This window comes from Roseateles sp. YR242, assembly GCF_900109745.1.
In the GTDB taxonomy this organism is placed as follows: Bacteria; Pseudomonadota; Gammaproteobacteria; order Burkholderiales; family Burkholderiaceae_C; genus Roseateles.
This window is the reverse complement of record NZ_FOAV01000017.1, coordinates 56,654-100,801: the sequence shown is the minus strand read 5'-3', so window position 1 is coordinate 100,801 and position 44,148 is coordinate 56,654. Positions and strand designations below refer to the sequence as shown.

The following is a 44,148-nucleotide window of genomic DNA, read 5'->3' as shown; positions in this document are numbered from 1 at the left end:
GTTCGACTTGCATGTGTAAGGCATGCCGCCAGCGTTCAATCTGAGCCAGGATCAAACTCTACAGTTCGATCTTGATTACTCAACGGAATTGAACAAAGACTATTTTCATAGCTTCATTCTTTCTTCCGTGAGCGTTGTTAGATTTAACCTTCTCAGGTTGCATCCGTCCAAACGCCCACGCTTATTGGCTGTAAATTTTTAAAGATCATCGAAGCAGCTTTCGCTATCTTCGTTGCACTTGCTGTCGTCGTTTTGTTGACGTCGTCAGCAGCGCAGAAGCGAGATTATGAATCATTCTTTTTGATTTCGTCAAGCAGTCAGTGCAAATTATTTTTTACGCTGTCTGCGAGAGTTTTATCAGCCAGATAACTCTTCCCGCCACCATCAAGACCGCTAGTATATACCGGTTTTGCTGGCCCGATTTGAATTTGTTTTCTTTTCAGATTTCAAACTCAAACCAGTTTGCTTTTCAGGTTGCTTTTCACTTCCCTAATCAGCTTTCCAGTCACTCACCAAGACAATATGTCCGGGGTGGGTGACGCTGCTCAAAGTCGTTTAAAAACTTGTTTTGATCAGCGAAGACCGCGAGTCTAGCATGCATTTTTTGGGGAGCACAAGCCCGGCCGGAAAATTTCACACGGAGGACGTAATCCGCGCCGCGTGACTTACCGCTGAACGCCCCGCCTGGTGCTGGCCGAAGGCCCGCCGCAGCGCGGCCGGGCTGATAAGCAGCTCAGTGCAGCCGTTGCGCAGCCAGAAGTTCTACCGCTACGCGGCCGGGTTCTTCGCTCTCCATGATGCGGGGGATGGCCGCAGCCAGTCGCTGCGTATCCGCACGCAGCACACGCTGCTTGACGGATGGGATCTGCGACGGATGCATGGAGAAGCAGTTCAGCCCCATGCCCAGCAGCAGATCGGTAAAAAGTGCGTCCCCGGCCATTTCGCCGCACACACTCACGCCCTTGCCGGCCGCCCTGGCCTGGGCGATGGAAGAAGACAGGAGCTGCAGCACCGCCGGATGCCAGGGGTCATACAGATGAGCCACCGCCTCATCGGCACGGTCGATCGCCAGCGTGTACTGGATCAGATCGTTGGTCCCTATGGAGATGAAGTCCACATGGCGCAGCAGCATGGGCAGCATCAGCGCCGCGGCCGGCACTTCCACCATCACCCCCAGTTCCACCAGGCCATACGGCTGCCCGGCGTCGTCCAGCTGCTGCTTGACCCGCCGGATGGCTTCCTGAACCTGCTTGATTTCGCTCAAGTGCGCCACCATGGGCACCAGCAGCTTCACATGGCCAAAGGCACTCGCCCTATATATAGCGCGCAGCTGCTGGCGGAACATACTGGGTTCCGCCAGACTCCAGCGGATCGCCCGAAGGCCCATGGACGGGTTGAGCACATGTTCATGTCGGAGCTCATTGACGCTCATCCGGTCCAGCGGCTTGTCCGCCCCCACGTCCACCGTGCGAATAGTGACCGGCATACCCCGCATGGCTTCCACCGCAGCCCGATAAGCCTCGAACTGCTCGTCCTCGCTGGGTAACTCCCCCTCGCGGTTCATGAAGAGGAACTCACTGCGGAACAAACCCACGCCGGTCGCCCCGGCGTCCAGCGCCGCCACGGCGTCGCCAGGCAATTCAATATTCGCGTGCAATTCAATACGCTGCCCATCCAGAGTGATGGCAGGGGTATGGCGCAGCCTTGCCAGGCGTGCCCGTTCCAATTCGGACTGACGCTGCCGGAAGCGATATTCCTCCAGCACGATGGGGGAAGGATTGACGATGACCGTGCCGGCATCCCCGTCGATGATGACCCAGTCGTCCTGACGGATCAGTCGGGAGGCCTCACGCGTTCCCACCACCGCCGGGATATCCATGCTGCGCGCCACGATGGCGGTATGCGAGGTCTTGCCGCCGATGTCGGTGATGAAACCCTGGAAGACGCTGCGCTTGAACTGAATCATGTCGGCAGGCGCGATATCGGCAGCCACCAGCAGCAGGGGGTCCTCGCCAGCGAAGTCCCTGGCCACCACCACCGCAGCACCGGCGCCGCCCTTGTTCTGTCCGTGCCCCAACGCCGACAGGACACGCTCGACCACCTGCTCCAGGTCGGCCTTGCGCTCCCGGAGGTAGTCGTCCTCCATCTCGTCAAACTGGCGGGCCAGAACCTCCAGCTGCGCCGACAGTGCCCACTCCGCGTTGTAGTGCCGCTCGGCGATCCATTGCCTGGCGGCATCCACCAAGGCTTCATCGTTGAGCAGCAGCAGGTGCACATCCAGCAGCGCGTCCAGCTCGTGGGGGGCGTCTGCCGGCAGGTCGGCCTTCAGGTCCTGCAGTTCACGGGTCACGGCGTCGCGCGCCTGCAGCAGGCGCGCATATTCACTGTCCACCTCCGCGGTGGGGACGAAGTAGTGCGCGACGTCAACGCGGCTGGACGCGACCAGCACTGCGCGGCCGATGGCCACGCCACGCGACACAGGAATGCCGAAGACCTGGAAGCTCATGCGCCGACTGTAGCAGCGCCCCTGGACTCCCTCATGCCGATCCGGTCACTGGCAGTGTCCGCAGGGGCCTCGATGTCACCATTCGTTCACGGGTCGGTCACTGACAAGTCACCCTGGTCGCTCAGCATCCCGGCATCCCATCCGAAGGAGGCCATGCCATGAGGGATCTGCCGCTGCCTACCCTGCCCTTCTCTGATTTGCGCCCCTCCGAGGCGTCCCGGAGGTCACTTCCACTTGCATCGCAAGGGAACGTTGTCGACGCTCCGCGCGCTCGCTTCCATGTGGGCTGGGCGCGGTCGGAAGAAGAAGTCCGCCATGCCCAGCGCCTGAGGTACCGGGTCTTCGTGGACGAGATGGGTGCGCGCCTGAGCGTCCCCGCCTCGGCGCCCGCCGGCCACGACGTGGACATCTTCGACCCCTTTTGCGAGCACCTGCTGGTGCGCCTGCTGGACGCCGATCAACAGCCTGGCGAGGTGATCGGCACGTATCGCGTCCTGACCCCGGAAGCAGCCCGCCGCGCCGGTGGTCTGTATACCGAGACGGAATTCGATCTCACCCGGTTGCGCGCGTTGCGCCCCCGCATGGTGGAACTGGGCCGTTCCTGCGTGCACCCGGACCACCGCAACGGTGGTGCCATCATGGCCCTGTGGGGCGCCCTCACCGAGTTCATGGTGCGCAATGACCTGGACACCATGATTGGCTGCGCCAGCATCAGCATGCGCGACGGCGGGCATTACGCCGCCAGCATCTGGAAGCAGCTGGAAGTGCAGCACATGGCCGACATCGAATGGCAGGTACGCCCCCGCCTGCCGCTGCCGGTGGATGAACTGCGCCAGGATCTCGCGGTGGAGCCGCCGCCGCTGATCAAGGGTTACCTGCGCTGTGGCGCCCGTGTGTTGGGCCGCCCGGCCTGGGACCCCGACTTCAACACGGCGGATCTGCCCATGATGATGCGCATCGCGGATCTGCCGGCGCGTTATCGCCGGCACTTCCTGGGCGCCTGAGGCTTACTGCCCCTCGCCAAACTTGTCGTTCACCAGCGCCGTGATGGCGTCGTGAGCGGCCTGTTCGTCCTCGCCTTCCGTCTCCAGCGCCACTTCGGCGCCAATCCCGGCGGCCAGCATCATCACACCCATGATGCTCTTGGCATTCACCCGGCGGCCGTTGCGGCTCAGGAACACTTCAGACTTGTACCCCCCGGCCAGCTTGGTCAATTTGGCCGAGGCGCGGGCATGCAGCCCCAGCTTGTTGCTGATGGTGAGCGTGGACTTGATCATGAGCAGGAACGTTCGGGCGGAAAGTTGGTCGGCTGTTCGTACACGATGCCTTGCATGCCACCCTGGCTGGCGCGTTGCATGAGCGCGTCCAGGCTTTCTCCGGCATAACAAAGAGAACGCCAGAGCATAGGGACATTCACGCCCGCCAGCACCTTGACCTGTTCGCCCTGCAGACGCAGTGCCGCGTTGGTGGGTGTGGCGCCGTAGACGTCAGTCAGCACCAGGGTCTGCACATGTCCGGAGGCCTGGATCAGCGCGCGCGCCTTCAATTCCACTTCGTCCGCGCCCATTTCCGGGGTGACATCCAGCACGCTGAGTTGCAGCGAGCAGTGGGGGAAGGTGTGCTCCGCCACCTCTTTCAAGGCAGACGCGAGCGGGGCGTGGGCGATCAGGAGCAAGCCGGACATGAGCGCATTATCGTGCGGTGCCGCAAAGTCGGGCGCGTAACCCGGCAAATGTGCCTGACGACCGCATGCCGGGCATATGCCATCTACAAGCCATCTACATGCCAAGCAGGCGAGCCCGGCACATGCCAGACGCCTGTCGCCCGCGCCCCGGCCGGCGTCGCCGACGCCTCAGTCCGATCCCAACACCACGGACCCCAGAAACACATCCCAGGCTTCGTCATCCACCCGCTCACCCTGTAGCAGAAGTTGATAGACCCGAGGCCCTCGGGCAAAAACAGCCTGCCGCACGGCCTGGCCGGGCGCCCCGTTCCGGGCTTCCCAGCGCAGCTGGCCCGCTGCCGGATCCGCTGTCATGCCGGCGATCGCCAGCGGCGCCGAAGCCCCAGGCTCCAACACCTGGGCCCACTGGTCGTGCAGGCGTCGCAAGGCGGCCGGCACCTCCTTCGTCGTTCCCAGATCCACCCAGGTGAGCGCAAACTGACTTCCTTGCGCCTTGCAACTGAAGCTGCGCACCGTCAGCCTTCGGCCTTCCGGCCCTTGCTGCATCCGGTCTTCATGGGCGGGTTTGCAGGGGAACATCAGCCGCACGGCCGCCCCTTCGGGGCTGACCTCGCGCCAATTGAGTGCCGGGGAGCATCCCGCCATCAGGAGGGCACCCGCCGGCAGGGCCAGGAACGCCGCCATTCGGCGCACCCAAGCCCATCCACCCAAAGATTGTTTGCACATCCACCCATTATGGTGACCCGTCCGCAGCCTCTCCACGGCGGGATCCCACCAGTGGCGCGGGTGGGTGCGCCGGGCCGCCGGCCATACGAGAATCAGCCGATGAGTGAAGCCACCTCCATGCCCTCTTCTGACTCTCCTGACACTTCTGCCTTGTCCCCCTCTGCAGCCCGGGCCGCCCCCATGGCCCTGCAGGGGGTCCGCGTCCTGGATCTCTCCCGCGTGCTGGCGGGCCCCTGGTGCAGCCAGACACTCGCGGACCTTGGCGCCGACGTCATCAAGGTGGAGCGCCCCCGCCAGGCCGGACATCCGGGCGGCGACGACACCCGCAGTTGGGGCCCGCCCTACCTTCGGGACGCCGAGGGGGCGGACACTTCCGAAGCCGCCTACTATCTAGGCGCGAATCGCAACAAGCGCTCCATCGCCATCGACATCGCCAGCCCGCAAGGCCAGGCGCTCATCCGTGAGTTGGCCCTTCAGGCGGACGTCCTGCTGGAAAACTACAAGGTGGGCGATCTGACCCGCTACGGCCTGGACGCCCCGGCCCTGCGCGCCCTGAACCCTCGCCTGGTGTTCTGCTCCGTGACCGGTTTCGGCCAGAGCGGCCCTTATAGCGACCGGGCGGGATATGACTATGCCGTCCAGGGCCTGGGCGGCCTGATGAGCGTCACGGGGGAACGCGACGCCCTGCCCGGCGGGGGCCCGCAAAAGGTGGGCGTGGCCGTGGCAGACCTGTTCACCGGCATGTACGCCACCGTCGCCATCCTGGCCGCACTGCGCCATCGGGACGCCACCGGTGAAGGTCAGGTCATTGACATGGCCTTGCTGGACACGCAGGTCGCCATGCTGGCGAACCTCGGCGCCAACTATCTGTGTACCGGCCAGACGCCGGGGCGCATGGGCAATGCGCACCAGAACATCGTGCCGTACCAGACCTTCCATGCGGCGGACGGCCACCTGATCGTGGCCGTGGGCAACGACAAGCAATTCACCCGGTTCTGCGAGATCCTCGGTGAACCCGCGTGGGCCCAGGACCCGCGCTTTGCCACCAATGCCCAGCGGGTGCGCCACCGCGAGACCCTCGTTCCGATGCTGGCAGGGCGGATTGCCACGCAGCCGCGTCAGCACTGGCTGGACGCCATGGAAGACGCCAAGGTGCCAGGGGGTGCCATCAACAACCTGGCGGAGGTCTTCGACGACCCGCAGGTGCAGCATCGCCAGATGGTGGTGCCCATGGAACACCCGCTGACGGATCGACTCCGGGTGGTGGCCAGCCCCATGAAGCTCTCCGCCACCCCGGTGGCCTACCGTTTGCCCCCTCCGCTGCTCGGACAACATACCGACGCCATCCTGGCCGAACTGGGCCACGGGCCCGCCGACATCGCCGCCTGGCGCCAACAAGGAGTGATTGCATGATGACCCACCGGCCTGTGCCGCACCCACCCGCCGCCCCTGCGGCACCTGCCACGCGGCCCGGGCGGGTGCAGCCATGAGCGGCGCCGCCATCGTGCTCGTCCACGGCGCCTGGGGTGGCGCCTGGGTCTGGCAGCGAGTACTGGCGCCGCTGCGTGCCGCCGGCCACCGGGTGTTCACCGTCAGCCTCAGCGGCACCGGGGAACGCGCCCACCAACCCCAGGACGGCATCACCCTCCAGACCCACATCGATGACGTGCTGGCCGTCATCGACTGCGAGGAGTTGCAGCGGGTGGTGCTGGTCGGCCACAGCTACAGCGGCATGGTGATCACCGGTGTTGCGGATCAGCGGCGGGACCGCATCGCCCAGCTCGTTTATCTGGACGCCGTGGTCCCCTTGCCAGGCGAATGCTGGTCCAGCGGCCACACCGAGGAAACCCAGGCCCAGCGCCGCGCGATGATCCGCGAGCATGGCCACCTGCCTCCCTCGCCGCCTCAGGGCATGGGGCTGAACGAAGCGGATTTCGCCTGGGTGGAGCGCCGCCAGCGCCCGCAGCCCGGCGGTGTCTACGACAGCCCGCTCCAGTTCGATGCCCAGGCCTGGGCCACGCTCCCACGTTGCTTCATCGACTGCAACCGTCCTGCCCTGCTCACCATAGCCGCCTCCCGCAAGCGGGTCCGGGAGCAAGCGGGCTGGGTGCTGCACGAGATCCCGACCGGCCACGACGGCATGATCTCCGCCGCCCCGGCGCTGCTGGACATCCTCTTGCCGCTGGCCAACGCCCAGGCGGCCAAGCCCGAGCCCCCCCGCTGAGGCCCTCACCCCCTTGAACCAGCGGGTCGCCAGACGCCCGGCTACCCCGCCAATTCGTGAGGCATTTCACGATGTAACAATTGGTTCGAAAAGTCCCCCAACTCGGGGGATGGACGCTATTGGGACCCGTCGGAACCATGGCGACCTCCCGACCGCGGCGTTCGATTCGCGGCAAAAATCACAGAACGAGAAGCCATGCCGACCCCGCCCCCCACACCAGCAGGGAATGCCGCCGCCAATGACATGGCGCCCCGGTTGAGTGATTCCCAATGGGGGGAGATCGTCCAGCAGCTCGGCGCCGAGATTGCCGGGCCCCTCAGCGGCGCGCTGGAACGCATTCAGGAACTGATCAGTACCGGGCAGATCGACCGCCAGGGCCTGCGCGCCCTGCGCGAGGCCGTGGTCCAGGCCCGGGAAGCGGGCATGGTCACCCAGCAGTTGTCCAGGCTGGCTTCCGGCCGCCTGCGTCTGTCACGCGAGCGTGTGCACCTCACCCAGGTGCTGCGTGGGGTGCTCACCCAGCGCAGCCGTGAAACCCAGGCGCGGGGCATCCAGGTGCGGCAGTTGTTGCAGCCCATCGAGATCATGACGGACGGCTCGCTGCTGTTCTCCTTGCTGAATGCGGTGATGGACTGGGCCTTGACCAACACGCACTCCTCGCTGGAAATGCGCCTGGACCTGACACCCTGGCCCACCAAGGCCCGGCTGGTCTGCCGTTTCGCGCACCGCTCCCTGGACCTGGGCAGTGCGCCGACGGTGGCGCTCTCGGACACGCCCGAAGCGCTCAATTCCCTCACCTGGCGGCTGATCGAGCAGACGGCCCTGACCATCGGGGCGCTGCCGCTGCGGGAAGACGAGGCCGGCATCACCCTGCTGACGCTGGAGTTTCCGCACATCGTCAACGACGACGATCCGCGCCTGCAGCCTGCCCCCACGCCGATACCGGCCCCGTCACCAGCGCCGCCCCTGCAGGAACGCGACGAGGTGCTGCCCTCCCACAACTCCAAGCCCCTGGCCGGCTGCCACCTGCTGATCGTCTCCCCACGCAAGGAGCTGCGTCAGCAGATCCAGGAGGCGATCCGCCACATGGGTCTGATCATTGACGCCGTGGGTTCCATGGACGAGGCCCTGGCGTTCTGCGAGGACGGGCTGCCGCACGGCATCGCCTTCGAACACGGACTGCACGGGCCGGACTTTGACCGCCTGCACGCCGACATCACCGCCGAGGTGCCCAGCTTCAGCTTCATCGAAGTGCGGGACGGCGAGCAGCAGACCCAGCTCTCCACCGCCACGCCGGACCGTCTGGCGCGCATCTCGCGCGCCAACCTGGGAGATGCGCTGCCGTCCGTGCTGCTGTTTGAGCTGTCCAAGGCGATCTGAGCACCCCGATCGGTCGGCAGTTCGCCCCAGTCCGAGCGCGCCGCCGGGACATTGACGCAGCCCTTGGAAGCCCCTCATCAGCTGGCCTACACTCCCCCGCATGAAGCTGCCTCGATGGACTGGACTTGTGCTGCTGGTTGCCGCCGTCGGTGTAGGCGCCGGCTTGGCCTATGAGGGCCTGCTGTCGCGTGACACCGCGCCGCAGGTCCAGTACGTGCTGCTGGACGGCTCCAAGCACGAATCCAACCAGGCCTGGGCCGGCAAGGTGATGCTGGTCAATTTCTGGGCCACCTCCTGCACCACCTGTGTCCACGAGATGCCGCAGGTGGTGGCCACGCACCAGAAGTACAAGGACAAGGGCTTCGACACCCTGGCCGTGGCCATGAGCTACGACCCGCCCGCGTATGTCTCCAACTTCGCCGAGACGCGCCAGTTGCCCTTCAATGTGGCCATGGACAGCACCGGCGAGATTGCCAAGAGCTTTGGCAAAGTGCAGTTGACCCCCACCACCTTCCTGATCAACAAGCGCGGCGAGATCGTCAAGCGCTTTGTCGGCGAACCCGATTTCGCCGCCCTGCACGCCACCATCGAGAAGCTGCTGGCTGAAGGTTGAACACAACGAGGTCGGGGACGCCACAGCGACCGTCCGCCGAATCGTGTACCAGGCCCCCGCACACCGTGCGCGGAGTCCCGCGCAAAGCACGTTGACATGACTTCCGGCATGGCGTGACTTCGGGGAAGCCCACCCCTTTGCGATTCTTTTCGTCAGGGACACCAGGGCGCCGCCGCCCGATACTAGGGTGTACACAGGTGTCCAGCCAGTCCGAGTTGCCCCTTGCGGGAACCTTGGGTGAGCCAGCGGCAATACCTCCTCTCATTGCAGTTATCGCATTCGCTGTTGCATTCGCCATGGCGGCCGCATCGCCTGCCCCCGCTTCTCCAGCGGTACGGGCTGACGAGCCGCCCTGACCGCATGCCTCGTCTGCCCCAGGACCATTCGCCGGCCCGCATGAAAACAAATCAGCTCTCCTCCTCGTCGACAGCTTCTTTCGTTGCTTCCCGCCGCCCTGTGCGGCACCGGCCTGCGGTCCTCCCGGCACCGTCGGTTCAGGCGCCATCGGCCCAGGCCGGCAAAGCCGCTCCCTGGATTCTTGCGCTGGTCGTGCTGGCTGCAGCAGCAGGGGGCTGGTGGTGGTGGAAGGGGCGTGAGGCCAATGGCAGTGCGGGCGCACCCAACGCGGCCAGTGCCGCGGGTGGCCCGGGTGGCCCGGGCGGTCAAGGTGGCCAGGGGGGCCCCGGCGCGGGTGGCCCCGGTGGTGCCGGCGGCAATCGCCGCTTTGCCGCCAACCGGGTCCAGCCCGTTTCCGTGGCCCAGGTCCGGCTGCAGGACATCCGCCAGACCGCCTCCGCCATCGGCACCATCACCGCCTCCAACACCGCCGTGGTCCGGGCCCAGGTGAGCGGCGTGCTGCAGACCCTGCTTTTCAAGGAAGGCCAGCAGGTCAAGGCCGGCCAGGCCCTGGCGCAGATCGACCCGCGCGCCTTCCAGGCCGCGCTGGCGCAAGCCGAAGGTACGCTCGCCCGAGACAAGGCCACGCTGGACAACGCCCGCACCGACTTCACCCGCTACAAGGATCTGGTGGCCAAGGACGCACTGGCCAAGCAGACCCTCGACACCCAGGAAGCCACCGTCCGCCAGTTGGAGGGCACCGTCAAGGCCGACCAGGCCGCCGTGGACAGCGCCCGCCTGCAAGTCACTTACGCCCGCGTGCTGGCGCCCATCAGCGGCCGGGTCGGCCTCAAGCAGGTCGACATCGGCAACGTGGTGCAGACCAGCGACACCAACGGCGTGGTCAGCATCACCCAGACCCGCCCCATTGCCCTGACCTTCGCCGTCCCCTCCGGGCTGCTGCCGCAGATCACCGCCAGCCTCAAGGGCACCCAGGGCCTGGCGCCCATGACCGTGGAGGCCTGGAGCCGGGACGGCAAGACCCGCCTGGCCACCGGCAAGCTGGCGACGGCGGACAACGCCATTGACCTGACCACCGACACCATCAAGCTCAAGGCGCTCTTCCCCAACGACGACGACGCGCTCTATCCCAACCAGTCGGTCAGCGTGCGCCTGCAACTGGCCACCCTGCACGACCAGATGGCCGTGCCTGCCGCCGCCGTACTGCGCGGTGCCCAGGGCTTCTATGTCTATGTAGTGGGAGAAGACAACAGCGTCGTTACCCGCGTGGTGCAGCCCGGCTCGGTGGATGGCGACTGGATGGCCATCGATGGCCCGGTCAAGCCGGGTGAGCGTGTGGTGATCGACGGCGTGGACCGCCTGCGTGAAGGTGCCAAGGTGGAGGTTATCGCCGCCGACCCGAAACAGCGAGCCGGTGCCAATGCCGCGCCGCGTCGCCAACGTGGCGCCAGCGCGCCGGGCGGCGCTGCGTCAGGCCACGCTTCAAGCCCCTCGGCGCAAGCCGACGGTGATCGTCCGGCCTGGCTGGATCGCCTGCCCCCCGAGGTGGCGGAGAAGGTCATGAAGATGAGCCCCGCGGAGCGGGAAGCATGGATCGCGGAACGCCGGGCCAAGCGTCAGGCGGGCCCGGGTGGCCAGCCTGGCCAGGGCGCCTCGGGCGGCCAGTGATCCACGCATCGAACCGGAAACTGCGGCGATGAACCCGTCACGTCCCTTTATCGAACGGCCGGTGGCCACCTCGCTGCTGATGCTGGCGATCCTGCTGGCGGGCCTGCTGGCCTACCGGCTGCTGCCGCTGTCGGCCCTGCCGGAGGTGGATTACCCCACCATCCAGGTCACCACGCTCTACCCGGGTGCCAGCCCGGATGTCATCTCCACCACCGTCACCGCGCCGCTGGAGCGGCAGTTCGGCCAGATGCCCGGCCTCAGCCAGATGACCTCCGCCAGTTCCGGCGGTGCCTCGGTCATCACCCTGCGCTTCTCGCTGGGCCTGTCGCTGGATGTGGCCGAGCAGGAGGTGCAGGCCGCCATCAACGCCGGCAGCAACCTGCTGCCGAGCGACCTGCCCATGCCGCCGGTCTACAGCAAGGTCAATCCGGCTGACGCGCCGGTGCTGACCATTGCCATCACCTCCCCCTCCCTGCCGGTCATCAAGGTGCATGACCTGGTGGAGAACCGGCTGGCGCCGAAGCTCTCGCAGGTGGACGGCGTGGGCCTGGTCAGCATCGCCGGCGGCCGCCGCCCGGCCGTGCGCATCCAGGCCAACCCCAGCACACTGGCCGCCCTCGGGCTGTCGCTGGACGACGTGCGCAGCGCCATTGCCGCCGCCAACGTCAACCAGGCCAAGGGCAGCTTCGACGGTTCCCAGCGCGCCTCCACCATCGACGCCAACGATCAGTTGCGCTCCGCCGCGCAATACCAGGACCTGATCATTGCCTGGAAGAACGGCAACCCGCTGCGCCTGCGGGACGTGGCCGAGATCGTGGACGACGCGGAGAACCTCCGCCTGGCCGCCTGGGCGGATGTGCCTTGCGGCGCGTCCAATGACCCCGCAGCCGCGGCGGCCGACTGCCCCAAGGGGACTGGTGACACCAGGCAGGACACCAAGCAGGACGCCAACAAGGGCACCAAGACCGGCCGCTCCCTGGCCCAGGGCGTGATCCTCAACGTCCAGCGCCAGCCGGGGGCCAACGTCATCCAGACGGTGGACCGGGTCAAGGAACTGCTGCCCAAGCTGCAGGCCACGCTGCCCGCCTCTGTGGACGTGCAGGTCCTGGCCGACCGCACCACCACCATCCGCGCCTCGGTGGACGACACCCAGTTCGAACTGCTGCTGGCCATCGTGCTGGTGGTGATGGTGATCTTCCTGTTCCTGCGCAGCGCCAGTGCCACGCTCATCCCCAGCGTGGCGGTGCCGCTCTCGCTGGTGGGCACCTTCGGTGTCATGTACATGGCAGGTTTTTCCATCAACAACCTCACCTTGATGGCACTGACCATCTCCACCGGGTTCGTGGTGGATGACGCCATCGTGATGATCGAGAACATCGCCCGCTTCGTGGAGGAGGGGGACTCCCCGATGGAGGCCGCCTTCAAGGGGTCCAAGCAGATCGGCTTCACCATCATCTCGCTGACGGTGTCGCTGATCGCCGTGCTGATCCCGCTGCTCTTCATGGGCGACGTGGTGGGCCGCCTCTTCCATGAGTTCGCCATCACCCTGGCGGTGGCCATCCTGATCTCCGCCTTTGTCTCGCTCACGCTCACCCCGATGATGAGTGCGCGCCTGCTCAAGCCGGAGCGCCAGCAAAAGCATTCGCGCCTGGGCACCTGGAGCGCCGAGCGCTTTGACCGCCTGATCCATGCCTACGGCCGTGGTCTGGACTGGGTGCTGGACCGTCCGGCGCTGACGCTGCTGGGTTTCGCCGCCACGCTTGCGCTGACGGCGCTGCTGTATGTGGTGGTGCCCAAGGGCTTCTTCCCGGTCCAGGACACCGGCCTGCTGCAGGTGATCACCGAGGCCACGCAGAGCACCTCCTTCGACGCCATGGGCGAGCGCCAGCGCCGCCTGGCCGAGGCCTTCCTGAAGGATCCGGATGTGGACCACATCACCTCCTTCATCGGGGTGGACGGCTCCAACACCTCGCTCAACACCGGGCGGATGCAGATCACGCTCAAGCCCTTTGCGCAGCGCCACAGCGCCGCCACGGAGGTGATCGCCCGGCTGACCGAGGCCAACCAACATGTGCCGGGCATCACCGCCTACCTGCAGCCGGTGCAGGATCTGACCATCGAGGACCGGGTCTCCAAGACCCAGTACCAATTCCTGATCAGTTCCCCGGATTCCAACGACCTGGCCCAGGCCAACGACGCGTTGATGGCCCGGCTCAAGACCCTGCCGCAACTCGCCGACGTCGCCAGCGACCTGCAGAACCAGGGCCTGCAGGCCTGGGTGCAGATCGACCGCGAGGCGGCGGGCCGGCTGGGGGTCACCGTGGCGGCGATCGACACGGCGCTCTACAACGCCTTCGGCCAGCGGCTGATCTCCACCATCTATACCCAGTCCAGCCAGTACCGCGTGGTGCTGGAGGCCAGCCCCGAGTTCCGCACCGGCCCGCGCGCGCTGGAGGGGCTGTATGTCCCGGGCAGCACCACCAACACCGTCAACGGCATCTCGACCACGACTTCGGTGCAGGTGCCGCTGAGCTCGGTGGCGCAGATCATCGAGAAGCCGGCGGCACTGGCCATCAACCACGTGGCCCAGTTCCCGGCGGCCACCATCTCCTTCAACCTGCCCCCGGGCGTGGCGCTGGGCGATGCGGTCAAGGCCATCAAGGCCGAGCAGGCGCAGCTGGAGTTGCCGGTCAGCGTCGAAACCAGCTTCCAGGGTGCCGCGGAAGCCTTCAGCAACTCGCTCTCCAGCACCCTGTTCCTGATCCTGGCGGCAGTGGTGACCATGTACATCGTGCTGGGTGTGCTCTATGAGAGCTACATCCACCCGGTGACCATCCTCTCCACCCTGCCCTCGGCCGGCGTGGGGGCCCTGCTGGCCTTGCTGCTGGGCGGGCTGGACCTGGGCATCATTGCCATCATCGGCATCGTGCTGCTCATCGGCATCGTGAAGAAGAACGCGATCATGATGATCGACTTCGCGCTGGAGGCCGAGCGCGAACAGGGCCTGTCGCCGCGGGAAGCCATTCACCGGGCCTCGCTGCTGCGCTTCCGCCCCATCCTGATGACGACCATGGCGGCGCTGCTCGGCGCCTTGCCGATGATGATCGGCACCGGCGTCGGCCATGAGCTGCGCCATCCGCTGGGCGTCACCATGGTGGGCGGGCTGATCGTGAGCCAGTTGCTGACGCTGTTCACCACGCCGGTCATCTACCTCGGCTTCGCCAGCCTGGCGCAACGCTGGCGGGAGCGCCGCGCGCGCAAGGTGGCCGCATGAACATTTCAGCGCCGTTCATTGCCCGGCCGGTCGCCACCACGCTGATCACCATCGGCATTGCACTGGCGGGCATCCTGGGCTTCCAGTTGCTGCCCATAGCGCCGCTGCCCCAGGTGGACTTCCCCACCATCTCGGTCTCGGCCTCATTGCCGGGTGCCAGCCCGGACACCATGGCTGCCACCGTGTCCACGCCGCTGGAGCGGGCGCTGGGCAGCATCGCGGGCGTGACCGAGATCACCTCGCGCTCGTCCCAGGGTTCGGCCAACATCGTCCTGCAGTTCGACCTCAGCCGGGACATCAACGGTGCGGCGCGTGACGTGCAGGCGGCCATCAACGCCGCCCGTTCGCTGTTGCCCACCGGCATGCCCAGCAACCCGACCTACCGCAAGGTCAACCCGGCTGACGCGCCCATCATGATCATGGCGCTCACCTCCCAGACGCTGAGCCGGGGCCAGATGTATGACGCCGCCTCCACCGTGCTGGCCCAGCGGCTCGCGCAGGTCGAAGGCGTGGGCCAGGTCAACGTGGGCGGCGGCGCCCTGCCGGCCGTCCGGGTGGAACTCAACCCGGACAAGCTCGCGGCCAACGGCATTGCACTGGACACCGTGCGCACCGCCATCAGCAACACCAATGCCAACCGCCCCAAGGGGGCGGTGGAAGGCGGTGGCCGCTACTGGCAGATCGGTGCCAACGACCAGGCCCGCACGGCGGCGGAATACGCGCCGGTGGTGCTCTCCTATCGCAATGGCGCGGCGCTGCGCCTGAGCGATGTGGGAGAGGTGCAGGATTCGGTGCAGGACGTGCGCAACTACGGCGCCTCCAACAAGCAGCCCGCCATCCTGCTGTTCATCCAGAAGGAACCGGGGGCCAACATCATCGAGACGGTGGCCCGCATCCGCGAGCTGATCCCGCACCTGCAAGCGTCGATCTCGCCGTCCATCGAGCTCAAGGTCATCAGTGACCGCACGCCGACCATCCGCGCCTCGCTGGAAGAGGTGGAGCGCGCCATGGCGGTTTCCGTCGGCCTGGTGATCCTGGTGGTGCTGCTGTTCCTGCGCAGCTGGCGGGCCACCCTGCTGCCGGCGGTGGCGGTGCCGGTCTCGCTGGCCGGCACTTTCGGCATCATGTATTTGTTCGGCTACAGCCTGGACAACCTCTCGGCCATGGCACTCACGGTGGCCACCGGATTCGTGGTGGATGACGCCATCGTGGTGCTGGAAAACATCTCCCGCTACATCGAGCAGGGCTACGCACCGCGCGAGGCGGCCCTGAAAGGGGCCAAGGAAATCGGCTTCACCGTCATCTCCATCAGCCTGTCGCTGGTGGCGGTGTTCATTCCCATCCTGCTGATGGGCGGCGTGGTGGGCCGGCTGTTTCGCGAGTTCGCGGTGGTGCTGTCGGCGTCCATCCTGGTGTCCATGGTGGTCTCGCTCACCACCACGCCCATGATGGCCTCCCGGGTGCTGCGCCGTCGTGACGAGCCCGTGCCCTTGGCCCGTCGGGGCCGCCAGGGCTGGATGGCGCGCTGGGCGGGCCGTTTCAATCGCGGTCTCGCGCGCGGCTACCGGCGCAGCCTGATGTGGACGTTGCGCCATCAGCCCGTGGCGCTGGCCTCGCTGGTGGCCGTGGTGGCCGTCAACGTCTATCTCTATGGCGCCATCCCCAAGACCTTCTTCCCGCAGCAGGACACCGGCGTGCTCATCGGTGGTGTGCAGGCCGACCAGGGCAGCTCCTTCGGCATGATGCGGGCCCGGGTGGACCGCTTCATGGACATCATCCTGTCCGACCCGGCGGTCGAGAACGTCAACGGCAACACCTCCGGCGGCAACTCAGCCAACTTCTACATCACGCTCAAGCCGCTGTCTGAACGCAAGATCTCCGCCGATGGTGTGGTGAACCGCCTGCGGGACAAGATGGCGCACGAGCCCGGGGCCAATCTCTTCCTGGTGCCGGTGCAGGACATCCGCATCGGCGGGCGGCAGTCCAACTCGCAATACCAGTTCACGCTGCAGGCCGACGACCTGGAGGTGCTGCGCACCTGGGAACCGCGCGTGCGCAATGCCTTGTCCCAACTGCCCGAGCTCACCGACGTCAACACCGACCAGCAGGACAAGGGCATCCAGACCTCGCTGGTGATTGACCGCGATGCGGCGGCGCGGCTGGGCATCTCCGTCAGCACCATCGACACCACCCTCAGCAACGGGTTCAGCCAGAAGCAGGTGGGCGTCATCTACAACCCGCTCAACCAGTACCGGGTGGTGATGGAGCTGGCGCCGGCCTACCTCACGGGGCCGGAAACGCTGAAGAAGCTTTATGTCACCAGCACCAGTGGTGCGCAGGTGCCCCTGTCCGCCTTCACGCGGGTGGAGACCACCAACACGCCGCTGTCGGTCAACCACCAGGGGGGTGCGCCGGCGTCCACCATCAGCTTCAACCTGCCGCCGGGCGTGTCGCTCTCGCAGGCCACGGAGGCCATCACCAACGCGATGGCGGAGCTGGGTGTGCCGGTCTCGCTGCGCGGCACCTTTGCCGGCACGGCCAACGCATTCCAGGACGCGCTGAAGTCGCAGCCGCTGCTCATCGGTGCGGCCATCATTGCCATCTACCTGGTGCTGGGCATGTTGTATGAGAGCCTGGTGCATCCGGTCACCATCCTCTCCACCTTGCCCTCGGCGGGTGTGGGGGCCTTGCTGGCGCTGATGATGTTCAACACCGAGTTCTCCATCATTGCCCTGATCGGCGTGATCCTGCTCATCGGCATCGTGAAGAAGAACGCGATCATGATGATCGACTTCGCCATTGCCCGGCAGCGCAGCACGGCACACCTCTCGGCGGGCGCGGCCATCTTCCGCGCCGCCAAGCTGCGCCTGCGGCCCATCCTCATGACCACCTTTGCCGCCATCTTCGGTGCGGTGCCGCTGGCGGTCGGGTCCGGGGATGGTGCCGAGCTGCGCCAACCGCTGGGCATTGCCATCGTGGGCGGCCTGATCCTGAGCCAACTGCTCACGCTCTACACCACGCCGGTGGTGTTTGTGCTGATGGAGCGCCTGCGCCAGAAGGTCCTGCGGCGTCGCGCACGTCGCCACGCGCCGCCCGCCACCCCGCTGCAACCCGAGCCGCCTGCGGCTCCGTCCCTCCAGGGCTGAGATCCATGACGACCCGACCCCATTCCAGGCTGCCTCATCTGTCCAAGGCCCCCATGTCTGTCCGCGCTGTCCGTTCCACCTCGTCGGCCCCTTCTGCAAGCGCCGCCGAGCCCTCCCGTGCCCCCGGCGCCGCGACGACCTCCCGCGCCTTGGCGTGCGCAGTGCCGAGGCGCGCTGCTCGGAGGCCCGCTCTTGTGCCCGCTCTTGTGCCCGTCGTGGTGCCCATGCTCGCGGCGCTGCTGACAGCGGGCCTGTCCGGTTGCGCCATCACCCGCAAGGAGCCACCGCCACCGGTGAGCGCACCGGCGGCGTACAAGGAAACCGACCTGTGGCAACGCGCCCAGCCGGGCACGGCCGACAGCGTGCCCGAGGCCTGGTGGACCTTGTTCCAGGATCCGGTGCTCAACGACCTGCAGGCCCGCCTGGTCATTGGCAACGAAAACCTGAAGTCCTCGATTGCACAGGTGGCCAGCGCGCGTGCGGCGGTGGACGCCAGCAGCTCGGCGATGTTCCCGACGCTCTCGGCCGGCTTCAGTGGCACCCGCAGTGCCAGCCCGGACGGCAACGTCAGTGAAGGCTCCATCAGCCGTGGCCCCACCAACAGTGCCCAGCTGTCGTTGAGCGCCAGTTGGGAGGCGGACCTCTGGGGGCGGTTGCGGCTGGCCAGTGAGGGCGCGCAGGCCATCTTGCAGGCCACGGCGGACGACCTGGCGGCAGCCCGCCTCTCGGCACAGACCACGCTGGCACAGAGCTATTTTTCGCTGCGAACCGCCGAGGCCCAGGAAGAACTGTACGACCGCAGCGTGAAGGCCTATGAGCGTTTCCTGGCCCTGACGCAGGTGCGTTATCAGGGCGGTGTGGCGGCCCGCAGCGACGTGCTGCAGGCGCAGACCCAGCTACGTTCGGCGCAGGCGCAGTTGCTCGAGACCCAGGCCACGCGTGCCCAGCTGGAGCATGCCATCGCCGTGTTGCTGGGCCTGCCGCCGTCAGCGCTGAAGCTGGACGCGAGCGCCGCCTTGCCGCAGCCACCGGCAGTGCCACGCATGGTGCCTTCACAGTTGCTGGAGCGCCGCCCGGACATTGCGGCGGCACAGCGCCGTGTGGTGGCGGCCTATGCGCAAATCGGCGTGGCCGATGCGGCCTTCTTCCCCACCTTGTCCTTGTCGGCCAGCGGGGGCTACCGCAGCAGCAGCCTGTCCAACCTGGTCAGCGCGCCCAATCTATTCTGGTCACTGGGCCCGTCGCTGGCGCTCTCGATCTTTGACAACGGTCAGCACAAGCTCGCCAGCGCTCAGGCGCGCGCCAGTGCGGACGCTGCGGCGGCCACCTATCGCCAGGCGGTGCTCACGGCCATGCAGGAAGTGGAAGACAACCTCATCCTGGCTGACCGCCTGGACCGTGAGGCGCAGTTGCAGCAGGAGGCGCTGGACGCCGCCCAGCGCAACCTGGCGCTGGTGACGGATCAATACCGTGCGGGCACGGTCAGCTTCCTGGAGGTGACCACGGCGCAGAACAGTGCGTTCACCACCGAAGCGTCCTTGTTATCTGTCCGGAACCGGCAGCTTGCAGCGGTGAATCTTCTGTTGAAGAACATCGCGGGGCGGTGGAGCCCGGCCTGAGCCCCACCGTGGTTCGCGGGAGCCGACTGCCGGTCTGATCAGGCAGTCTTCTCGATCTTTTCCAGCGCCGCATGCGCCTGCTGGTCGGCGTGATAGCTGCTGCGCACCATGGCGCCGACAGCGGCGTGGGTGAAGCCCATCTTGTAGGCTTCTTCTTCCAGCATCTTGAAGGTGTCCGGGTGCACATACCGCCGCACGGGCAGGTGGTGCCCGGAGGGGGCGAGATACTGGCCGACGGTCAGCATGTCGATGTTGTGCTCGCGCATGTCCCGCATCACCTGCAGGATCTCTTCATCCGTCTCACCCAGGCCCACCATGATGCCGCTCTTGGTCGGCACATGCGGCACTTCTTCCTTGAAGCGCTTGAGCAGGTTGAGACTGAACTGGTAGTCGGACCCGGGGCGCGCTTCCTTGTACAGACGGGGGGCGGTTTCCAGGTTGTGGTTCATCACGTCCGGCGGGGCGGCACGCAGGATGTCCAGCGCGCGGTCCATGCGGCCGCGGAAGTCCGGCACCAGCACCTCGATCTGGGTACGCGGGCTCAGCTCCCGCACCTTGCGAATGCATTCGGCGAAGTGGCCGGCGCCGCCGTCGCGCAGGTCGTCGCGGTCCACGCTGGTGATCACCACGTAGCTGAGCTTCAGCGCCGCGATGGTCTTGGCCAGGTTCAGCGGCTCATCCACATCCAGGGGATCCGGCCGGCCGTGGCCCACATCGCAGAACGGGCAGCGACGGGTGCATTTGTCGCCCATGATCATGAACGTGGCCGTGCCCTTGCCGAAGCATTCCCCGATGTTGGGGCAGGACGCTTCCTCGCAGACCGTGTGCAGCTTGTGCTCGCGCAGGATCTGCTTGATCTCGTAGAACCGGGTGGTGGGCGAGCCCGCCTTCACCCGGATCCAGTCCGGCTTCTTCAATTGTTCAGCCGGCACGATCTTGATGGGGATCCGTGCCGTCTTGGCCTGGGCCTTTTGCTTGGCGGACGCGTCATAGTCGGCCGCGCTTTTTGCTTCGTGCGTGATGTTCTCGGTTGCCATGGCAGGCGTGCTCCGTCGGAAGCTCAGGGGCTCAGCTGCGCTTGCAGGCGCTCACCGAACCGCCGGGCCACCGTGGCCCAGTCCGTGAAAACCCCGAGTGTACCGAGGTCCACCGTGGCCAGCCCTGCGTAACCGCACGGGTTGATCCCGTAGAAGGGCTTCAGGTCCATCGCCACATTCAATGCCACCCCGTGATAGGTGCAGTGCCGGCTCACCTTGATGCCCAGGGCCGCCACCTTTCCCAGCCCCTTGAACGGGTCTGCCGGATCGGCTGGCAAGGACAGTGCGGCATGCGCCCGCGGGTCATCCAGGCGCACATAGATGCCGGGGGCCCCGCCGACCCGGTGGCCGGTGATGCCCAGGCCTTCCAGGGTCTGGATCACGGCGGTTTCCAGCCGGAACACATATTCCTTGACGTAGATTCCCAGCCGCTTGAGGTCGATCAGCGGGTAGGCCACCACCTGGCCGGGGCCGTGATAGGTCACCTGGCCGCCGCGGTTGGTCTGGATCACCGGGATGCCGGCGGGGGCCAGCACATGGTCGGGCTGTCCGGCCAGGCCCTGGGTGTAGACCGGGTCGAACTCGCACAGCCAGAGTTCGTCGGGGGTGTCGGGGGTGCGGGTGTCGGTGAAGGCACGCATGGCCTCCAGCGTGGCCGCATAGTCCACGCGGCCCAGGGTCTTGACCAGCATCTCGGTCAGAACACCACTTTGACCATCGGGTGGGTGGTCAGGGTGCGATAGAGCTCATCGAGCTGCTCACGGCTGGTGGCGGTGACCGTGATGGTGACACCGAGGTAGTTGCCGGCCTTGCTGGGGCGGCGTTCCACGGTGGCCTCGTTGAATTCCGGGTCGAACTGACGCGCGATGGACACGATGGCCTCGGCAAAGCCCTCCACATGGGCGCCCATCACCTTGATGGGGAACTGCGAGGGGTATTCGATCAGAGACCGCTCTGGCGGGATCGGGGTGTTGAAGGCGCTCGTCATGGTGGCATCGTACTTGGTGGCACTCACACACTTTGCAAGATCTTGGCGCGCTGGTAGGCCTCGTACAAGCGGGCGTACACCGGGCCTGGTTTGCCGCGCAGGGCGCCATGGCCGACGGGTTCGTGGTCCAGGCGTGTCACGGCCACGACCTCCTTGGTGGCCGAACTCAGCAGGATTTCGTCGGCGGTGGCGATTTCCGTCTCTGCGATCGGGCACAGGTTGTAGGCCAGGCCCAGTTCCTCGCACAGCTCGGCCAGCAGGCCGACCCGCACGCCTTCGAGCAGCAGTTCACCGGGGGGCGGGCCCAGCAGCGCGCCGTCCCGCACGATCCACACATTGCTGGCGGAGGCCTCGGTCAGGAAGCCGTCGCGGACCAGCAGCGTCTCATCGGCGCCCTGGTCAGCGGACATCTGCCGTGCCAGCACATTGCCCAGCAGCGAGATGCTCTTGATATCGCCGCGCTGCCATCGGAAGTCTCGTGCGGTCACCACCGACAGACCCTGATGCCGTTGCTCTGGCGTCAGTGCCCGTTGGGGCGACGTATAGGCCAGCACGGTGGGTTCGATGTCCTTCGGCATCACGTGGTCGCGGGCTGCCACGCCCCGCGTCACCTGCAAATAGATCCATTGATCGTCCTCATCGGGCAGGTGTTGCACCAGGCTGCGAAACAGATCCATCCATGCCTCGCGCTCATACGGATCTTCGATCCGCAATGCCTTCAGGCTACGGCTCAATCGATTCAGGTGGTCGTTCACCCGGAACAGGCGCCGGCCATAAACGGGGATCAGCTCATAGACCCCATCCCCGAACAGGAACCCCCGGTCCATCACTGGCACGCGGGCCTCTCCCAGGCGGCCCAGATGGCCATTGAGATAACAAGGCAGCTCGGTCCAGGGCGTGGTCATCGGCATATCTCCGTGCAGCGGTTGGGATTATCGACCTGAGGGGCGCCCTGGGGGAACTCCTGCCCGAAGGAGCGCGAACCCGAAAAACGTCCGCCCGAGCCCCTTGGTTCCCAATGAACCACTGGAAGACGCCCGTTCGTCAGTGAGCTCCGAGGTAGGGAAGGGTCCATCAGTCCGAGGTCGGGGCAGTTCTTGGTTGGGACGATCGTTGACGTCCTCGGTGGGGGAAAGTGATGGGGCGGGGGGTGTTTGCGGAAGTCAGGAAGGAATGGCTGGGCGGAGCCCAGACAGGAGGGACATGAAGCAAACACCCCCCGCCCCGTCGCTTTCCGGCGCGGTCAGCGGTTGAGGGGTCAGCGGATGAAGGGGTCAGCGGTTGAGGGGGTCAGCGGTTGAGGGGGTGTGCGGATGATGAGGGGCAGTGCGGGCACATCGCGTTCCCGAACCCACAGCCGCCCAACGAAAAAGCGCCCCCCGGAGGCGGCGCTTTGAACAGGATCTTTGAGCAGGACCACAGCGTCACCGACGCCCGATCACAGAAAGCTCAAACACGCTTCACTTGATCCACAACCGAATCGCATCCCAGGCTCGTCCGAAGATCCCTGCCAGCGGCACCTCCTGCTGCACCACCAGTGGCACCTCGGTCACTGCGGCGCCTGTGGAGGTGGTCACCTTCAAGGTCCCCACGCGCTGGCCGGCTGCCAGAGGTGCCACCAGCGGATCGGTCCGCTGCACTTCGGTCTTCAGCTTGTTGCCTTCACCGCGCGGCACGGCCACATACACCGCACCCGCTGCGCCCAGCTTCGCTTCGGCGCTGGTGCCCTTCCACACCTGGGCGGTCGTGATCGCCTGCCCGGCCTCGAACAGCCGCACGGCGTCAAACGCCGCATAGCCCCAGTTGAGCAGCTTCTGGCTCTCCGTTGCGCGGGCTTCCTTCGAGGCCGTGCCCATCACCACGCTCAGCAGCCGGCGCTTCCCGTTGGGCACATCGCGCTGTGCGCTGGCGGCCAGGCAATAACCGGCGGCATCCGTGAACCCGGTCTTGCCGCCGTCCACTGTCGCATCCCGCGTCAACAGCAGGTTCCGGTTGAACTGACGGATCTTGTTGAAGGTGTATTCCTTCTTCGAATAGTAGTCCGCGTAATACGCCGGGAAGTCCTGGATCACATGCGCAAACACCACCGCGATATCCCGCGCACTCGTCTTGTGCCCGGCCTCGGTGATCCCCGTCACGTTCTTGAACGAGGTGTTCTTCAAGCCCCACGCTTGCGCCTGACGATTCATCAACACCACAAACTGGTCCACCGAGCCTGCCACGCCTTCGGCCAGGGCCACCGACGCATCGTTGCCCGACTGGATGATCATGCCCCGCACCAGCTCGTCCACCTTCGGCGTCATCGTCGTGTCGATGAACATCAGCGACGGGTCGCCCTTGCGCTCGTCCCAGGCCCGTTTGGAAATCGGCAGCGTCTGGTCCAGCGTCAAGCGCTTCGCCTTCAATGCATCAAACACCACATACGCCGTCATCAGCTTCGTCAGCGAAGCCGGATCTTGCGGCGCATCGGCGTCGCGCTCGGCCAGCGTCTGGTGGGTCGTCAGATCCACCAGCACATAGTTGCGTGCCGCGATCTCGGGCGGCTGCACCTGCGCGTGCACCGCCATGGCGGTCAGCAGGCCTGTGGCCAGGGCCATCAGGGGGGCAAGGATTCGTTTCATGCGGGAGAGGTCCTCAGGTGAGCGCTCAGGCGGGGGGAGTCCCGGCGGGATGCCAGCTGCGCAGCACCAGGTTCTTGAGCAGCGGCAACTGCCCATGGAAAAAATGCCCGACACCGGGCACCACGATGACCGGCAACGCCTGCGGGCGCGCCCAGTCCAGCACCGCGGTCAGCGGCACCACATCGTCTTGTTCGCCGTGGATCACCACGGTGGTGGGCGGCACGGTGGCCACACCAAAACGGCTCGCCGCCGGACCGACCAGCAGCAGGCGCTCGGCCGGGTCCGTCAGGCGCAAAGCCGTCTGCGAGGCCACAAAGCCGCCGAAGGAGAAACCGGCCAATGCCAGCGGCAGGGCCGGGTCGCGGAACGCCTCCACCACCGCCAGCGCATCGTCCACCTCGCCACGGCCTTCGTCCCAGCCGCCTTGCGACTGCCCGATGCCCCGGAAGTTGAACCGCACCGTGCGATAGCCCAGTTGCAGGAAACCACGTGCCACCGTCTGGACCACCTTGTTGTCCATGGTGCCCCCCTGCGTCGGGTTCGGGTGGCAGATCACCACCACACCGCGCAGCGCCTGGCCGTCGGCCAGGGTGGGCTCATCCAGGGCACATTCGATCTCGCCGGCCGGGCCGGCAATCTGCCGGCGCTGGGTCTGTGCATTCATCAAGCAGCTCCGTTCAGCGGCCGACGTTGTCCGGCAGGACCAGGCGCTCCACCACCTCGCCATGCTTGAGATGGCGCTCGACGATCTCGTCGATGTCGCTGTTGTCCACGAAGCTGTACCAGACCGCATCCGGGTAGACCACCGCCACCGGGCCCCCGGCGCAACGGTCCAGGCAACCCGCCTTGTTGACGCGCACGCCGCCCTTGCCGGCCAGGCCTTCCACCTTGACCCGCTTCTTGCAGTGATCAAACGCGTCCTGCGCACCGTGCTGCGCGCAGGCGTTCTCGCCTTCGCGCTGGTTCAGGCAGAAGAAGATGTGGCGCTGGTAATAGCTCATGGCGTGATTGTAGGGGCCGGGTTTTCACCAGCACGCGAAGTGTGCGATGTGTCACGCACGGACGCATGCGGCGCACCGGGGGGGGCGCCTGCCGGCGTGTCCAGCACGGACATCAGGGGCGACGGTGCCGTGTCGCTCTGCGTCACGCCGTACAGGAGCCAGGCCAGCGCCACAAACGGCCACAACCAGCCCACCCACTGAGCCAGCCCGTACAGATTGACAAAGCGGCCCTGCTCCCAGGCCTGCAGGCTTTCCGCCAGATAGGGGTCGGCGGGCGCCTCCGACACCAGGGCAATCAGCGCTGTCAGCACCACCAGCCCCCAGGCGGCATTCGCCCGCCGGGACATCAGGGCCGCCAACAGGGCCAGCACACCGCCGATCAGCAGCCCCGGCCAGGTGGTGGTGGTGAACCAGGCCCAGGCATGGTCGGGCCCGAAATTAAGCACGGTGGACCAGGCCGTCGCCGCCAGCCCCAGGCCACCCGCTCCCACCACGAGGGCCATGCGCCGCAGCCATCCGGCCCGCGCCACCGAAAGCGCCAGCAGGCACGGCGCCAGCAGCCCCATGGCAATGGCGATGGCTTCCAGCCCGGGCGGCAGCGGCAGATCCGTCACCGACGGGTCCGGCGTCAGTTCCCAGGGCGTCCCCTCCAGCAGCTCTTCCGCCAGTTCACGCAGACGGGGGAACAACTGCCCCAGCCCGAGCGGTACTGGCGCCGGGTACAACAAGCCCACCGGCCAGACCGCCAGCAAGGCCAGCGCGCCCGCGCTGTGCGGCACGAACCAGCGTTCGCGCCAGCCCGTCCACCGCTGCAAGCCGCTCCAACGGTGCAGCGCCCAGGCGGTGGCGGCGCCGGTCCAGGCCCCGGCACTGTTCAGGAGAAAGTCCGCCAGCGAAGGCACGCGCCCCGGCAGGAAGTACTGCAGCGTCTCCATCGAGAACGACAGCAGCGGCAGCCCCACCCCCGTCAGCAGCAAGGCCCCCGCCAGCCCCTTGCCGCTGCGGATGACCGCGGCAAAACACAGCAGCCCCAGCGGCCAGTAGCCGGCCACATTGGTCCAGATATCAAACCTGAGCCAGTAGCGCGGCCAGGGCAGGCCCACCACGCCCGGCCAGGGCAGGCTGGGGGGCAGGCGCCAGGGCCAGAACGGATACAAGCTCGCATAAAGCACCAGCACGGCATAGCCCAGGGCCAGCCAGGTGGCGGAACTGCGCCGCTGCACGCTGCGGCCCGCTTAGAAGGGTTTGACCACCACGAGGATCACAATGGCCGCGAACAGCAGCACCGACACCTCGTTGAAGACCCGATACCAGCCATGGCTGCGCCGATTGGCCAGATGTTCGAAACGGCGCAGCAGGGCGCGGCAGCCGTGGTGGTAGCCGATGGCGCCCAGCACCAGCAGCAGCTTGGCGTGCATCCAGTGGTTGCCCGGGCCGCGGCCAATGCCGTAGTACAGCCACAACGTGGCGCCGAACGCCAGGGCGAGCACCATCAGCCCGCTGCTGAAACGGTACAGCTTTCGCCCCATGAGCAACAGCCGTTCGCGCTCCGCATGGCTATCGGCTGGCACCATGGCCAGATTCACGAAAATGCGGGGAAGATAGAACAGGCCGGCAAACCATGCGGCCACGAAGATGATGTGTAGCGCTTTGATCCAGAGCATCGCGGCATTATCAACGCCACGAAAAAAAACCCCGGCTTCACAGCCGGGGTTGGAAAGCCTTATCGCTGTCATCACGTTAAGGCTCCTGCTCAGGGAGGAAAAGCAGGGAATGACAACCGAACGGCTATCATTCAGGAGCGACTTTAACAGATCTGCCGAATTTCTAGAGCTACGTCTTTCTACGTAACGCCCCCCGATACCGGTGGAATTTCTTGCAAATTTCACGACAAACATGCAATTGCCAGCGCCATATCCCGCCAGTCGCCCCCGCCGTTTGCGCCGGGATGCCTTCACCCGTGCCCTGGTGCGTGAGCACCGCCTGCATGCCAGCGATTTCATCTACCCGGTGTTCGTCCACGAGGGCGAGAACCGTATCGAAGCTATCACTTCCATGCCGGGCGTCTCGCGCCTGAGCCTGGACCGCCTGCTGCCGGTGGCCGAGGAATGCGTCAAGCTGGGTATTCCAGTGCTGGCGCTGTTTCCCGCCATTGACGCGCAGTTCAAGACGCCTGACGGCATCGAGGCCACCAATCCGGACGGCCTGATTCCCCGCGTGGTGCGGGCGCTCAAGCAGCACTTCCCCGATCTGGGCGTGCTCACCGATGTGGCGCTGGACCCCTACACCAGCCATGGCCAGGACGGCGTGCTGGACGAACACGGCTACATCCTCAACGACCGCACGGTGGCGCTGCTGACCCAGCAGGCCTTGGTGCAGGCCCAGGCCGGGGTGGACATCGTCGCCCCCAGCGACATGATGGACGGCCGCATCGGCGCCATCCGTGGCGCGCTGGAAGGCGACCAGCACATCCACACCCGCATCATGGCGTACAGCGCCAAGTACGCCAGTGCGTTCTACGGTCCCTTCCGGGATGCGGTCGGCTCCCGCTCCAACCTGGGCAAGGCCGACAAGAAGACCTACCAGATGGACCCGGGCAACAGCGACGAAGCGCTGCGGGAAGTCGGCCTGGACCTGGCCGAAGGCGCGGACATGGTGATGGTCAAGCCCGGCATGCCCTACCTGGACATCGTCCGCCGCGTGAAAGAGGAGTTCCGCGTGCCCACCTTCGCCTATCAGGTGAGTGGTGAATACGCGATGCTCAAGGCAGCGGCGGCCAATGGCTGGCTGGACCATGACGCGGTGATGCTGGAATCGCTGCTGGCGTTCAAGCGTGCCGGGGCCGATGGCATCCTGACCTACTTCGCCATGGACGCCGCCCGACTGATCAAGGACGAGTAAGGCCATTGGGCCGCGCCCCCCGCATGCGCATCTTCCATCTCAGCGACACCATTTACGAGGAACTGGCCGAGCTGCCGCACGAGCTGCCGGCGCAAGGCTTCCTCTGGATCGGTCTGCCCCGTCGGGATTTCGAACTCCAGTTGCCCACGGTGCAGCAGCGCCTGCAGCACTGGACCGGCGCGCAGTTGCTGGACCTGCACATCTCCGATCTGCTGAACCAGCAACTGCCGTCCCACTTCGACTACACCAGCTGGTATGACCTGATGGTGTTCCGCCGGCTGGCCGCGCTGCCCGGAGCCCTGCCCGGCAGCGCGCCAGGCACCCCGCCACCGGCCACCGACGACTCGCCCCACACGGTGGCCTCGGCCGACCAGGCCTTCAAGTCCATCGACACCAGCCCGGTGGGTTTTGCGGTGTTCGATCGGGTGCTCATCACCGTGCATCCGGGAGAGTGCTCGCTACGCGACTACTTCGCCACCAAGCTCGGCGCCCAGCAGGAAGGCCGCGACCTGCGCGGCAGCAGCCGGCTGCCCAACAGCCCGGCGGAACTGATGCTGCGCATGGTGAACCACATGGTGGACAGCTACCTGGAGCTGCGCCGGCTGCTCACCCGCGACCTCACCACCTTGCAGCAGCGGCTGCTGGACCGGCGTAGCAACTTCCGAGACTGGAATGTGGTGCTGGTGGCTCGGGACACCCTGACGCGGCTGGAGGACATCTGCGAGGACCAGCGCAGCGCGGTGCAGGAGTGGATCGATGCGCTGGGCGAATGGCCGATGGGCAGCGAGCAAGAACAGCGCGAGCGGGAGCTGCTGCGGGTGCGTTCACGGGACGTGCTGGAGCACGTGGAGCGGGTGCTGACCCATGTGCGCCGCCTGGAGACATCGGCAGAGAGTTCGGTGCAGATGCATTTTTCGCTGACCAGCGAGCGCACCAACAACATCATGCGCACGCTGACCGTGCTGACCGCCATCTTCCTGCCGCTGAACCTGATCACCGGGGTCTTTGGCATGAACTTCGACAACCTGCCACTGGTGCATCAGGCCACCGGCTTCTGGGTGGCCGTGTCGCTGATGGCCGCGCTCGCGCTCGCGCTGGGCGCCTTCTTCTGGCGCAAGCGCTACCTGGGCACCCAACAGTAGTTATTTCTTGTAGGGGTCCGGGAATCCGAGGGCCAGCATCACTTCGGTTTCGCGGGCCTCCATGTATTCCGCCTCGTCGTCTTCCTCGTGGTCGTAGCCCTGCGCGTGAAGTGTGCCGTGCACCAGCATGTGGGCGTAATGGGCCGTGAGGTCCAGGCCCATGTCCCGGGCCTCGCGCTCCACCACCTCGGCACAGATGACCAGATCCGCCGCCACCACCGGCTCATGGCTGTAGTCGAAGGTCAGCACGTTGGTGGCGTAATCCTTCTGGCGGTACTCGTGGTTGAGGGTGCGCCCCTCCTGCGCATCGACGATGCGCACGGTCATCTCGCCCGGCAATTCCAGGGCGGCCCGCATCCAGCGAATCACCTTGTGGCGCGGCAGCAGCGCCTTGTGGCGGGGGTCGGCAAACTGCAGCGACAGGCTCAGGTCCGGTTGACTCATCGCTTGGCCCCTGCCTTGCTGCGCGCGGTGGGTTCACGGACGGCCTGAGCCCGGCGGGCTCCCTGGGCTCCCTGGGCTTCCTGGTCCTCCTGCAACTGCCGCGCCGTCTGCTGCTCCTCATACGCCTGCACGATGCGCGCCACCAGGGGATGGCGCACCACGTCCGCCCGTGTGAAGCGGGTCATGGCAATGCCGTCCACGCCCTCCAGCACGCGCTCGGCGTCCACCAGCCCGCTGACCATGCCACGGGGCAGGTCGATCTGGCTGGTGTCACCGGTGACTACGCACTTGCTGCCAAAGCCGATGCGGGTGAGGAACATCTTCATCTGTTCCGGCGTGGTGTTCTGCGCCTCGTCCAGGATCACAAACGCATGGTTCAGCGTGCGGCCCCGCATGAAGGCCAACGGCGCGATCTCCAGCTGGCCCTTGTCGAAGGCCTTGGTCACGCGGTCGAAGCCCATCAGGTCATACAGCGCGTCGTAGAGCGGGCGCAGGTAGGGGTCTACCTTCTGCGCCAGGTCACCGGGCAGGAAACCCAGCCGTTCGCCGGCCTCGACCGCGGGACGCGTCAGGATGATGCGCTGCACCGACGAGCGTTCCAGTGCATCCACGGCGCAGGCCACGGCCAGGAAGGTCTTGCCGGTACCCGCCGGGCCGATCCCGAAGCTGATGTCGTGCGACAGGATCTGGCGCAGGTATTGATGCTGGTTGGCGGTACGTCCGGCCAGGTCGGCGCGGCGGGTGCGCAGCACCACACTGCCGTCCCCGGGCGCGGCGTCATCACCGTTGGCCAGGGCGCCGTGGCCGGCAGCTTCCACGAGGGCCAGGCGCAGGGTTTCCGGCGCAATGGCGTGGTCGGCACGGGCATAGAGCGACTCCAGCAGAGCCAGCGTGCGTTGCACGGCGGGCTTCTCGCCCTCGATCTGGAAATGCTCGGCGCGGTGCTTGATGCGCACCTGCAACGCGGCCTCGATGGCGCGGAGGTGCTCGTCCAGCGAGCCGCACAGGTGCGACAGGCGATGGTTATCGGCGGGGGTGAAGGCGTGGCGCAGGTTCAAGGCAGCCGAAGCTCCGTATTCAGGGGGGTCAAGCGCGCTATTGTCGCCCGCGGGCGCCGGAGCGTGCGGTTCGGCCTGCACAATCGTCCTCCATGGAGCGCACCCCAGTTCATCACGGGCCACACCGGCCACCGGCATCGCCGATCTCGCTGGCATCGCCGGCATTGCAGGCCGGCCGGGTCGCCACATGTCTGTTTCTCGCGTGCAGCGCGCTGGGGGCCGCCCCCCGCCGGGCACTGGCGCAGGGTTTGAACGCCTCGGCAGGGCAGGCCTCGGGTGTGACCATGCCAACGCCAACGGCCCTGGCGCACGCCCATGCCATCGACTGGGTGATTGGCGGGCTCAACGCCGTGGTACTGGCAGTGGCTCTGGTGCTGGGCCTGTTGATCTGGCAGCGGCGTGCGCAACGCCACATTGCCTGGTTGGCGGCGCTGATGCCAGGGTGGGTGCTGCTGGTGGGCGTATTGCCCCACACGCCCTGGCCCACCGCGTTGGCCATCGTGCTGGCGCCGTGGCTGGTCTGGATCGCCCTTCAATACCTGATGCGCCGGGTTCGCAGGCGCGACCGCCGGTTGCGGCGCGCCCTGCTGCTGCAGGCCGTGTTGCTGCCGTGGACGCTGCTGCTGCCCATTCCCCATGCCCAGTTGGCCACCGGCGTGACCTGGTGGCTGGGGCTGCAACTGCTCGCGGGCATGGGCTGGCATCTCTGGCATCTGTGGCAGGACATGTTCCTGCCCACGGTGGAGGAGCGTTATCAGCGCACGGATTTCTACTTGAACTGCGGGTTGATGGGCCTGGGCGGGTTGGCGGTGCTGGCGGCCGGGCTGCTGCCGGGGCGCGGCATTCCCAGCGTGCTGGTGCCGTTGGCGTTGACGGGGCTGGGCCTGCACCGCATCCGCGAGTTTTCCCGCGCGCTCACCCAGGCGGAGCTGCAGGTTCTGCAGGGCGAACTGCGGCTGCAGGAGCGAATCGCCGAACTGGAGCGCCATTTCGATCAGGTGGCGGAGGCCAAGCTGGAGCAGGTCACCGAGCGTGAGCGCAAACGCATTGCGGCGGACCTGCATGACGACCTGGGCGCCAAGCTGCTGACCATCGTGCACACCAGCGAATCCGACCGCATCTCCACCCTGGCGCGGGAAGCGCTGGAGGAAATGCGGCTGTCGGTGCGGGGCCTGACCGGCAAGCCGGTGCAGTTGCTGGACGCGCTGGGCGACTGGCGAGCCGAAGTCGTCTCACGGCTGGCGCAGGCCAACATCCTGGCGGAATGGAAATCGCCTGCGGAGGACATCGAGCACACCTTCCCGGCGCGCGCTTATGTCCAGACCACCCGCATCCTGCGCGAGGCGGTGAGCAACATCATCAAGCACAGTGGTGCGACCCATTGCGTGGTGGGCTGCTCGGCGCAGGACGGCTACTTCTCGGTGGTGATCCAGGACAACGGTCAGGGTATTCCACTGGAACTGGAAGGTCGCCTGGACAAGGGACATGGCATGGCCAGCATGAAGTCGCGCGCCAAGCAGATGCACGGCCAGTGCCTGGTGGAATCGGGTCCGGGCTGGGGGACGGTCATCCGACTGACCATTCCCTTGTGATGGGCGTCGATGGGGGGCGATGGGCGTCAATCGGCGTCTGAGCCCTCCTGCGCCGATGGCCAGTGGGTTGCGGGCAGATTGCAGGCAGATCCAAGGCAGCTTGCAAGTGGATCTCGACGGGTTTCCCACCTTTGGGGGCTTTGGGGCGTGACGCTTTGCCCACGTCGTGGTTATCTCGCGGTGATGAGGGTAGGCACAGTGGCAATAAAGCCGTAGTGTTGCATTGGGGCCCATAGCGTTCGGCTGTTGGGTCGTCTCCAAGGGAAATTGAGCAAGAATCGCGCGCCATGAATCACATCCTGCTCCTCGAAGACATTCCTGAAATCCGTGCCTGGTTGAAGGTCCTGATCAAACAGGTCTTTGCCAATGCGGTGGTGACTGAATGCTCGCGCGTGCAGGATGCACTGCAGCAGGTCAACAGCCAGCGCTTCACGCTGGCCTTGCTGGACCTGGGCTTGCCTGACGGCTCTGGCGTGGAGGTCATCACGGCCTTGCGCGAGAAGCAGCCGGAGGTGCAGTCGGTCATCGTCACCATCCATGATGATGACGAGCATCTTTTCCCTGCGTTGCAGGCGGGTGCCTTCGGTTATCTGCTCAAGGAGCAGTCTCGCGAATTGCTGGTGGAGCAACTGCAGCGCATCAGCCAGGGCGAGCCGCCGTTGTCGCCCTCCATTGCCCGCAAGGTCATCGCCTACTTCACCTCGCAGCGTCGCCCGCAGGCGGCGGCTGTGCTGCATGAAGTCTCCCTGACTGACCGCGAGACGGAAGTTCTGCTGCGTGTGGCCAAGGGGTTCACCCTGCCGGAAATTGGTGTGCAGCTGGGTCTATCCCGGCACACCATTGCGGACTACGTCAAGCAGATCTACCGCAAGCTCAACGTCAGTTCGCGTGCTGAAGCTGCGCTGGAAGCGCAGCGTCTGGGCCTGTTCGGCCGCAACTGATTCCCCTCACCCAAACCGCCGGTCTCTCGTCCGGCGCCCCCGGGCCTCTCGCGTCGAGGCCCGGACGGCTCGTGCCTGAAAGTCCTCGGTTCGGAAAGTGTCGGCCCGGTGCCCTTTTCCGTAAGTCAAGGAATGAATGACTCGGCGGAGCCGAGGCAGAAGGGACATGGAGGAAAAGGGTACCGGGCCGGCGCTTTCTGGCGCAGGAGTCTGGCGCAGGAATCTGACGCAGGAGTCCGGCGCACGAGCCCGGCGCTCGCATCCGACCCACGAATCCAGCGCATGAATCCGGCCCACGAAGCACGCGCCCCCTCCCTCCCCCAACCCCGTCAGATAATCCGCCCATGATTGGCAGACTCACCGGCGTCATTGCGGAAAAATCGCCCCCGCAGATTCTGATCGACGTCCAGGGCGTCGGCTATGAAGTGGATGTGCCCATGAGCACCTTCTTCAACCTCCCTGCGCTGGGCGAGCGCGCCAGCCTTCTCACGCATCTGTCGATCCGCGAGGATGCGCACGTCCTGTTTGGTTTCCTCACCGCTGAAGAGCGCAACACCTTCCGGCTGCTGATCAAGATCAGCGGGGTGGGCCCCAAGATGGCGCTGTCGCTGCTTTCCGGCCTGTCCGTGCCCGAACTTGCCCAGGCCATCTCCAAGCAGGAGACCGGGCGGCTGGTGAAGGTGCCGGGCATTGGCAAAAAGACGGCCGAGCGGCTGCTTCTGGAGCTCAAGGGCAAGCTGGGCCCCGACCTCGCCCTCCCCGTCACCGTGGCCAACGACAACCAGGCGGACATTCTGCAAGCGCTGGTCGCGCTCGGTTACAGCGAAAAGGAAGCCGGCTCGGCCCTCAAGACCTTGCCACCAGACGCCTCCGTCAGCGACGGCATCAAGCTCGCGATGAAACATCTCTCCTGAGCGGCACCTGCGCCCCTGAGCCGCGACAATCCCTTCCGTCATGAGCATCCAGACCGACGACTTCAGCCCAGCGCCCCAGCAGGCCCGCCTGATCAGCGCCCATCCGACCTCGCCCAACGAGGACGCGATTGAACGCGCCCTGCGGCCCAAGCTGCTGGACGAGTATGTCGGCCAGGCCAAGGCCCGCGAGCAGCTGGAAATCTTCATCGGCGCGGCCCGCAAGCGCGGTGAAGCGCTGGACCATGTGCTGCTCTTCGGCCCGCCCGGCCTGGGCAAGACCACCCTCAGCCACATCATTGCGGCCGAGCTGGGCGTCAACCTGCGCCAGACCAGTGGCCCGGTCCTGGAAAAACCCAAGGACCTGGCGGCCATTCTCACCAACCTGGAGCGCAACGACGTCCTCTTCATCGACGAGATCCACCGCCTGTCCCCGGTCGTCGAGGAAATCCTGTACCCGGCGCTGGAGGACTACCAGATCGACATCATGATCGGCGAAGGCCCGGCGGCCCGTTCCATCAAGCTGGACTTGCAGCCCTTCACCCTGGTGGGCGCCACCACCCGTGCCGGCATGCTGACCAACCCGCTGCGCGACCGCTTCGGCATCGTCGCCCGGCTGGAGTTCTACACGGCGCCGGAACTGCAGCGCATCGTCACCCGCTCGGCCGCGCTGCTGAACGCGCCCATCGAAGCCGGTGGCGCGCTGGAGATCGCCCGCCGCTCCCGCGGCACCCCGCGTATCGCCAACCGGCTGCTGCGCCGCGTGCGTGACTACGCCGATGTGAAGGGTGACGGCACCATCACAATCCCCATGGCCGAGAAGGCACTCGCCATGCTGGACGTGGACCCGCAAGGCTTTGACCTGATGGACCGCAAGCTGCTGGAGGCGGTGGTGCATCGCTTCGACGGCGGCCCGGTCGGGCTGGACAACGTGGCGGCCGCCATTGGCGAGGAGTCCGGCACCATCGAGGACGTCATCGAGCCCTACCTCATCCAGCAGGGCTTCCTGCAACGCACGCCCCGGGGCCGTATCGCCACGATGGCGGCCTACCGCCACCTGGGCGTGGCACCGCCCAAGCAGGCGGGCCAACTGTTTGACGAATAGCGCCTCAACCCACCGGCACCGCCCATGAAAAAAAAGGCACCCTGTCGCAGGGTGCCTTTTTGCTTGTGCAGCGCGGGGCTGCATCTGCTGCATCCACACACCGGGCGCCAGGCCCGGACGTGGATCAGAAGTTGTGGCGGATACCGACGGCGAACGAGTTGAAATCGTCCGCCTTGTTGGGCGTGCTGGCGTCCACCGCGGTGTAGAAGCCATACACCTTGGTGCGCTTGCTCAGGTTGTAGTTGTAGCCCAGCGTGTATTGCTTGCCGCCGTTGCGGCCGCCGTTGAACGAGTAGCCACCCGCCTTGGTGCCGCCCACGTTCAGGTGGAATTCGGACTGACCCAGGGTGTACATGCCGGACAGGCGACCGATGGTGCGGGTGTCCTTCGCGCCGACGGATTGCGCCACGCCGCTGTCTTCGCGCTGCACATAGCCGCCGAAGGTGAACGGGCCCAGTTCATACAGGGCGCGCACGGCGTACTGGCTGGCGCTGCCTTGCTTGGTGTAGCCGCCGCCCAGGTGCAGAGGGCCCTGGTCGTAGTTCAGCGCCACGTCATAGGCACGCTTGTCCACGCCTTCGCCGGCATGCAGCGACAGCTCGGCGTTGAAGCCTTCGAGGTTGGGCGTGAAGTAGGCGATCTTGTTGCTTTGCGGGTTGCCGTTCGGGGTGAAGAAACCCACGCCGGAATACAGCGCATCGGACGAGGTGCCGGTGTCATGGTTGTGCATGGACACGTAGTCGGCCGTGGCGTAGTAGCTGCCATTGGTCCAGCGGCCCAGGCGCACCGCGCCGAAATCACCCGCCAGTTGCACGCTTGCTTCACGGCCCCAGAACTGGGTGCCGCCGCTGGATGCGCCGTTGTCCGAATTCAGGCCGTGTTCCAGGGCGAAGCTCGCCTTCAGGCCGCCACCCAGATCTTCCGTGCCCTTGAAGCCCAGACGCGAGGCATTGTTCTGCAGCACCGAGACGCGATCGCCGTTGCCGGTCTTCTGGGATTCCATCGAGGTGTTGATACGACCCCACAGCGTGACAGAGCTCTGGGCAAACACCGGTGCAGACAGGGCCGCAATGGCAGCAGCAATGGCAATCTTCTTCATATTCACCTTCATCTGTTGGAGAAAGTTGTCGCGAATGGCGCGAAGGGCGTACTGCAGAGTGTGCGCAGTATAGAAGTGCGATGCACGCACCCAGGGAGCCCGACGCAAAATCGCAACAGTTCTACGCTAGGGAGACGGTGACAGCATGAAGCTGCCGACGATCGAAGCCAGGCAGCCCAGAAACCCCATGAACACAGGGATCTGAGCGATCAGCCAGAGAAGGGGGCATGCCATGAAGAGACTGCAATGCCGCACAACACTACAAAGACGAGCAAGGTCCTCACGAAAATGTGCGTTAGGGAAACCTCGGGGTCGAATAGCGTTCTTTGATAGGGATTGAATTCGGGCGCAATGCGAAGCACAAGGGCGCTTGCCCAGGCGCTTGCCCAGGCGCTTGCTCAGGCGCGTGCGGTCCTGGCCCCCGGCATGAAGCCCGGCACACCGGGGTCATCCAGCGTCAGGCCCTGCAGGTGGTGGTCGTCATTCCATCCCACCAGGCTGAAGCCTTGCGGCGTGTAGATCAGCCGGTTGATGCTGGCATTGCCCAGCACCCAGCTGCGCGGCGCCTGCAGGTCGACCCGGGTGGCCGCACGGTACAGACAATCCAGCACGCCTCCGTGCGCCACCAGGGCCACGGTTTGCCCCGGATGCGCGGAGGCCAGCGCGGAGGCAGCCGCCACACAACGCGCATAGAAGGTGTTGAGGCTTTCGCCGCCGGGGGGCTCGAAATCCGGGTCCCGCTGGCGCCAGCGCAAGGCGGCTTCGGGCGACTCGGCCTCCAGTTCCGTCCAGAGCTTGCCTTCAAAGCGGCCGAAGCTGCGTTCACGCAGACGCACGTCGGTGGTCACCGTCAGGCCGTGGGGCAAGGCCAGCGCGCGGGCGGTGGTCGCGGCGCGATCCAGGTCGCTGGCGTAGACGGCCTGGATCGATTCATCGGCCAGTGCCTCGCCCAGGCGCTCCGCCTGCCGCTCGCCCAGTTCATTCAAAGGCAGGTTCAGATGCCCTTGCAGGCGGCCTTCCCGGTTCCAGGCGGTCTCGCCATGGCGGATGGCCAGGATCAAGGTTGATTCCACTCAAACTCCCCAGGTCACGTCGGCCTGGGCAGCGGCCGCTGCTCGCATCAGTTCCAGCAGCGGCCACAGCCGCTGGCGCAATGCCACCTCGGGCCGGGCGGGTGGCTTGCGCCCCTCCGCCTGCGCCTCGGCCTGGGCCCGTTCCTGGGCTGATTGCTCGTCGGCGATGGCCGCCTCGGCACGCTGGATCAGCGAGGGCAGATCCGACAACTGGAAGATGCCGGTTGTCGAGGGTTCACGACCCAGCACCTGGAGGGCTTGATCACCGTGCGGCTGCAGCATGATGACGTCAGCGCCGGCCTTGGATTTGAACTTGTAGAGCACGCCTGTCTCCTGGCCGCCGGGAAGCGGCGGTCATGCGTGCATTGTGCCCTCAGGGAAACTCAGCGGCCGCGGACCAACCGTACCGCGGGCTGCTGCAACGGCACGGCCGGGATGCCCGATGCGGTCGCAGCGGTGACGCCGGCCGCTTTGGGTTTGGTGGCCTCCACCGGCTTGAAGCGATGTTCGAACGCACGCGGGTCCAGCGCCGGCGCACACAGGAAGCCCTGGTACTCCTGGCAGCCGCAGCGCGCCAGGAAGGCCCGCTGTTCATCAGTCTCCACACCTTCGGCAATCACCTGCAGGTTGAGCGCACGCCCCATCTGGACGATGGCATTGACGATGCCGGCGTCGCTGGCGTCGCCGGGCAGGCCCTTCACGAAGCTGCGGTCCACCTTGAGGCGCTGGATGGGGAAGCGCTTCAGATAACCCAGGCTCGAATAGCCGGTACCGAAGTCATCGATGGCCAACTGAATGCCGAGTTCCGACAGGGCCTGCATGCGGTGCAGCGCCTCCTCGGCGTCACGCAGCAGCACCGATTCGGTCAGCTCCAGCTCCAGCAGTTCCGGCGGCAGGTCGGCCGAACGCAGGGCCTGCGCCACGGTATCGACGAACTGCGTCTGCTGGAACTGCAATGCGGAGACGTTGACCGCCACTGGCACCCGCAGCCCCTGCCGCAGCCACTGCGCCGCCTGCGCCACCGCCTGCTGCAACACCCACTGGCCGATGGCGATGATGAAGCCGCTTTCCTCCGCCACCGGGATGAATTCGGACGGCGGCACATCGCCGCGCAGCGGATCGCGCCAGCGGATCAGCGCCTCGGCACCGATCAGCTCGCCGCTCTCCACCGCGATCTTCGGCTGGAAGTGCAGCCGGAATTCATGCTCCTGCAGGGCCTGGCGCATCGCATGGTCCAGACGCATGCGGGAGAGCAGGTCCACATCCTTGCGTGGCTGATGGAACCGGAAGGCGCTACGGCCGCTTTCCTTCACCCAGTGCATGGCGCGCTCGGCGCTGGCCAGCAAGTCTTCAGCACTGGCGCCGTCTCCCGGGAACAGCGCAATGCCGATGCTGCAGGTCACCGTGAAACTCAAGGTGTCGAAGCTGAACGGCCGCGACATGGCCTCCTGCACACGGCGCGCGGCATGTTCGGCGCCCCGGGCGTCGGCCTGGTGGATGAGCAGGGCAAACTCGTCGCCGTCCAGGCGCGCAACGGTGTCCACCTCGCGCAGCGACTCCTTCAGCCGCAGCGCCACTTCCTTGATGACGCGGTCGCCATAAGCGTGGCCGAGCGTGTCGTTGATCTGCTTGAAGCGGTCCAGGTCCACATTCAGCAACGCGAACGGCGAGACCTCGCGACGCGCCATGGCCTGCGCATAGTCCACGCGCTCCAGCAGCGCGCGGCGGTTGGGCAGGCCGGTCAGCATGTCGTTGTGGGAAAGCTCCTCGATGCGCTGGTGCGCCGCCAGCTTCTCGCTGAGGTCGCGGAACGAATAGACGCGGCCGATCGGCCGGCCCCGGCTCCATTGCGGCAGCGACACCCGCTCCAGCACCCGGCCATCGATCAGCTTCAGGTTGTCGCTGGTGTGCAGCAGCGGCGACTCCTGAATGGCGGTCAGCCGGACCGCATAGGCCGGACCGTCCACCACGCTGCGCCGCATCCAGGCCTGGACGGCCTCGTCGTTGCGCTCATTGAGCAGGTCTTCCGGCAGACCCCACAGCGACGCCAGCCGCTGGTTGAAGCTGCGGATGCGCCCCGCCAGGTCGGTCACCAGAATGCCGTCGGCGGTCGATTCCAGTGTGGCCCGCAGTTCAGCCAGCAGGGCTTCGCGTTCTTCATCCTGATGGCGCTGCTGCGTCTGGTCGCGCATGGCGATCAGCCACAGGCCGTAGCCCTCCGCCTGCGGCACATGGCTGATGCGGCGGGAAACCCAGAGCATGCGGCCGTCGGCGTGGCGCATCATCGTGTCGGTGTGCAGCGGTTCGCGGCGGCCGATGGCGGCGTCCATCCAGAACAGGGCGTCCTCCGGCGTGGCAGCCAGGGATTCAATGCTGCTGCCGATCAGGTCACGCGGGTCCAGGCCCAGCAGCTGACGAGACGCCGCATTCACTGCCACGACAGCGTGCGTGCGCGCGCAGATCAGCCACACCGCTTCCTGCAACCCGTCGATCAGCGGGAGGAACGCGGGGTTCAGCGCAGGCGCGGCAGGCGCCGACACAGCAGCCGCCTTGCCGGCGCTGGCCGCGACCGCATCCGGCACCAGGGTGGCGCCGCGGGCAGGGGGAACGGTGCTCACGCCGCCAGCTCCCGGGGCTGCGGCGGGGTCACGGGTTCAAAGAAATAGGCGATGCGGCTGCGCGGGGAGAGGTAATCCATCGATGCGCGCGGCAGCTGCTGCGGCTTGAGGCTGCGGCGGATGCCCAGGTCGGGCATCTCTTCCAGGTTGAAGACCAGGGCCTCGTCACGCGGCACCTTGGGGTCATGCACCATGACCCTGGGCTTGAGCGGCCGCGAGGAGTTCACCGCCACCACCAGGGCATAGCGGTCGTCCGTCAGTTGCACGGCAGAGCCCGGCGGGTAGACGCCCATCATGCGGATGAAGGCGTTGAGCATGGTGGCGTCGAAGCGGCTGCGCCCCTGCGCAAACATCAGCGACAGCGCCTCGTGCGGTGTCATGGCCTTCGCCGCGATCAGCGGATTGCACAGGCCGTCGAAGCGGTTCACCAAGGCCACGATGCGGGCGAGGATGCTCATCCGGTCCGCATTCAGATGCTGAGGGAAGCCCGTGCCGTCGGCGTGTTCGTGATGCTGCGCAATGATGAGCAACGGGCCGGCACTGACACCCATCTTCTGAGCCAGCACCACACCCTTGGCCACGTGCTGCTGGTAGGCCTGCACCTCGGCCCCGGTGAAGCTGTCGTCCCGATGGCGGAAGCGCGGGGTCAGTTCCAGCTTGCCCACGTCATGCAGCAGCGCGCCCTGGCCCAGGTCCATCAGCTCGTCATGGCCCAGGCCGAAGGCCCGGCCCAGCAGCATGGAAATGATGGCCACGTTCAGCGCGTGGGCGGTGGAACGGTCACCTGCGCCTTCATTGAGCAGGCGGATATTGATGTCGCCCTCCACCAGCATCTTGTCCAGCAGCGCGCGGGACAAGGCGGCGGAACGGTCGCGGGCCGTCACCGGCTCGCGCGGGACCAGGTCCATCAGGTCACGCAGGGCCGTGGACGCTTCGCCGTACTGGCGTTCGCACAGCAGCAGCGCGTCACGTTGCTGGGCCAGCAACTGGCGATGGAGGGCCTTTTCCGGATCAGCGTCTGCAGCGGTAGCGGCGGGAGCCTGCGGAGGCGGCGGCGGCATGGGCGTGGCCTCCAGCGGCAGATCACTGCGGCTGGGGCTCCACCGGACCTGCTTCAGGCCCAGGCGGCGAAGGATCAGCAGTTGCTCGTCAGAGCTCAGCTTGAAACTGCTCAGCGGAAACGGATGCGACATCCAGCCCAGATCCAGGTGGATGAACATTCCCACCTTGAGCTGGCTGACATCGATCAACGGATCGGCCGATTTGTCCTTCATTTTTATCCCAAAGGGTCTCTCACCCTCATCCCATTTGCTTCGGCGACGAGGGGCGGAACTTAAGCGAAATTCGGGTCAGCGGAGCGACGCGGCGGACGTTCCCACGGCTTGCGTGCAACTTGTCACAGCTTTTTCTCCCCGACCTCTATGATCTTTCCAGACCCCTATTCTCATAAAGATTCCGGAGACTGTCATGTTTGCCTACATTTGTGACGCGCAGCGCACCCCCTTTGGTCGCTACGGGGGCGCCCTGTCGTCAGTGCGGGCAGATGACCTGGGCGCCTGGCCGATCCGGGCGCTGATCGCCCGCCATGCATCGCTGGATTGGGAAGCGCTGGACGACATTCTCTACGGCTGCGCCAATCAGGCCGGCGAGGACAACCGCAACGTGGCCCGCATGGCGGGCCTGTTGGCCGGGCTGCCGGTGGGCGTGGGCGGCATGACCCTGAACCGCCTGTGCGGCTCCGGCATGGATGCGGTGGGCACAGCCGCCCGTGCCCTGCGCGCTGGCGAGACCCATCTGATGCTGGCCGGTGGCGTGGAAAGCATGAGCCGCGCGCCGTTTGTCATGCCCAAGGCGGAGAGTGCCTTCTCTCGCAGCACCGCGCTCTACGACACCACCATCGGCTGGCGCTTCATCAACCCGCTGATGAAGGCCCAGTACGGTGTGGATGCGATGCCGGAGACGGCGGAAAACGTCGCCAGCGACTTCGGCATCGAGCGCGAGGCGCAGGACCGCATGGCCCTGACCAGCCAGACCAAGGCCCTGGCCGCCCAGCGCAGCGGCTTCTTCGACGAGGAAATCTGCCCGGTGACGCTGACGCAGAAAAAAGGCGATCCGGTCGTGGTGACGCAGGACGAGCATCCGCGCGAGACCAGCCTTGAAGCGCTGGCTCGGCTCAAGGGCGTGGTACGCCCGGACGGCACGGTCACGGCCGGCAATGCCTCGGGCGTCAACGACGGCAGCTGCGCCCTGCTCATGGCCAGTGAGGAAGGCGTGCGCCGTCATGGCCTGACCCCCAAGGCCCGTGTGCTGGGCATGGCCACCGCCGGTGTGCCGCCACGCATCATGGGCATCGGGCCCGCCCCGGCCAGCCGCAAGGTGCTGGCACAGGTGGGACTGACGCTGGCGCAGATGGACGTGATTGAACTCAACGAGGCGTTTGCCGCCCAGGGCCTGGCGGTCCTGCGCGACCTGGGGCTCCAGGACGATGACCCTCGCGTCAATCCCAACGGCGGCGCCATTGCACTGGGTCACCCGCTGGGGGCCAGCGGCGCCCGGCTGGTGGCGACAGCCGTCCATCAGTTGCAGCGCACGGGTGGGCGCTACGCGCTGTGCACCATGTGCATCGGCGTGGGCCAGGGCATCGCGGTGGTCGTTGAACGCGTCTGACGACTTGGTCAGGTGCCGCACGCCGTACGTCATCCTGCGGTGCTTGTGGACCCACGGCGGCTTATTGACGCTTCAGCGCTCTCCGAATCGGTCACTCCTCGCTGGGCGGCGTACAGCGCAAGCTGTTGCCCGAGCGCCCGATGCCCAACTTCAGCGCCCTGACATACCCCGCTTCGCCCGGTTTGAGCGGCTGCTCGACTGCCCGGGCGGTTGGCGCGCTGTCGTACGCGTAAGACACGCATAAGCAAAATTCAACAGAGGCTGAAAAATTGTCATGACAACGGTCCCATTCACGTAAGCGGTAATCGCACATCGCATGGGATACTGACTTCGATCAGTGGCGCATACCGCTCATATATGAGTTGTATGACCACTTTTGATAGGTCCGCCTCGTTTTTGTTGTTGTCCATCGCCCTTCGCAGCCGCTCCGCTCAACCCGATTTGCGATGACCGCCCAACACACCCCCAATTTGGCGGTCGTGGGGCGATGCTCGTCACAAATTCCTCAAGTTGGTGCACAAGCGTGCGGATAGCGTCGAAAACAATTGCCCTGGCAAAGATTCTTCACAGGGTTGTCCCTATAGTGGCGGACATCTCCTGCCCACGCCCAGCAGATTTGGGCGTCAAACGCAAAGATGGTTTGCCATGTCCGCTGAACGCTCCCTTGACGATGAATTGACCGCCTCGGCGGTTGTTTCCATAGAGTCCACCACCGAAGAAGTTCGTACCGGTCCGCTGAAGCGGGATCTGGTCGCCGGCCTGGAAAAGGGTCTGGCCGTGATCGAGGCCTTCGATCAGGAACGTCCCCGCCTGACCATCAGCGAAGTGGCTGGCCGCACGGGCCTGACCCGCGCCGCTGCACGCCGCTACCTGCTGACGCTGACCCACCTGGGTTTCGTCTCGCAGGACCGCAAGATGTTTGCCCTGACCCCCAAGGTGCTGCGCCTGGGCCAGAGCTACATGCACTCCGCCCGCCTGCCCCGCATCATCGAGCCCGAACTGCACAAGCTGGCTTATGCGATGAAGGAAGCCAGCTCCGCTGGCGTGCTGGATGGCAACGACGTCATCTGCATCTCGGCCACCAGCGCCGGCCGGGTGGTCTCCCCCACCCTGCAACCGGGCACCCGCGTGCCGGCTTATTGCACCGCCAACGGCCGCGTGCTGCTGGCCGCGCAATCGCAGGCCGATGTGGATGCCTTCATCGCCCGCCAGGAACTGAGCGCCCTGACCCCGCACACCATCACCCATCCCGAGCGCCTGCGCATCGAGATCGCCCGTGCCCGCGCCCAGGGCTATGCGCTGATCGACCAGGAACTCGAGCAGGGTCTGCGGTCGGTCGGTGTGCCGCTGAAGAACTACAAGGGTGACACCGTCGCCGCCATGGCCATCAGCGTGCACGCCTCGCGCATGAGCATGGAGCAGATGGTCGAGCACTGCCTGCCCCCGCTGCTGCAGGCCCAGGCCCACCTGCGCATGCTGCTGTAGTCGCCGGCGCGGAACAGCGCCTGCTTCTGTGATCAACGCCGCCGCGGTTCACCGCCGCGGCGTTTTTTCATGGGGCTCAGCCCGCCCAGACCTGATGGCGCAGCAAGGGGCTGACGCGATAACGCTCGCTTCGGTAGCTGTTGAACAGCGCATCCAGCATGGCGGCCACGGTTGCCGGGCCCAGGGCCGCGAGCCACTCGAAGGGTCCGGCCGGGTAGTTCACGCCCAGCTTCATTGCGGTATCGGCGGCCTCGGCATCACAGACGCC

The 44,148-nt window shown here is 66.1% G+C and carries 38 protein-coding genes and 1 rRNA gene (1 of these 39 running past the window's edge); 17 read left to right on the top strand and 22 right to left on the bottom strand.

The features are described 5' to 3' along the window. Both BMY53_RS22870 and ptsP read right to left on the bottom strand, forming a co-directional pair. Window positions 1-67 (bottom strand): 16S ribosomal RNA (locus BMY53_RS22870); the annotation flags it as partial. A 666-nt stretch (window positions 68-733) separates the two neighbouring features. Beyond that, window positions 734-2,506, bottom strand: a complete 1,773-nt coding sequence (gene ptsP, locus BMY53_RS22865) for a phosphoenolpyruvate--protein phosphotransferase (protein WP_092949043.1) — start codon at window positions 2,504-2,506, stop codon at window positions 734-736. 158 nt (window positions 2,507-2,664) lie between these two features. On the opposite strand from ptsP, the gene BMY53_RS22860 reads away from it, so the two are divergent. Then, on the top strand, window positions 2,665-3,510 hold the full coding sequence (locus BMY53_RS22860) for a GNAT family N-acetyltransferase (RefSeq protein WP_092949041.1): 846 nt from the start codon (window positions 2,665-2,667) through the stop codon (window positions 3,508-3,510). Window positions 3,511-3,513: 3 nt separating this feature from the next. Here the strand turns inward: BMY53_RS22860 and BMY53_RS22855 are convergent, their stop codons facing one another. The 3 genes from BMY53_RS22855 to BMY53_RS22845 form a co-directional block, all read right to left on the bottom strand. Further along, entirely contained in the window at window positions 3,514-3,783 is a 270-nt protein-coding gene (locus BMY53_RS22855) for an HPr family phosphocarrier protein (protein WP_092949039.1), read from the bottom strand. Beyond that, a complete protein-coding gene (locus tag BMY53_RS22850; RefSeq protein ID WP_255370342.1) occupies window positions 3,780-4,190 on the bottom strand; it encodes a PTS sugar transporter subunit IIA in 411 nt (136 codons plus the stop codon). Before BMY53_RS22850 ends, BMY53_RS22855 begins: the two co-directional genes overlap by 4 nt. 168 nt (window positions 4,191-4,358) lie before the next feature. Beyond that, window positions 4,359-4,874, bottom strand: coding sequence for a hypothetical protein (locus tag BMY53_RS22845; RefSeq protein ID WP_092949037.1), 516 nt, complete (start codon window positions 4,872-4,874; stop codon window positions 4,359-4,361). A 222-nt stretch (window positions 4,875-5,096) separates the two neighbouring features. On the opposite strand from BMY53_RS22845, the gene BMY53_RS22840 reads away from it, so the two are divergent. The 8 genes from BMY53_RS22840 to BMY53_RS22805 all read left to right on the top strand — a co-directional run bounded on the left by BMY53_RS22840 (window position 5,097) and on the right by BMY53_RS22805 (window position 19,197). After that, window positions 5,097-6,329 carry a CaiB/BaiF CoA transferase family protein gene (locus BMY53_RS22840; RefSeq protein WP_092949035.1) on the top strand — a complete coding sequence of 411 codons (1,233 nt, stop codon included), beginning with the start codon at window positions 5,097-5,099 and terminating at the stop codon, window positions 6,327-6,329. Then, window positions 6,322-7,140, top strand: coding sequence for an alpha/beta fold hydrolase (locus BMY53_RS22835; RefSeq protein WP_255370341.1), 819 nt, complete (start codon window positions 6,322-6,324; stop codon window positions 7,138-7,140). The genes BMY53_RS22840 and BMY53_RS22835 overlap by 8 nt, the downstream gene beginning before the upstream one ends. A 195-nt stretch (window positions 7,141-7,335) precedes the next feature. Then, complete coding sequence (locus BMY53_RS22830) at window positions 7,336-8,520, top strand: sensor histidine kinase family protein (RefSeq protein WP_143074196.1); 1,185 nt, start codon at window positions 7,336-7,338, stop codon at window positions 8,518-8,520. Between the two features lie 100 nt (window positions 8,521-8,620). Then, the gene (locus tag BMY53_RS22825) at window positions 8,621-9,133 is read left to right on the top strand and encodes a TlpA family protein disulfide reductase (protein WP_092949029.1); all 513 of its coding nucleotides are present in this window, start codon (window positions 8,621-8,623) and stop codon (window positions 9,131-9,133) included. 456 nt (window positions 9,134-9,589) lie between these two features. After that, window positions 9,590-11,158 (top strand): MdtA/MuxA family multidrug efflux RND transporter periplasmic adaptor subunit, encoded by a 1,569-nt coding sequence (locus BMY53_RS22820; protein WP_404947905.1) that lies wholly within the window; start codon window positions 9,590-9,592, stop codon window positions 11,156-11,158. A gap of 28 nt (window positions 11,159-11,186) precedes the next feature. Beyond that, window positions 11,187-14,432: an efflux RND transporter permease subunit gene (locus tag BMY53_RS22815; RefSeq protein WP_092949057.1), complete on the top strand. Its 3,246-nt coding sequence runs from the start codon at window positions 11,187-11,189 to the stop codon at window positions 14,430-14,432. Further along, on the top strand, window positions 14,429-17,578 hold the full coding sequence (locus BMY53_RS22810; RefSeq protein WP_092949027.1) for a multidrug efflux RND transporter permease subunit: 3,150 nt from the start codon (window positions 14,429-14,431) through the stop codon (window positions 17,576-17,578). The genes BMY53_RS22815 and BMY53_RS22810 overlap by 4 nt, the downstream gene beginning before the upstream one ends. A 194-nt stretch (window positions 17,579-17,772) precedes the next feature. Next, window positions 17,773-19,197 carry an efflux transporter outer membrane subunit gene (locus tag BMY53_RS22805; RefSeq protein ID WP_255370340.1) on the top strand — a complete coding sequence of 475 codons (1,425 nt, stop codon included), beginning with the start codon at window positions 17,773-17,775 and terminating at the stop codon, window positions 19,195-19,197. A gap of 38 nt (window positions 19,198-19,235) precedes the next feature. Here the strand turns inward: BMY53_RS22805 and lipA are convergent, their stop codons facing one another. The 9 genes from lipA to BMY53_RS22760 all read right to left on the bottom strand — a co-directional run bounded on the left by lipA (window position 19,236) and on the right by BMY53_RS22760 (window position 26,508). Continuing rightward, window positions 19,236-20,234 carry a lipoyl synthase gene (gene lipA / locus BMY53_RS22800; RefSeq protein WP_092949025.1) on the bottom strand — a complete coding sequence of 333 codons (999 nt, stop codon included), beginning with the start codon at window positions 20,232-20,234 and terminating at the stop codon, window positions 19,236-19,238. A 23-nt stretch (window positions 20,235-20,257) separates the two neighbouring features. Further along, window positions 20,258-20,926: a lipoyl(octanoyl) transferase LipB gene (lipB, locus tag BMY53_RS22795; protein WP_092949023.1), complete on the bottom strand. Its 669-nt coding sequence runs from the start codon at window positions 20,924-20,926 to the stop codon at window positions 20,258-20,260. Window positions 20,927-20,931: 5 nt separating this feature from the next. Then, the gene (locus BMY53_RS22790; protein ID WP_092949053.1) at window positions 20,932-21,222 is read right to left on the bottom strand and encodes a DUF493 family protein; all 291 of its coding nucleotides are present in this window, start codon (window positions 21,220-21,222) and stop codon (window positions 20,932-20,934) included. A 23-nt stretch (window positions 21,223-21,245) separates the two neighbouring features. Then, on the bottom strand, window positions 21,246-22,127 hold the full coding sequence (locus BMY53_RS22785) for an aminotransferase class IV (protein WP_092949021.1): 882 nt from the start codon (window positions 22,125-22,127) through the stop codon (window positions 21,246-21,248). A gap of 555 nt (window positions 22,128-22,682) precedes the next feature. Then, a complete protein-coding gene (locus BMY53_RS22780; RefSeq protein ID WP_092949019.1) occupies window positions 22,683-23,843 on the bottom strand; it encodes a D-alanyl-D-alanine carboxypeptidase family protein in 1,161 nt (386 codons plus the stop codon). A 25-nt stretch (window positions 23,844-23,868) separates the two neighbouring features. Further along, a complete protein-coding gene (locus BMY53_RS22775) occupies window positions 23,869-24,507 on the bottom strand; it encodes an alpha/beta hydrolase (RefSeq protein WP_092949017.1) in 639 nt (212 codons plus the stop codon). A 13-nt stretch (window positions 24,508-24,520) separates the two neighbouring features. Then, window positions 24,521-24,844, bottom strand: coding sequence for a (2Fe-2S) ferredoxin domain-containing protein (locus tag BMY53_RS22770; protein ID WP_092949015.1), 324 nt, complete (start codon window positions 24,842-24,844; stop codon window positions 24,521-24,523). Further along, on the bottom strand, window positions 24,841-26,067 hold the full coding sequence (locus tag BMY53_RS22765; RefSeq protein WP_092949013.1) for a VanZ family protein: 1,227 nt from the start codon (window positions 26,065-26,067) through the stop codon (window positions 24,841-24,843). Before BMY53_RS22765 ends, BMY53_RS22770 begins: the two co-directional genes overlap by 4 nt. 12 nt (window positions 26,068-26,079) lie before the next feature. Further along, window positions 26,080-26,508, bottom strand: coding sequence for a CopD family protein (locus tag BMY53_RS22760; protein ID WP_092949011.1), 429 nt, complete (start codon window positions 26,506-26,508; stop codon window positions 26,080-26,082). 232 nt (window positions 26,509-26,740) lie between these two features. Between BMY53_RS22760 and hemB the strand changes: the two genes are divergently transcribed. Together hemB and BMY53_RS22750 are read left to right on the top strand one after the other, a co-directional pair. Next, the gene (gene hemB, locus BMY53_RS22755; RefSeq protein WP_092949009.1) at window positions 26,741-27,745 is read left to right on the top strand and encodes a porphobilinogen synthase; all 1,005 of its coding nucleotides are present in this window, start codon (window positions 26,741-26,743) and stop codon (window positions 27,743-27,745) included. A 23-nt stretch (window positions 27,746-27,768) separates the two neighbouring features. Further along, entirely contained in the window at window positions 27,769-28,887 is a 1,119-nt protein-coding gene (locus BMY53_RS22750) for a magnesium transporter CorA family protein (RefSeq protein ID WP_092949007.1), read from the top strand. Here the strand turns inward: BMY53_RS22750 and ybeY are convergent, their stop codons facing one another. Continuing rightward, a complete protein-coding gene (ybeY, locus tag BMY53_RS22745) occupies window positions 28,888-29,331 on the bottom strand; it encodes an rRNA maturation RNase YbeY (protein ID WP_092949005.1) in 444 nt (147 codons plus the stop codon). Further along, a complete protein-coding gene (locus tag BMY53_RS22740; protein WP_255370339.1) occupies window positions 29,328-30,389 on the bottom strand; it encodes a PhoH family protein in 1,062 nt (353 codons plus the stop codon). Before BMY53_RS22740 ends, ybeY begins: the two co-directional genes overlap by 4 nt. Window positions 30,390-30,673: 284 nt before the next feature. Here BMY53_RS22740 and BMY53_RS22735 point away from each other — a divergent pair, with 284 nt between their 5' ends. The 4 genes from BMY53_RS22735 to ruvB all read left to right on the top strand — a co-directional run bounded on the left by BMY53_RS22735 (window position 30,674) and on the right by ruvB (window position 34,938). Then, a complete protein-coding gene (locus BMY53_RS22735) occupies window positions 30,674-31,981 on the top strand; it encodes a sensor histidine kinase (RefSeq protein WP_143074195.1) in 1,308 nt (435 codons plus the stop codon). A gap of 287 nt (window positions 31,982-32,268) precedes the next feature. Next, window positions 32,269-32,922, top strand: coding sequence for a response regulator (locus BMY53_RS22730; protein ID WP_088453502.1), 654 nt, complete (start codon window positions 32,269-32,271; stop codon window positions 32,920-32,922). A 344-nt stretch (window positions 32,923-33,266) separates the two neighbouring features. Next, on the top strand, window positions 33,267-33,836 hold the full coding sequence (gene ruvA / locus BMY53_RS22725) for a Holliday junction branch migration protein RuvA (protein ID WP_092949001.1): 570 nt from the start codon (window positions 33,267-33,269) through the stop codon (window positions 33,834-33,836). A 40-nt stretch (window positions 33,837-33,876) separates the two neighbouring features. Then, on the top strand, window positions 33,877-34,938 hold the full coding sequence (gene ruvB, locus BMY53_RS22720; RefSeq protein WP_092948999.1) for a Holliday junction branch migration DNA helicase RuvB: 1,062 nt from the start codon (window positions 33,877-33,879) through the stop codon (window positions 34,936-34,938). 124 nt (window positions 34,939-35,062) lie between these two features. Here ruvB and BMY53_RS22715 read toward each other — a convergent pair whose 3' ends face one another. The 5 genes from BMY53_RS22715 to BMY53_RS22695 all read right to left on the bottom strand — a co-directional run bounded on the left by BMY53_RS22715 (window position 35,063) and on the right by BMY53_RS22695 (window position 41,002). Next, on the bottom strand, window positions 35,063-36,037 hold the full coding sequence (locus BMY53_RS22715) for a porin (RefSeq protein WP_092948997.1): 975 nt from the start codon (window positions 36,035-36,037) through the stop codon (window positions 35,063-35,065). Window positions 36,038-36,435: 398 nt separating this feature from the next. Then, a complete protein-coding gene (locus BMY53_RS22710; RefSeq protein WP_092948995.1) occupies window positions 36,436-37,110 on the bottom strand; it encodes a histidine phosphatase family protein in 675 nt (224 codons plus the stop codon). Beyond that, window positions 37,111-37,434, bottom strand: coding sequence for a DUF1840 domain-containing protein (locus BMY53_RS22705; RefSeq protein ID WP_092948993.1), 324 nt, complete (start codon window positions 37,432-37,434; stop codon window positions 37,111-37,113). A gap of 59 nt (window positions 37,435-37,493) precedes the next feature. Next, a complete protein-coding gene (locus tag BMY53_RS22700) occupies window positions 37,494-39,728 on the bottom strand; it encodes a putative bifunctional diguanylate cyclase/phosphodiesterase (RefSeq protein ID WP_255370338.1) in 2,235 nt (744 codons plus the stop codon). Beyond that, a complete protein-coding gene (locus BMY53_RS22695) occupies window positions 39,725-41,002 on the bottom strand; it encodes a cyclic di-GMP phosphodiesterase (RefSeq protein ID WP_092948991.1) in 1,278 nt (425 codons plus the stop codon). The genes BMY53_RS22700 and BMY53_RS22695 overlap by 4 nt, the downstream gene beginning before the upstream one ends. 193 nt (window positions 41,003-41,195) lie before the next feature. Here BMY53_RS22695 and pcaF point away from each other — a divergent pair, with 193 nt between their 5' ends. Then, window positions 41,196-42,395: a 3-oxoadipyl-CoA thiolase gene (gene pcaF / locus BMY53_RS22690; protein WP_092948989.1), complete on the top strand. Its 1,200-nt coding sequence runs from the start codon at window positions 41,196-41,198 to the stop codon at window positions 42,393-42,395. A gap of 645 nt (window positions 42,396-43,040) precedes the next feature. Next, window positions 43,041-43,880, top strand: coding sequence for an IclR family transcriptional regulator domain-containing protein (locus tag BMY53_RS22685; RefSeq protein ID WP_092948987.1), 840 nt, complete (start codon window positions 43,041-43,043; stop codon window positions 43,878-43,880). A gap of 76 nt (window positions 43,881-43,956) precedes the next feature. Here the strand turns inward: BMY53_RS22685 and BMY53_RS22680 are convergent, their stop codons facing one another. Beyond that, window positions 43,957-44,148 carry the 3' portion of a 3-hydroxyacyl-CoA dehydrogenase gene (locus BMY53_RS22680; protein WP_092948985.1) on the bottom strand. Its footprint extends 1,341 nt past the window's final position, so only the last 192 of its 1,533 coding nucleotides appear in the window; its start codon lies off the right edge, out of view — the gene reads right to left on this strand; its stop codon occupies window positions 43,957-43,959.

What these genes read in the sequence shown, in the direction of transcription:
- ptsP (WP_092949043.1), bottom strand. Translation starts at nt 2,506, where the DNA reads ATGAGCTTCCAGGTCTTCGGCATTCCTGTGTCGCGTGGCGTGGCCATC.
- BMY53_RS22860 (WP_092949041.1), top strand. Translation starts at nt 2,665, where the DNA reads ATGAGGGATCTGCCGCTGCCTACCCTGCCCTTCTCTGATTTGCGCCCC.
- BMY53_RS22855 (WP_092949039.1), bottom strand. Translation starts at nt 3,783, where the DNA reads ATGATCAAGTCCACGCTCACCATCAGCAACAAGCTGGGGCTGCATGCC.
- BMY53_RS22850 (WP_255370342.1), bottom strand. Translation starts at nt 4,190, where the DNA reads ATGTCCGGCTTGCTCCTGATCGCCCACGCCCCGCTCGCGTCTGCCTTG.
- BMY53_RS22845 (WP_092949037.1), bottom strand. Translation starts at nt 4,874, where the DNA reads ATGGCGGCGTTCCTGGCCCTGCCGGCGGGTGCCCTCCTGATGGCGGGA.
- BMY53_RS22840 (WP_092949035.1), top strand. Translation starts at nt 5,097, where the DNA reads ATGGCCCTGCAGGGGGTCCGCGTCCTGGATCTCTCCCGCGTGCTGGCG.
- BMY53_RS22830 (WP_143074196.1), top strand. Translation starts at nt 7,336, where the DNA reads ATGCCGACCCCGCCCCCCACACCAGCAGGGAATGCCGCCGCCAATGAC.
- BMY53_RS22825 (WP_092949029.1), top strand. Translation starts at nt 8,621, where the DNA reads ATGAAGCTGCCTCGATGGACTGGACTTGTGCTGCTGGTTGCCGCCGTC.
- BMY53_RS22815 (WP_092949057.1), top strand. Translation starts at nt 11,187, where the DNA reads ATGAACCCGTCACGTCCCTTTATCGAACGGCCGGTGGCCACCTCGCTG.
- BMY53_RS22810 (WP_092949027.1), top strand. Translation starts at nt 14,429, where the DNA reads ATGAACATTTCAGCGCCGTTCATTGCCCGGCCGGTCGCCACCACGCTG.
- lipA (WP_092949025.1), bottom strand. Translation starts at nt 20,234, where the DNA reads ATGGCAACCGAGAACATCACGCACGAAGCAAAAAGCGCGGCCGACTAT.
- lipB (WP_092949023.1), bottom strand. Translation starts at nt 20,926, where the DNA reads ATGCTGGTCAAGACCCTGGGCCGCGTGGACTATGCGGCCACGCTGGAG.
- BMY53_RS22790 (WP_092949053.1), bottom strand. Translation starts at nt 21,222, where the DNA reads ATGACGAGCGCCTTCAACACCCCGATCCCGCCAGAGCGGTCTCTGATC.
- BMY53_RS22785 (WP_092949021.1), bottom strand. Translation starts at nt 22,127, where the DNA reads ATGACCACGCCCTGGACCGAGCTGCCTTGTTATCTCAATGGCCATCTG.
- BMY53_RS22780 (WP_092949019.1), bottom strand. Translation starts at nt 23,843, where the DNA reads ATGAAACGAATCCTTGCCCCCCTGATGGCCCTGGCCACAGGCCTGCTG.
- BMY53_RS22775 (WP_092949017.1), bottom strand. Translation starts at nt 24,507, where the DNA reads ATGAATGCACAGACCCAGCGCCGGCAGATTGCCGGCCCGGCCGGCGAG.
- BMY53_RS22770 (WP_092949015.1), bottom strand. Translation starts at nt 24,844, where the DNA reads ATGAGCTATTACCAGCGCCACATCTTCTTCTGCCTGAACCAGCGCGAA.
- BMY53_RS22760 (WP_092949011.1), bottom strand. Translation starts at nt 26,508, where the DNA reads ATGCTCTGGATCAAAGCGCTACACATCATCTTCGTGGCCGCATGGTTT.
- hemB (WP_092949009.1), top strand. Translation starts at nt 26,741, where the DNA reads ATGCAATTGCCAGCGCCATATCCCGCCAGTCGCCCCCGCCGTTTGCGC.
- BMY53_RS22750 (WP_092949007.1), top strand. Translation starts at nt 27,769, where the DNA reads ATGCGCATCTTCCATCTCAGCGACACCATTTACGAGGAACTGGCCGAG.
- ybeY (WP_092949005.1), bottom strand. Translation starts at nt 29,331, where the DNA reads ATGAGTCAACCGGACCTGAGCCTGTCGCTGCAGTTTGCCGACCCCCGC.
- BMY53_RS22735 (WP_143074195.1), top strand. Translation starts at nt 30,674, where the DNA reads ATGCCAACGCCAACGGCCCTGGCGCACGCCCATGCCATCGACTGGGTG.
- BMY53_RS22730 (WP_088453502.1), top strand. Translation starts at nt 32,269, where the DNA reads ATGAATCACATCCTGCTCCTCGAAGACATTCCTGAAATCCGTGCCTGG.
- ruvA (WP_092949001.1), top strand. Translation starts at nt 33,267, where the DNA reads ATGATTGGCAGACTCACCGGCGTCATTGCGGAAAAATCGCCCCCGCAG.
- ruvB (WP_092948999.1), top strand. Translation starts at nt 33,877, where the DNA reads ATGAGCATCCAGACCGACGACTTCAGCCCAGCGCCCCAGCAGGCCCGC.
- BMY53_RS22715 (WP_092948997.1), bottom strand. Translation starts at nt 36,037, where the DNA reads ATGAAGAAGATTGCCATTGCTGCTGCCATTGCGGCCCTGTCTGCACCG.
- BMY53_RS22695 (WP_092948991.1), bottom strand. Translation starts at nt 41,002, where the DNA reads ATGAAGGACAAATCGGCCGATCCGTTGATCGATGTCAGCCAGCTCAAG.
- pcaF (WP_092948989.1), top strand. Translation starts at nt 41,196, where the DNA reads ATGTTTGCCTACATTTGTGACGCGCAGCGCACCCCCTTTGGTCGCTAC.
- BMY53_RS22685 (WP_092948987.1), top strand. Translation starts at nt 43,041, where the DNA reads ATGTCCGCTGAACGCTCCCTTGACGATGAATTGACCGCCTCGGCGGTT.